Raw genomic sequence first — 48238 nt, 5'->3', positions numbered from 1 at the left:
CCCCCCCCCCCCCCCCCCCCCCCCCCCCCCCCCCCCCCCCCCCCCCCCCCCCCCCCCCCCCCCCCCCCTCTTTTAATGATACGGCCACCCCCGATATCTACACTGTTCGCATTTCGTCGGCAGCGTCAGATGTGTATAAGCCCCCCGTGCAAGCTCGTGCGTCAGAACATGCTTCAACCCCGGTCGCGGGTTACTGCGTCCACGACTGGACTTTGTTCTGAGTCAGGCCTGAATGAGGCGACTTCACTACGTCCGCCGTCGTTTCAGCGGACTTACGTCTTACACCAAATCGGCATCTCTAAGAACTGGAATTAAAATAGTTTTCAGCTGCCTTCGACAAGGGCGCATAGCAAGTCCCCCAAAATCCATGTTCACTCTGATGAGCCAAGAGCCACCAAATAAATTTTCTCGCACAAGCTACGGACCTGAGCCGTACCGCACGGCCGCCGAGGTCTCGTTAGACGAGCGTGTAGTTGCTGTATTAGAGGGCCAGGCAAAGTTCTTACTCCGTGAAGTCATTGGCCTGACCGCATTGAAGAAAATTCCAGAGGGATTGATCGCCAAGCGTTTCCAAGCTGAACTTCCTGTGAAAGTCGACCAGGTGCTGGAGTACATCAAGTCCAACGGACTACCAAATGGGTTTGGCGGTTGGGGCGTCCAGCTGAAAGAGTGTTCCAACGGCTGGCAACTGATCCAAATTGACGACCGTGGCCCCGACGCACTGCGGATTTTTGCCACAAGATACGACGCAGAACGGGCACTGCTGCTTTTGTGTGAGAGAACAGTCCAGCCCTATGTAATTGGAGCTCTGTCAGGTGAAAAATAGTCGGAGCGACTGGTCTTGGCCGGACCCCGACCGTCGCTAGCAGTACCCCATGGCGGCTGAGCCGAAAGGTTGCCGGCTGATGCTCACTTTGCAGCGCAATCCTCCTTCCACGCCCCCCAAACGCCCTGCCCCTTCAACACCTCGCCCACCCTCTTGCGCACCGCCCTGCTCGCCTGCCCATACCTGAGCAAAAACTCCGCCACCTCATCATCCGTATCCGAATGGAAAAACGCCATCGGCACCTTGAGCACTTCCGCCAACTTGCGCACGGTCAGGAGGTCCGGTCTGTGTTTCCCCAGCTCATAGCGATTGACCCGTGGCCAACCACAAACTGGTAGGCACCCGCCTCAAGTCCATCCGGCAGCCCCCATCTTCTTGAACGCCCTGCCAATCAGCTACGCAACTCGTAGTATCTGCGTCACGAAAAACCGGCAAGCATCACCCCTTTCTGAAGGAGATGCAATGTCAGACGCCAATGGAATGCTTCGTGGAGAGTCGAACCCATGAAGCACATCCCCCCATCCCCTCCCCCCGAAAACACCCACGCCCAGAAGCTCGCAACAGCGCTGCATGAAATGGACCGCTTCGTGCAGCAAGGCTGTGCCGAGGTTTCCGCCCTGGCCCAGCTGGCGCTGGCCTGGCTGGAGATTCCCGAAGGCCATCAGCGGCTGGACGTGGTGGCGCAGGCGCTGGTGACCATTCGCAATAGCGCTGAATCGCTGGCGGAGTACGCAGGCAGCGAAGCCCGGGTGATGAACTGCGAGTACGAGGACCAGGCAGAGGTGCGCCGCAGCGAGGCGGCCAAGGTGGCTGCCGAAGAGGCCGGGCATGTGTACACCGTGGCGGGCCCTGGGGCGGCGCGTTGAACACGGTCGGCGCGGGCCGGATGGGTGCGGCTGGCAGGTAGCTCGATCAATCCGCCCGCGTCTGCGCCCCGCCATCGGGCTCGAACGCAAAGCCCACGCCATAGACGGAGCGAATCCACTCATGGCGGTCGTCCGCCGCCTTGAGTTTCTTGCGCAGGTTCTTGATGTGGCTGTCGATGGCGCGCTCGTTCACGTCCAGTGTGTCGGCGCAGGCCAGCTCCAGCAGCTGCGCGCGGGAGTACAGGCGGCCGGGCTGGCGCATCAGGGCCTGCAGCAAGGTCAGCTCCCGCTTGGTCAGCGGCAGCACGCTGCCGTTGAGCATGGCGCGGCCCTGCTCGGGCAGCAGCGTCAGGCGTTGCTGCGCGGGGACGGGGCCGGCACTGCGGCGCAGCACGGCCTTGACGCGGGCCACGACTTCGCGCGGGGCGAAGGGTTTGCAGATGTAGTCGTCCGCGCCCAGCTCCAGGCCCAGCAGGCGGTCCATTTCCTCGACACGCGCGGTGAGCAGGATGACGGGGCTGGCGCTGTGGGGGCGGAACTGGCGCAGGATGTCCAGGCCATCGAGGCCGGGCAGCATGATGTCCAGCACGGTGAGGTCGGGCGGGGAGCGCAGCATGCGGTCCAGCGCCTCGCGCCCGTGGCGGATGTGCTCGACTTCGTAGCCGGCATGGCGCAGGTAGTCGATGACGATGGCGGCCATGTCGGTCTCGTCTTCGACCAGGAGGATGCGGGCAGGCTTCATGGCGCGGGATTTTCCAGCAAGGGCAGCCACAGCGTGATGCGCAGGCCGCCCAGCGGCGAGGCAGCCGCCTCGATGCTGCCGCCATGGGCCTGGACGATGGTGCGGCAGATGGCCAGCCCCAGGCCGGAGCCCCCCAGGCCGTCGCCGTCGCGCACGCGGGAGGCGTCCACGCGATAGAGGCGGTCGAACAGGCGCGGCAGGTGCTGGCTGGGCACGCCGGGAGCCGTGTCGTCCCAGCGCAGCTGCAGCATGCTGCGGTCCTGCATCTGGACGATTTCGGCAGACACCTGCAGCCGCCCGCCCGCAGCCGTGTAGCGCAGGCTGTTTTCCAGCAAGTTGGCAAACACCTGGTGCAGCCGGTGCGGGTCGCCCTGCACCAGCGGCGGCGGAATGCGCGCGGCCAGTTGGTCCACGGCGGAGCGGTCGAGGCCAATGCCGACCTGCTCGAAGCCGGGCCGCGCGCCGTCCAGTGCCTCGCCCAGCAGGGTCAGCACATGCACGGGCACATGGCCCGAGCCGTGCAGGGCCTGCGGGTCGTCCAGGCTCACGCGCAGGTCGCTGACCAGCCGTATCAGTCGCATGATCTGCCGGTGCAGGCGCAGCGCCATGCGGTCGTCCATGGGCAGCACGCCGTCCTGCACGGCCTCGACCTCGGCGCGCATGGTGGACAGGGGCGTGCGCAGCTCATGCGCCACATCGGCCAGCCAGCGCTGGCGCGAGGCCTCCATGGTGGCCAGCTGCACGGCCATGTCGTTGAAGGTTTCCGCAAGGCGGGCCAGCTCCGCATCGCCCTTGATGGCCACGCGCGTGTCCAGCCGCCCGGCCGCAATGCCGCGCAGGCCATCGACAAAGGCGGTCAGCGGCTCCAGCCAGCGCCGCGTGAGCCAGGCCGACAGCAGCAGCGCCAGCAGCAGGCCGGCCAGCCCGGTCCAGGCCACAAAACCCATCTGCTGCGCGAGGAAGGCGCGGTCCAGGTCGCGCTGCATGCCCTGCCCGGTCAGCACGGGGGACAGCACGATCTCGCCAATGGCCTGCCCGTTGGCGGCGCGCAGAACACGGTGCGCCGCACCGGGCTGCGGCGCCATGCCGGAGATGAGCTGGCCCTGGGCATCCAGCAGGCCCACGCGCGCCCACGGGCCGCCGAACGGGCGGTCTGGCGGCGGGCCTGGGCGATCTGTACGGTCTGTACGGTCGGAGCGATCTGATTGATCTGAGCGATCGGCACGCTCTCCGCCTTCCGGCCCAGGTGGCGGCGGAAACTCCGGGCCCGGCCCCGGACCGTGGCTTCCCTCAAAACCAGGCCTCGGCTCCGGCATGGGCATGGGTGTCCGTGGCCCGGGCTCGCCCGCAGGAAAGCCCCGGCCCATGCCTGCGCCCGGGCGCACCATGTCGCGCCAGAAACCGGGGTTGGCGCGCGCCGCATCCCAGCCACCGTTTTGATCGTGGTGCTGGACCAGCCGCTCGGCCAGCCCGTCCATGCCGGTCAGCTCCACCTCGGCCATGTACGGGCCCAGGCCCCGCTGCAGCCCCAGGCGCGAGAAGCCGAGAAACACCAGCAGCAGGGCCACCAGCAGCACGGCCAGGGCGAAGAAGGCCTTGTGCTGCAGCTTCAGGCGCGGGAGGCGGAGGCTCATTCAGTTGCTGCGTCAGACGGCAATGCCGATGGATATCGTGGCGGTATGGCCATTGGTGGTGTCTCCGGTGAAGGTGGGCGTCTGCCACGCGATCTGCTCGCTGGTGTTGTCGCCGAAGACATTGTCCGATGTCACGCTGACCCGCGACAGGTTGGAGACGCTGGCGCTGTAGCCGCTGACACCGGCATAGACGGCGCTGGCGATGTCCTTGGGCATGGCCATCTGCGAGGTCAGCAGCTTGTTGGTGTAGCTGCCGGCCGTGTTGAGGCTGCGGAACACCTCGAAGTGCATGTGCGGCCAACGCCCGTCATAGCAGCCCGGGAAGATGGTCACAAAGGTGCATTCGCCATTGCTGTCCGTCGCCTGCACGCCGCGCAGGAAGTTCTGGTTGAGCAGGTCGGTGGAGTACAGCGAATACTCGCCCTCGCGGGTGCAGTGCCACAGGTAGATGGCATAGCCTTCCAGCGGGCTGCAGTTGGTGCTGACGTTGACCAGGGTGATCTTGAGCGTCAGCGGCAGGCCCGCAGCCGTGCCGCTCATGCCGCCAAAGCTGCTGCGCAGGTCGCTGCGTACCACGCCGCTTTGCGACAGCACGTTGACCAGGCTGCCGCGCGAGCCGTTGGAGCCGTCGGCGGGGTAAGGGCCTTCGGTTTCCGTGGGATCGACCATGCAGGTGCCGGTCGTGGTTCCAGTCCCCGTGCCCGTACCAGTGCCCGTACCCGTGTCGGTGCCCGTTCCTGCCCCGGTTCCGGTGCCCGTGCCGGTTCCTGTCGAATCACTGGAATCACCACCACCGCCACAGGCGGACAGAAGCGTCACGGCGCCGCCAGAGGCCATCAGGCCCAGCATGCGGCGCCGGTCGAACAGGCGGCGCGCCATGACTTGCAGATCGTGCTGAAGGCCCAGGTCGTGGGCATCTTGAGAGTGGTTCATGGGGATGGCTTTTTCATGAGGGCCTGTGCGCAGGCCCGTGGGGTTGCAGACAGCCCGGCGGCGTGGCCCGCCGGGCCACGCGATCACTGCTGCGGATGGGGCGGCGGCCCGCCTGCGCCGGGCCCGCCGGCCGGCATGGCCACCAGTTGCCCGTTCAGGCTGCGGCAGGTGCCGGCCAGCGTCTTGCCATCAGGCATGGTCAGGGTCACGCTGTCACCTTCGGCCTTGCCCTGGCAGGCGGTATAGGCCTCGGGCGGCGGCGACGGCGGATTGCCGTGCCCCCCGTGGCCCTGCGCATGGCTGCAGGCCGCCGCGAAGGCCGCCATAGCCAGCACAAGGGCCGGGCGAATGCGTGAAGCGTTGGTTTGCGAGAAATCAATCATGGTCTTTTCCTGGAGTTGCCAAGGAATTCTTGCGACCAATCTGGGGGGAAATTGGGAGAAGTGGGGACGAGCTGGTACAAGCTCACAGAGCGAGTGAGTCAACAAGCTCTGCATCGCACAACAGAACCATGAAATCAACAAGATTCCTGCTGCTGGCCGCCCTGCTCGGCCCACCCGCTCTTGCTGCAGATCTGACCGTGATCGAAATGCATGCGGCAAGCGGCAATGATCGCCCGTACAGCCTGGATGGCCAGCGGGTCAGTCCGGCTCAGTTGAGAAACACACTCTCCAGGAAGCTGACCGCAGCCCCCGATGCCAAAAGCACGGCACGCATTGCCGTACTGGTCGATCCCGATGTGAAGGTCGGCGCCCTCTCCGAGCTTCGCGGTCTGGTGATGAAAGTGGGATTCGGCATGCCGCGCTATTTCATGACGACGCGGGTGAATGACAGGCTCTCCGAGATCCAGGTGAACTACAGCCCGGTCTTCCCGAGAAGCGGGCTGGAGGCGGTGATGTCGTCCGGCCAACCGGCTGCAGATCCAGCGGCAACAGCACCCACTCCGCCCCGCTGATCACAGCCCCAGCATTGTCTTTAGCAGTCAGAGGGCCGAGTTTTTATTCCAGCGTGACATTGGCCTTCTTGACCAGGCGCGCAAAGCGCTCCTGCTCGGAGCGCAGGAACTGGGCTGCCGCCTCGGGGCTGTTGAGCACGGTGTATTCGTCGCGCCGTGCAAAGCCGGCCTTGACCTCGGGGTCGGCAAAGGCGGTGGCGATGCCGTCGTGCAGGCGGCGCACCTGGGCGGGCGGCATGCCCTTGGGGCCTATGGCGGCCACCCAGCCGGCGATGTCCACGCCGGGAAAGCCCTGCTCTGCCACGGTGGGCACATCGGGCAGCGATGCCACGCGCTCGCGGCCCATGATGCCGATGGCACGCAGCGCGCCGGATTTGAGGTGCGCCTGCGCCGTGCCCACGGCGATCACGCCGAAGTCCACCTGCCCGCTGAGCAGGTCCACCACCATCTGGCCGACGCCCTTGTAGGGAATGTGGCGTGCCGTGGTGCCGGCCGCGTCCAGAAAGACTTCGGCCGCGAGGTGGAAGATGGTGCCGTTGCCGGACGAGGCGTAGTTGAGGTCGCCGGGCCGCGCCTTCATGAGCGCCTGCAGTTCGCGCGCATTGCGCGCCGCCACCTTGGGGTGGACGACCAGCACGAAGGGCGAGCCGCCGACGATGGACAGCGGCGTGATGTCGGCCAGGCTGTCGTAGGGCAGCTTCTTGAACACGCTGGGGTTGACGGCGTGGTTGTTGGAGATGAAGGCGATGGTGTTGCCATCGGCCGGCGCCTTGACCAGGGCCTGCGTTCCCGTGATGCCGCCCGCGCCCGGCAGGTTCTCCATGACCACGGGCTGGCCGCCCAGCGAGCGCACCAGTGCAGTCTGGGCCGAGCGCACGATGGTGTCGGCGCCCGAGCCTGCCCCCACGGGCAGGATGACGCGCAGCGGCGTGCCATTTTGGGCGCGCACGCCCAGGGCAGCGGCCCCCAGCGATGCGCCGGCCAGGGCCAGCAGGGTGCGGCGGCGGGTGGGATGGGACGAGTGCATGGGGTTGTCTCCTTTTTGTGTTGTCTCATGCGCGCCGGGGTGTTTTGTCTGCTGCCTTCGGCGCCCGGGGTTGGCTGTCAGGTCCGTGATGCAAGGGCTCCGAGGATTTCTTCGGTGTGCTCGCCAATCCCGGCCAGCGGCATGCGCACGCCGGGGCGGTGGCCGTTCATGAGCAGGGGCAGCAGCACCACGTCGGTCTGGCCGCCGTCTTCGGTCTGCATGGAAGCCAGGCCGCCGCTTTGGCGCAGGTGCGGGTCGTCCACCAGTTGCTCGGGCCGCGTGATGGGCGCGTAGGGAATGCCTGCGGCCTCCAGCTGCGGCGCGAGCCGGGCCGATTCATGGCTGGCCAGGATGGCGCCCAGCTCGGCCAGCAGTTGGGGGCGCACGGCCACGCGGGCGGCGTTGTCGGCATATTCGGGGCGCTGCAGCAGGTCGGCGCGGTCCAGCACGCGGCACAGGGTGGCGAACTGCTTGTCGCTGACGGCGCCGATGAACAGCTGCTCGCCACCGGCCAGGGTGAACACGTCGTAGACGCTCCAGGCCGATACGCGCGAGGGCATGGGCGGCGGTGCCTCGCCCGTCATCAGGTACTGCTGCATGTGCTGGGAGGACAGGAAGACGCAGTTCTCGAACAGCGCGCTTTGCACCTCCTGGCCGCGCCCGGTGCGCTCACGCTCGCGCAGGGCGGCGAGCACGCCGATGGCGCCGAACATGCCGCCCATGATGTCGTTGACGCTGGTGCCCGCGCGCAGCGGCCGGCCCACGGGGCCGGTCATGTACGACAGGCCGCCCATCATCTGCACCACCTCGTCCAGCGCCAGGCGCTTTTCGTAGGGGCCGGGCAAAAAGCCCTTGTGGCTGACGTAGATGAGACCGGGCGCGCGCTGCGACAGCGTGGCGTGGTCCAGGCCCAGGGACTGCATGAGGCCGGGGCGGAAGTTCTCCAGCACCACATCGCTGCCAGCGGCCAGCTCGGCAGCGGTGGCGCGGCCCGCTTCGGTGGTGATGTCCAGCACCACGCTTTTCTTGTTGCGGTTGAAGCTGCGGAAAAAGCCGATGCCCAGGCCGGGCAGCGTGCGCGTTTTGTCGCCGCCCGGTGGCTCGACTTTGATGACTTCGGCGCCCAGGTCGGCCAGGATCATGCCGCAGGTGGGGCCCATGACCATGTGGGTGAATTCGATGACGCGGATGCCGGACAGCGGCAGCAGGGGTTCGGTGGCCATACAGGTGTGCTCGTGGGAAGGTAAGGGGTTCATGCAGCGGCGGGGGCTGCGTCGGCGGTGACGCTGCGCGGCAGGCCCGCGCGCCACAGCGCGCCATGCAGGCTTTCGCCATCCAGCCAGGCGGCCACCTTGGCGCGCAGGCGCAGCAGGGCCTCGATGTCCAGGCCCGTGTCGATGTCCATGGTGTCCAGCATGAAGGCCAGGTCTTCGGTGGAGGCATTGCCGCTGGCGCCGGGCGCATGGGGGCAGCCGCCGATGCCGGCCAGCGTGGCGTCAAAGCGCGCGACGCCGGTTTGCAGTGCGGCATGCACATTGGCCAGCGCCAGGCCGCGCGTGTCGTGGAAGTGGCCGCACCAAAAGCGTTCGCCCGCAACGCGCCTCGCCTGCTCGAACAGCGATTGCACCTGGCCCGGCCCGCCATGGCCCACGGTGTCGGCCATGCTGACGCGGTCGGCCCCCGCGTCCAGCAGGGCCTGCATGCAGCGCAGCACCTCGGCCGGCTCCACCCGGCCCTGCAGCGTGCAGCCGAAGGCCGTGCCAATGCCGCCCTCGATCAGCATCTTCGAACCTGCGGCATCGCGTGCGGCACGCATGCGGGCCACCTCGGCCACGACCTCATCGGGCGTCTTGCGCAGGTTGGCCAGGCTGTGGGCATGGCTGGCCGACAGGGGCACCAGCATCAGGTCGGCCCCGCTGGCAAGGGCACCTTCGGCACCGCGCAGATTGGGCACCAGCACGGAGACGAACAGGCCCGGCAGCGTTCGGGCATAGGCCACCAGCTCGGCCGTGTCGGCCAGCTGGGGCAGCAGGCGTGCGGGGACGAAGGAGCCGACTTCGATCTCGCGCTGGCCGGCAGCGTAGGCATCGCGTATCCATTCCTTCTTGAGCTCGGTGGACAGCACGGTCTGGATGCTTTGCAGGCCATCGCGCAGGCCGACCTCGCGGATGACGGCGGACTGCAGGGCACGGATGGGTTCTGGCATGGGAAGGTTCGCGTGGGGTGGTTTGTCTTGAATGGCACTTTAGATATTCCCATCAGCGTGCAGAAGCGATAATTTTTCGCCTCAGAGTTTCCCGAATGGAAATCCATAACCACCATGAAAGACCTGGACCTGACCACCCTGCGGCTCTTTGTCGCGGCCTGCGACCTGGGCAACATCGCCCGCGCGGGCGAGCAGCAGCACATCGGCTCATCGGCCATCAGCAAGCGCTTGGCGCTGCTGGAAGAGCAGGTGCAGGCCCCGCTGCTGGAGCGCCACCGCCGGGGCGTGGTGCCCACGGCAGCCGGGCTGATGCTGCTGGAGCATGCACGCGCCATGCTGGCCAGCGCCGACCGCGCGGCCCGCGACATGGCGGCCTACCAGCATGGCGTGAAGGGCCAGGTGCGGATACTGGCCTCGGTGTCGTCGATTGCCGAGTCCCTGCCCGATGACATCGCGGCCTTTCTGCAAAAGCCCGAGCACGCGCAGATCCGCGTGGATATCGAGGAGCTGACCAGCAGCGAAATCATCCGATCCATCCGCGAAGGCCTGGCCCTGGTGGGCGTGTGCTGGAACGCAGCCGATCTGGAGGGCCTGCAGACCCTGCCCTACCGCTGCGACACCCTGGCCGTGGCCGTGCCGGCCGGCCACCCGCTGGCCTTGCGCGACAGCTGCAGCTTCAGCGAAACGCTGGATTGCGAGCATGTGGGCCTGCCCGCCTCCACGGCCGTCTACACCATGCTGGCACGGGCGGCGGCCATCATCGGCCGGCCCATCAATTACCGCGCCGTGGTCAGCTCCTTCGACGCCACGATCCGCTGCGTGCGCGCCGGCCTGGGCGTGGCCATCATGCCCAGGGAGATACTGGGCATGGCGGGCTCCGGTCATGGCGGGCAAGGTGTGCAAGGTGTGCAAGGTGTGCAAGGTGTGCAAGGTGTGCAAGGCGTGAACATGGTGCCGCTCACCGATGCCTGGGCGCGGCGGCAGTTCGCGATCTGCTTCAGGGACGGCAGCCGGCTATCGCCTGCGGCGCGCACGCTGGTGGACTATCTGGCCGGGTGCGCCCAGGCGGGCTGAGCAGGTCTTGGGAGTTATCACGATTAATTGAAGTTTGCGTGATACATCCGCTACAGGGTCCCTCCAACAATGGGACCCATGAACACCGCCCTCATCACCCCCCAACCGGCACAGCCCAAGGATGGCCAGCGCATCCACCCGCTGTGGCTGCGCCTCACGCATTGGCTCAATGCGCTGGCCGTGGTCATCCTGGTGACCAGCGGCTGGCGCATCTACAACGCGGCGCCGTTCTTTGATTTCAGCTTTCCGGGCTCGATCACGCTGGGCGGCTGGCTGGGCGGGGCGCTGCAATGGCACTTCGCGGCCATGTGGCTGCTGGTGTTCAACGGGCTGCTGTACCTGCTGCTCAATATCGCCAGCGGCCGGTGGCTGCGCAAGTTCTTTCCCGTCAGCGTGCAAGGCGTGCGCCAGGACCTGGTGGCCGCCCTCAAGGGCCGGCTCTCGCACGCCGACCCGGCCCGCTACAACCATGTGCAAAAGCTGGCCTACCTGTTCGTGGTGCTGGACCTGGTGGTGATCGTGCTGTCGGGCCTGGTGCTGTGGAAGTCGGTGCAGTTCCCGCTGCTGCGCGAGTTGCTGGGCGGCTATGAGTCCGCAAGGCGCGTGCACTTCTTCGGCATGTCCGCGCTGGTGGCCTTCGTGGTCGTGCACCTGGCAATGGTCGCCCTGGTGCCCCGGACCTTCCTGACCATGATCCACGGCCGTGCGCCCAAGTCACCATGAAAATCTTCAAAGTCCCTTCCCTGCCCGGCGTCGATGGCGAGGCCGTGGTGCGCGAGGCACGCTCGCTGATCGTCCGCAAGCTGGACCAGCCCGCACGCCGCGCCTTCTTGCAGCGCTCGCTGACGCTGGGCGGCCTGTCCCTGCTCACGGGCTGCAGCATCAGCGATGACAGCCACGTCGAGGCCGCGCTCAGCCAAGTATCGCGCTTCAACGACCGCATGCAGGGCCTGCTCTTCAGCCCCACGCGGCTGGCGCCCACCTATTCCGCAGCCGAGATCACGCGCCCCTTCCCCTTCAATGCCTACTACGGCGAGGACGAGGTGCGCGAGGTGGACGGGGCCAGCTGGCGCCTGGAGGTGACCGGCATGGTCGCCGACCGCCACGCCTGGACCCTGGCCGAGCTGCGCGCCATGCCGCAGGACGAACAGATCACGCGCCATATCTGCGTGGAAGGCTGGAGCGCCATAGGCCGCTGGGGCGGCGTGCGCTTTGCCGATTTCCTGCGCCACATAGGCGCCGACACCAGTGCCAAGTACGTCGGCTTCAAGTGCGTTGACGACTACTTCACCAGCATCGACATGGCCACGGCCCTGCATCCGCAGACGCTGATGGCATTGACTTACGACGGGCAGCCCCTGCCGCCCAAATATGGCTTTCCGATGAAGCTGCGCATGCCCACCAAGCTGGGCTACAAGAACCCGAAGCACATCCAGGCCATGTTCGTCACCAACACCTACTCCGGCGGCTACTGGGAAGACCAGGGCTACAACTGGTTCGGAGGCAGCTGAGCGGCCTTCCAAGCCGCTGGGCCGCCAACGAAGGTGCGAGGCCGGGCCCATCCAAAGCCGGCCGATTTGCAATCCCGCAAACCGCTAATCCAAAGGAAGACTCAAATGACCAAGCTCACCACCACCCTGCTCGCCACCTGCCTCGCCCTGGCTGGCGCCACCACGGCATTCGCTGCGGATGAGATGGCGAAGGACGGCATGTCCAACGGAGCCATGTCCAAGGATTCGATGTCCAAGGATGGAATGAAGAAGGACTCCATGGCCAAGGACGGCATGAAGAAAGACTCCATGTCCAAGGACGGGATGAAGAAGGACTCGATGTCCAAGGACGGCATGCACAAGGATGGCATGCACAAGGACGGCATGTCCAAGGATGGAATGAAGAAGGATTCCATGGGCAAGGACGCCATGTCCAAATAAGCAGACGGACTCGCCTGATCCGTCTGGTGCCCTCCAGGCGGTCGGGCCGTCGGGGCTGCTTGGGCCTGCCTGAAGCTACCTGGGGCTGCCGATCAGGCAACCAGGCACAGAGCCCGGTCCTGCCTGCGCCCCGAATGCCCGCTCTGCAACAGAAGCGGGCCGGCGGGCTTCAGCGGCGCTGCGGAGGACGCGGGCCCGGTGCGCCGGAGCGTTGCTCGATGTGGCGGAACGTGAGGCGACCCTTGTTCAGGTCATAGGGCGACATTTCAAGCGTCACCTTGTCGCCGGCCAGCACGCGGATGCGGTGCTTGCGCATTTTTCCGCCGGTATAGGCGATGAGCTGGTGGCCGTTTTCCAGCGTTACGCGGAAGCGGGAATCAGGCAGCACTTCGTCTACCCGGCCTTGCATTTCGATCAGTTCTTCTTTAGCCAATGGGACTCCTGTGAGTACATGTTGAAAGGGTTGCGTCGCCGCAAGTTGCTGGTGCAGCACCATGCTGCGGCCTTGGGCCAGCGCAGGATGACCGCTGCACGCAGGCAGCGGAGCATCGAAAAAAGGGAAAAGAGGACCCTGCAGGTGGCAGGGAGAGTGCGGACCCGGGAGGTGGGTTGGATTCGCGTGGTGCTCGCCGTTGAGTGTGACAGTTGCGGACCTCGTCACAGACTTTGTGACAGTGGGCGGCTAACGGCAGCCCGGAGACCGCGAAGGTGTCAGACGGGCACTGAGGAGGCGAACAACAAGGACAGCACCTCCATCAGTATAGGTGAATTGCCGGCCGCGCGTTGAAGCGGCGCCGGGTACCGCACCTGTACGGGACGGCATTTTCCCTGTCGCGACTGGGGCAATTCGCAGTCGAACCGGAAGTAGTGCCCTCTCTTGGTGGTTGCCGCGGCATCGAAGTGGCCGCAGGCGGCCCGCCTCATGCCTTTCACTTATGCCTTTCACCTATCCCAGCTTGGGCAGCAGATTGAACAGCAACACCATCAGCAGGCCCACAAAGGACACGATGGACTGGACCACGGTAATCGTCTTGGTGGCCTCGCCCATGCTCATGCCGAACGACTCCTTCACCATCCAGAAGCCCGCGTGGTTGGCGTAGTTGAAGAACAGCGAGCCGCAGCCGATGGCCAGCGCCAGCAGCGGCACGTTCAGCGAAGGATCGGAGGCCGCCAGCGGCGCCAGCAGGCCCGCCGCGCCCACGATGCCCACGGTGGCCGAGCCGGTGGACACCGACAGCAGCATGGCGATCATCCAGCCCAGCACCAGCGGAGGCAGGGCGAACTGCTGGGTCATGTGGACGATGGCATCGCCCACCTTGGCGCTGGTCAGGATCTGCTGGAAGGCGCCGCCGCCCGCAATGATGAGCATGATGCCGGCGATGGGCTTGAGGCTCTGGCCCAGCGCGTCGCGCAGCTTCTCGGCATCGGCGCCGCGCAGATAGCCCAGGGTGATGGAGGCAAACACCACGCCCAGCAGCATGGCCACCAGCGGATTGCCCAGGAAGGCCGCCGCATGCAGCAGGCCCGAATCCTTGGGCAGAAGCACCTCGGCCAGCGCATGCACCAGCATCAGCAGCGCGGGCAGCAAGGCGCACAGCACGCCCATGCCGATGCTGGGCGCACTGCCCTGCCCGCCTTCCTTCTTGCCTGATGTGAACTGCTCCAGCAGGGCTGCATCGGGGCGCGTGCTCATGCGCGGCGTGATGAAGGCGCCGTACAGCGGGCCGCCCAGCACCATGGCGGGGATCACGGCCAGAAAGCCGTACAGCATGGTCGGGCCGACCGTGGTGTGCAGCGTGGCAATGGCGGTGAGCGGACCCGGGTGCGGCGGCACCATGCCGTGCATGGCGGCCAGCGCGGCAATCACGGGCACACCCACATAGACATAGGCCGATCCCTTGAAGCGCTCATTGCTTTCCAGCTTGCGCGCCACGCTGAAGATCAGCGGCAGCATGACCACCAGCCCCACCTCGAAGAACATGGGGATGCCGATCACGAAGGCCACCAGGGTCATGGCCCAGGGAATCATGCGCTCGGACGTGCGCTGCAGGATGGCACTGGCCAGCCGCTCGGTGGTGCCGGAGTCCGCCAGGATCTTGCCCAGCATGGCGCCCAGGGCAATGACCACGCCCACCGCGCCCAGCGTCTTGCCGGCCCCGTTGGTGAGGTTCTTGACGATCTCGCCCGGCGCCATGCCGGTGGCAAAGCCCACGCCGATGGAAACCACCAGCAGCGCCAGCAAGGGATGAAGACGGATGCGCGAGACGATCAGCGCGACCAGGACCAGCACGCTGGCCAGCGCGATGAGCAGCAGTTGGGTATCGAATGAAGACATAGGAGGCTTGGAGTTGTGTTTTTATGATGGACGCCCGCACGCTGGGATGCATGCGGTTTCCAATCGCTACAAATCCTATGCCTGACCCTGAAGGGGAGCTGTAGGTTCCGGGCTTGTTCGCAGGAGACTGGCTCAGAGCCGTGCCTCCCGTTCCACTACTGCAAGACCAATGAACAACCTCGGCTCCGCTGGCACTCTCGAAGTCTTTGTCAGAGCCCCCATCCAGCCGGAATTTGTGGATTTGGTGGCGGATGCGCGCGCAGCCATCGCCAGCGACCTCGGCGAGGCGCTGGACAGCCTCTACCTGTATGGCAGCGTGGCGCGCGGCTGCGCGAGGGCGGGCTTCTCGGACCTGGACCTGACGGTGGTGCTGGTGCGCTCCCTTAGTGGACAGGAGAGCGCCCGGCTGGAGCAACTGCGCCAGGACCTGCAACTACGTCACAAAGAAGTCGTGAAGATCGATTTCGACCTGGGCACTCGGCAAGAGGTGCTGGACCCGGCCCATCTCTACAGCTGGGGCTACTGGCTCAAGCATGAGTGCTGCTGCATCCATGGAGAAGACCTGGCGCGGCAGTTTGAGGCGTTCGAGCCGTCCAGGGCGATTGCACAGGCCGTCAATGGCGACTACGTGCAGGTGCTGAACCACTACCTGCAGCGCATTGCCGCAACCCGGGACGACATGGAGGCCCTGCGCCTGCAACGCGAAGCTGCACGCAAGCTGATCCGGGCCACCAATGTGCTGCGCCCCTGCTCAGGGGGCTTCTGGCCGCGCACGCTGGAGGAGTTCGCCGGATGTTTTTCAGAGCGCCACCCGGAATTGGCAGAGTCCATCGATTTCTTCCTGATCCAGGCCAGGGCACCGTGTATGCCCAAAACACTCTTCAGTGCCCGGCTTTCCAGCTTTCTGGAATGGTTGCACCGGCAGCAGCAGTTGCTGGCATCGGAGCTGGATCCATCGGTCCCGTGAAGGCTGGACGGCAGGCATTTCCTATTCCGTGAACGACACCCCGATGGAGCCCAGCGGTCCAAAGTCCGCATGGATGGTGTCACCGGCCGTGACAGCCGTGGGCCGAGTGAAGGAGCCCGCCAGGAGGATGTGCCCGGCCTCCAGCGCGATGCCATGGCCCGCGAGCTTGTTGGCCAGCCAGACGATGCCCAGGGCGGGATGGCCCATGACGGCAGCCGAGACACCTGACTCCTCAATCACGCCGTTCTTGGACAGGGTGGCGGCCACCCAGCGCAGATCGATGTCCATGGGGCGCACGATGCGCCCTCCCGTGACCATGGCGGCGGCTGCGGCGTTGTCCGCGATGGTGTCGCAGATGCTGCGCGGCACCTCGGTGCGGTAGTCGATGATCTCAAGCGCAGGCGTCACATAGGCCGTGGCGTCCAGCACGTCATAGACCGTCACCGGCCTGCCGCCCGGCCGGGTGCCGCCCAAGGACTTGCCCAGGACAAAGGCAAGCTCCACCTCCAGGCGGGGCCGGTGGAATTGCGAAGCGCATATCCGGGCGCCATCCGCATGGACCATGTGATCCAGCAGCACGCCGTAGTCCGGCTCATTCATGCCGGAAGCCATCTGCATGGCGCGCGAGGTCAGGCCGATCTTGTGGCCCACGATGCGCGCGCCAGCCTTGACCTTGGCCTGCGCCCACAGTTGCTGCACGGCGTAGGCATCGGCTATCTCCATGGCCGGCCAGGTCCGGCTGACCTGGGCGATGGGCTGGCGGCTCTGTTCTGCCTGCAGCAGCGCATGGGCCGCGTCCTGGCGTTCGGTGGCATCGATCATTTCCGGGCTTTCCTCAGTGAGTGTCTGTGCAGCGCTCCAGCACGGTGAGCGTCGGGCGCTCCCCGCCGGCCTTGCCGGTGATCGGGGGCTTGGGCAGCCGAGCCTCCCCTGGCTCGATCACGAAATGGTGGTCCAGCGTGTACCAGGCGCCATGCACGTCGTCGGCCGGAGGGGACTCGCCCGAGTGAAGAACGTACTGTCCGATCAGCGCCCGCGTCACGCCGAACTGCACATCAGTCTCCAGGTGCGGATCGTCACTGGAATACACCTGGGCAAACTGCGTCTTGAAGCCGGGCTTGTAGACCATGAAGTGGATGTGGGCCGGGCGCATGTTGTGCCGGCCCTGCGCGCGCAGCAGGGCGCCCACCGGGCCGCTCAAGGGGATGGGATAGCCCACGGGCTTGATGGTGCGAAAGGTGATGCACCCTGCGGCATCGGTCCTGAACTTGCCGCGCAGGTTCATGTCGGCCTGCTCCGGGTCCTGGTTCTCATAGAAGCCCTCGGACGACGCATGCCATACATCGACTTCGGCATCCGGCACGGGCCGCCCCTGCCGGTCGCGCACCCAGGCGTTCACGAACACGGGCATGCCCGGCGTGGGAGAGCGGACGATGGAGCCGCCGTTTTCCGTGGGCGGAGAATCCATGCGCCAGAACGGCCCCATCAGGTTGGCCGTGGTTTCCGTCTGGCCGTTGTCCCCGTTGTTGAGCAGGCAGACCAGGGCGGAGACGCCCAGCGAGCCGGCAATGAGCACCACCTCGTTGTGCGAGGCCGTGGTCAGTTGCCCCAGCCGGGCGATGAGGGCGCAGGCCTGGTGGAACTCCGCCTCCGACAGGCGGGCGTCCCGTATGAAGCCGTGCAGATGGGTGACTGCGGCGGTCATGATCTCCTTGAAGCGGGGATCGCTTGACTGCTGCAATTGCTCCAGCACGGCGGCCGTCACGTCGCTCTGCTTTTCGATGATCATGGCAACTTTCTCCATTTTCTAGTCCAGCCTGACGCCAGACGATTTCACGAGTTCGGCATATGCGGCCCTGCCCTGCCTGAGCGAGGCCGCCAGGGCGTCCGGGCTTGCGCCCAGCGGTCTCATGCCGTTGGGCGCAAGCACCGTGGCCGCAATCTCCTGCCGGACGATGACAGCGGCGGCTGCATTGATTTTGCGCACCACGGCTGGCGGCGTGCCCGCAGGCGCCATGAGGATGAAATTGACTTGCGGGTCGAGCCGCGCAAAGCCTGCTTCGGCCAGGGTGGGCACATCCGGCAGCAAGGGGCTGCGCGATGGACCCGTGACGGCCAGCGGCCTCATGGCACCGCTTTTCAAATACTGAAGCGCCGGCCCGCCAATGCCGCCCAGCACCAGTTGGACCTGGTTGGCCAGAACATCACGGATGGCGTCGGGATAGCCCTTGTAGGGTACGTGCACCAACTCGATGGCAGCCATCCGGGAAAACGCATCCATGGCCAGGTGGACGATGTTCCCCGTGCCGAACGAGCCATAGTTCAGCGTGCCCGGCCTGGCCCTGGCAAGGGCCACCAGTTCAGCGATGCTGGCAGCGGGCACCTGCCTCGCGCTGGACAGCACCATCTGCAACTGCGCAAGATCCGCGACCGGCGCGAAGTCCTCCAGCGAATAGGGCAGCTTGCGGAACAGATGCGGGTTGAGCGTGAAGACGCCGTCATCGCACAGCAGCAGGGTGTAGCCATCGGCGGCGGCCTTGGCCACGAGGCTGGCCGCGATGATCTGGTTGCCCCCGGGCCGGTTGTCGACCAGCACCGGCTGCTTCCACCGGGCGCTCAACTGCTGGGCCACGCTGCGTGCGAGAACGTCGGAGATGCTCCCTGCGGAGTAGGCCAGGACCAGGGTGACAGGCCTGTCCGGAAAGGCCTGCGCCGCGCCGCACAGCGGCACCAGCGCGCAGGCCCAGACACCGATGATCCGCGCGATCCGCGCGATCCGCGCGATCCGCGTGACGAGTGAATGCATGGCCTGTCTCCTACTGAATGCGTCGTGGCTGCGATGGCAGGGGTTGTGCAAACCATTCTCGAGTGCCCTCCCCATACTGTCCAATACCGAATCAGCGATCGGCCATACCATTCAGGTATCTCCAAAAAAAGGAATGGCCATGGATCTGCGGCATATGCGTTACTTCCTCGCCCTGGCACAGGAGCAAAGCGTCAGCCGTGCGGCCGAGCGACTGCACATGGCGCAGCCGCCCCTGTCGCGGCAGATGCGCCAGATGGAGGAGGACCTCGGTGTGGAACTGTTCGTGCGCACATCCCGGGGCATAGAGCTGACCGAGGCTGCGCACTCCCTTTTGCGCGATGTTCCGAACATCCTGGAACTGGCCCGGCTGGCCCGCGAACGTGCGCTGCGGGCAGGAAAGGGGCTGCTGGGTGATCTGGACATCGGCATCTTCGGCTCGGGGGTGCTGAACGTCATCCCTCGCCTGATCGGGAGCTTTCACACGCAACGGCCCGAGGTCCGCATCCGGCTTCACAACCTGACCAAGGGCGAGCAGATCCAGGCCTTGCGGGAACACCGGATCCAGGTGGGCTTTCACCGGCTGCCCCCGGCCGAGCCCGACCTGGCCGTGCGCCTGGTGCTGCGCGAGCCCATGTACGTGGGCATGCATGAAAGCCATCCGCTCAGCACACGCGCCGGGATTTCCATTCGCGACCTGGAGCGCCAACCCATGATCCTGTACCCGAACACGCCGCTGGCTGGACTGGCGCAGGAGGTGGTGGCAGCGTTTCGCCGCGAAAAAGTGCAGATCGAGGTCATGCAGGAGGTGGAGGACGTCACCACTTGCATCGCCCTGGTCAGCGCAGGCCTGGGGCTGTGCATCACGCCCGAATCGGGAACCATGCTGAGATTGCCGGGCGTCGTCTTCCGCCCGCTGCGCTCCCGCTTTCTCAAGGACATCGAGTTGAGCTGCGTCCACCGCCGGGACGATACCTCTGCCCTCCTGGCGGCGTTCATGGAGGTCGTCAGAGACTACCCGGGCAGCGCCTGAACTGCCACAAAAGCTTCAAACCTTCGTCACCTCCCTGTCACGCGCAGCGGGTGCAATGTAAACGTTTTCAAGAAATCGTTTACATCCATGAGCATCACCGAGGTTGCACGCCGCGCGGGCCTGTCCGTCGCCACTGTTTCGCGGGTTTTCAATTCGCCGGAGGTGGTCAATGCGCAAACGCGCAGCACGGTGCTGCGCGTGGCGCAGGAAGTGGGCTATGTGGCCAATGCCAGCGCCCGCACGCTGCGCACGCGCAGCAGCAAGGTGCTGGGCGTGGTGCTGCCCACGCTCACCAATCCGGTGTTTGCCGAGTGCCTGCAGGGCATTGCCTCGCAGGCGGCGCTGCGCGGCTATGCGATTTCGCCCTGTACCACCGAATACGACCACGCCGGTGAAGACGCGGCCACCACGCGGCTGCTGGCCAGCGGGGTGGATGCGCTGGTGCTGGTGGTCTCCAACCCTGGCGATTCGGCGGCGCTGGCGCGTGTGCGCCAGGCCGGCAAGCCCTATGTGCTGGCCTATCACCACACCCATGAGCATGCCTGCGTGGGCGTGGACAACACGGGCGCCGTCAGGGAACTGGTGCTGCGCCTGGCTGCGGCAGGCCACAGCCGCATCGGCATGGTCACGGGCCAGTTGCGCGCGTCCGACCGCGCCCAGCAGCGCTGCCGTGGCTATGCGCTGGGCATGCAGGCCGCAGGCCTGTCGCCGCTGCCGGTCTGGGAGGTGCCCTTTGCCGCCACGGCCGTGCAGATGCTGCAGCAGCACCTGAGCGAGCAGGCCCCGCCCACGGCCATTGTCTGCAGCAACGATCTGCTGGCGATACGCACCATCCGCGCGGCATCGCTGGCCGGGTTCCGCGTGCCTGCGGACCTCAGCGTGGTCGGCTTTGACGGGATTGCCATGGCGGGCGATCTCACGCCTTCGCTGGCCTCGATTTCCCAACCCAACCACGAGATCGGCTCGGCCTGCGTGCGCTTGCTGTGCGATGCGCTGGCGGGCAAGAAAACCCTGGCCGCGCAAGACAGCCTGTGCCTGCCGCATGGCTGGCGCAGCGGCGAGTCCTGCCGGCTCTGAAACCAGCAACAGCGGCCCGCGCAAGCCAAGGCCGCGCCCTTCCCTTCCCCACGCTTCCCAACCTCTTCGAGTACGCACCATGAAACTGACTGCCCTCCCCTTCAAGCTCTCCTTCAAGCCCTCCTTCAAGCGCCTGGCCCTGCTGGCCGCCACCACCGCCGTCTGCGGCACGGCCCTGGCCCAAAGCGCCATCTGCTACAACTGCCCGCCCGAATGGGCCGACTGGGGCACGCAGATCAAGGCCATCAAGGCCGATACCGGCATCACCGTGCCGCCCGACAACAAGAACTCCGGCCAGTCGCTGGCCCAGCTGGTGGCCGAGAAGGCCAGCCCCGTGGCCGATGTGACCTACCTGGGCGTGACCTTCGCCATCCAGGCGCAGAAAGACGGCGTGGTCGCCGCCTACAAGCCCGCCAACTGGGACCAGATTCCCGCCGGCCTCAAGGACCCCAAGGGCGAGTGGGTGACCATCCACTCGGGCACGCTGGGCTTCATGGTCAACAAGGCGGCGTTGGGCGGCAAGCCCGTGCCGCAGTCCTGGGCAGACCTGCTCAAGCCCGAATACAAGGGCCTGGTCGGCTACCTGGACCCGGCCTCGGCCTTCGTGGGCTATGTGGGCGCCGTGGCCGTGAACCAGGCCATGGGCGGCACGCTGGACAACTTCCAGCCCGCCATCGACTACTTCAAGAAGCTGCAGAAGAACGAGCCCATCGTGCCCAAGCAGACCTCGTATGCACGCCTGCTGTCGGGCGAGATCGGCATCCTGCTGGACTACGACTTCAACGCCTACCGCGCCCGCTACAAGGACAAGGCCGACGTGGACTTCGTGATCCCCAAGGAAGGCACCGTGGTCATGCCCTATGTGATGAGCCTGGTGAACAAGGCGCCGCACACGGACAACGGCAAGAAGGTGCTGGACTATGTGCTGTCCGACAAGGGCCAGTCCATCTGGGCCAACGCCTACCTGCGCCCCGTGCGCGACGTGGCCCTGCCCAAGGAGGTGGCCGGCCATTTCCTGCCCGCCAGCGAGTACGCACGCGCCACCTCGGTGGACTACCAGAAGATGGCCGATGTGCAAAAGGGCTTCTCCACGCGCTACCTGCGTGAAGTGCGTTGAGCCGGGCGGACTGCATCGTGGGCATTCCCTCCCAAGCGCCAGGCGACTGGCGCGCCCGCGCGCTGCTGCTGGCCTGCAGCGCGCCGGCCGTGGCCTTCTTCGCCGCGTTCTGGCTGCTGCCGGCCGGCCTGCTGCTGGCGCTGCCGGCGCGTGAAGGCTGGCGCACCTACTTCGCCACGCTGACCGACGCGCTGTACCTGCAAAGCCTGCTGCAGACGCTGGCCCTGTCGCTGGCCGTGACCCTGGCCACGCTGCTGATCGGCGCGGTGATGGGCATTGCGCTGGCGCGCCACCGCTTCACGGGGCGCGGCCTGCTGCTGTCGCTGCTGACGCTACCGCTGTCGTTTCCGGGCGTGATCATCGGCTTTTTCATCATCCTGCTGGGCGGGCGCCAGGGCGCGCTGGCCGATCTGTCGGTGGCCCTGGGCGGCGAGCGGATCACCTTCGCCTACGGGCTGCTGGGCCTGTTCCTGGGCTACCTGTATTTCTCGCTGCCGCGCGCCATTGCCTCCTACACGGCAGCGGCCGAGGCGCTGGACCCGCACCTGGAAGAGGCCGCGCGCTCGCTGGGCGGCAATGGCTGGCGCGTGGCGCGCGATGTGTGGTGGCCGCAGCTGCTGCCCACCACGCTGGCCTGCGGCGCCATCGTGTTCGCCACGTCGGTCGGCGCCTTCGGCACGGCCTTCACGCTGTCGAGCAAGTTCGAGGTGCTGCCCATCACCATCTACAACGAGTTCACCAACTACGCCAACTTCGCCCTGGCCGCCAGCCTGTCGATCAGCCTGGGGCTGATCACCTGGCTGGTGCTGTGGCTGTCGCGGCGCTGGGCGGGCCCGGCCGCCACAGGAGTCTGAACATGCGGACCACACAAAAAAATAACCCCCACGCTGCCCTTGCAGCGCAAGGTCCGCTGCCCCCCGAAGGGGCCGCTTTTTGCCTTGGGGCGGCCCGGCGGCCAAAAATGCCGCCGCTGATGTGGCTGGTGACGGCCACAGTCACCGTGTTCATGCTGGCGCCCATGCTGCTGTCGGTGCTAGCCGGGCTGGTGCAGAACTACGGCCAGGGCCTGGCCAGTGGCTTGACCACGCGCTGGCTGGCCGAGGTCTGGGCCGGCTACGGCAATACCGTGCTGATGTCGCTGCTGCTGGCCTGCGCCTGCGTGGCCATGACCTTGGTGCTGGGCGTGCCCTGCGCCTATGCGCTGGCGCGCAGCCGCTCGCCCTGGGCCCGGCATTTCGAGGAGCTGCTGACCCTGCCCGTGGCCATTCCGGGCCTGGCCAGCGCCCTGGCCCTGCTGCTGGCCTATGGCAGCGTGGCCGCCTTCCGCCAGAGCTTTGCCTTCATCCTGGTGGGCCATGTGGTGTTCACCCTGCCCTTCATGGTGCGCATGGTGGGCTCGGCGCTGCGCCGCCAGGAGCTGGTGGCGCTGGAGGAGGCTGCGCGCAGCCTGGGCGCCTCGTTCACGCAGCGCTTCCTGGGCGTGCTGGTGCCTGCCGTGCTGCCCGCCATCGTGGCCGCCTGCCTGATGGTGTTCACCCTGTCCATGGGCGAGTTCAACCTGACCTGGATGCTGCACACGCCGCTGACGCGCACCCTGCCCGTGGGCCTGGCCGACAGCTATGCGTCCATGCGCATCGAGGTGGGCTCGGCCTACACCCTCATCTTCCTCATCGTCATCCTGCCCGTGATGTGGCTGCTGCAGGCGCTGGGGCATTTCATCGAGAAGCATTATGGAAAGTAACAGCGTCGCCATCGACATCCGGCAGTGTGCCAAGACCTATGCCGACGGCACCCGCGGCCTGCAGGCCACCGACCTGCGCGTGGAGCCCGGCGAGGTGCTGGCCCTGCTGGGCCCCTCGGGCTGCGGCAAGACCACGCTGCTGCGCATCATCGCGGGGCTGGAGACGCCGGATGCGGGCAGCCGCATCGCCTTCGGCGACACCGACGTCACCCGCGTGCCCATAGAAAAGCGCCAGGTGGGCATGGTGTTCCAGCACTACGCGCTATTCCCGCAGATGAGCGTGCAGGCCAACATAGCCTACGGCCTGCGCATACGCGGCGTATCCGAGCAGGAGCAGCGCCGCGTGGTGGGCGAACTGGTGGATCTGGTGCGCCTGAACGGCCTGGAGCACAAGCGCCCGGCCGAACTGTCCGGCGGCCAGCGCCAGCGCGTGGCCCTGGCCCGCGCCGTGGCATCGCGCCCGCGCGTGCTGCTGCTGGACGAGCCGCTGACCGCACTGGACGCCAAGCTCAAGGAAACCCTGCGCGACGAGCTGGCCCAGCTGCTGCGCCAGCTGCGCATCACCGCCGTCCACGTCACGCACGACCAGCAGGAGGCCATGGCCATTGCCGACCGCATGGCCGTCATGCAGGCAGGCCGCATCCTGCAGGTGGGCGACGGTGAGAGCCTGTACCGCCGACCGGCCCATCCCTTTGTCGCCACCTTCCTGGGACGCGTGAACCAGGTCGAACGCAGCGAAGACGATGCGCGCAGCAACCGGCTGGCGCTGGCCGGCATGGAGCTGGCCTGCCCGGCCGAATGCACGGGCGCGGCCCGGCTGCTGCTGCGCCCTGAAGACATCGAGGTCTGCGCCGCCGGCACGCCGGGCGGCGTGCCGGCATCGGTGGCGCGCCGCGTCTTCCTGGGCGACCGCCTGCAGCTCACGCTGGAGCTGGCGGGCCACACGCCGCTGATGGCCGACGTGGCCCGCGACCACGCCGCGCAATCGGGCGACCGCGTGGCCTTGCGCATCGCCCCCCACCAATGGATGCCCAACCATGCCCACGCCTGAAACCCTGCGCCCCTCAATGACCACCTTCCTGGCCCAGCTCACCGACCTGCACATCCGCGAACCCGGCCGCCTGACCTACCGCCGCATCGATACCGCCCAATATCTGGAGCGCACGGTGCAAAGCGTGCTGGCCCTGCCGCAGCAGCCGCACGCCGTCGTGATCACGGGCGACCTGACCGACTTCGGCCGGCCCGCCGAATACGCCCACCTGCGCCGCCTGCTGGCGCCGCTGGGCACGCTTCCCATCTACCTGCTGCCCGGCAACCACGATGACCGCGACGCGCTGCGCACCGCCTTTCCCGAGCACACCTGGCTGCGCAGCGAAGGCTTCATCCAGTACGCGGTGGACATCGGCGATCTGCGGCTGATCGCGCTGGACACCGTGGTGCCCGGCCACAGCGAGGGCGCCTTGTGCGAGGAACGCCTGCAATGGCTGGAGCTGCAGCTGGCCGCCAGCGAGGGCCGCCCGGTGGTCATCGCCATGCACCACCCGCCCTTCGAGACCCTGATAGGCCACATGGACAAGATCGGCCTGCTGCAGGGTGCCCAGGCACTCGAAGACCTGGTGCGCCGCCACCCCAACGTGCAGCGCGTCATCTGCGGCCACCTGCACCGCAGCATCCAGGTCGGCTTCGGCGGCACGGTGGCCATGACCTCGCCCGCGCCCGCCCACCAGGTCTGCCTGGACCTGGCGCCCGATGCGGCATCGGCCTGGACGCTGGAGCCGCCCGGCTTCATGCTGCACGCCCTGCCGCACGGCGGCCGGCTGGTCAGCCATGCCGTGGCGAGCGGGCAATTCGACGGGCCGCACCCGTTCTGGGGTGCGGACGGGCGGTTGATCGACTGAGCACGAGGATGCACAAACCCCGCCCCGGCGAAAGCCGGGGAGAATATCCGCCATGGATACAGCCAACATCAAGGGCCGCCTGGACTTCCTGCGCGAGGCCGAAAAACTCAAGAGCGTGCTGCGCAGCGCCCACACCTCCACAGGCCGCACCGAAAGCACGGCAGAGCACAGCTGGCGCCTGTGCCTGATGGCCATCGCCTTCGAGGACCAATTCGCACAGCTGGACATGCTCAAGCTGCTCAAACTGTGCGTGATCCACGACCTGGGCGAGGCCATCCACGGCGACATCCCCGCCGTGGAAAAGAACCAGCACCCCGACAAGAGCGCGCAGGAAAAGGCCGACCTGCTGCACCTGACCCGCTCGCTGCAACCCGAGCACCGCGACGCCATCATGGCCCTGTGGCAGGAGTACGAAGACGCCGCCACCCCCGAGGCCCGCGCCGTCAAGGCCCTGGACAAGCTGGAGACCATCCTGCAGCACAACCAGGGGATCAACCCGCAGGATTTCGACTACGGCTTCAACCTGGGCTACGGCAGGAAGTACACGGGCGCCGATCCTCTGTTCGCCCAGGTACGCAGCCTGCTCGACGAGGACACGCGCCAGAAAATGGGCGCCGCCGCGCAGGACGCCAGCGCGACCTAGCTGCGCCGGCGCGCCCTGGCCGCGTCAGCGGCCCGCGCCGACCCGCTGGCGCCGCCCCAGCCCCATCCATCCGATGGCTGCGGCCAGCAGGCTCAGGGCTACAAGGGCTGTGTGCTGCAGCGTCGGCACGGGGGTCATCTGGCCACCGCCGGGGAAAGCTGCCACCGTATTGATGGACGCGGAAGCCATGCACGGCACCGTTCCCACGACCTGCCCTGCCTGCATGCACTGCACCGACGGGTCCCCGGCATTCACGGTGGCCACATTGGTAATGGTTGCGGGCGCCGGGTTGGCCACGCTGGCCATCACGGTGAAAACCAGCGAGTCTCCTGCCGCGAACACGGGCACCGTGACCGCCAGCGATCCGGAGCCTGACGCCACGGGACATGGCGTGCCGGCGCCGGGCGTACAGATCCAGGTGGCGCGCTCCAGTCCGGCAGGCAGGCTGTCGGCAATCTGCGCCTGGGTGGCGGCCACGGTCCCCGTATTCCTGACGGTGATGGTGTAGCGCACCTCCTGCCCCGCCTGCACCTGGCCTGCGGGCGAGATGCTATGGGTCAACGACAGGGCAGGATGCACGGCCTCCCTGTGCCAGGACATGACGTTCTGGTTTTGCACGGGCGCCCCGGTCCACGCAACTGACACGCCGTTGCCGGGTATCTCATAGGTTCCCAAACAGGTGTCGCTCTCACCCGAATAACTGACCTGCAGGGATGTTTCCGAGAACAAGGAAGCGCACATCGCGTTGTTCATGGCACCCACCTGTTCTGTGGCCATTTCAAACCGGCTGAGCATATCCACATCATTGGGAGATCCACCCGGGCCCATTTCATTGATGGAGCGGTGCGGATTGTTTCCCGTCAGCCAGCGTTGAAGGTGGATTCTGTTTTTCACGATATTGGACCCACTATCCGTGGAAACCCTGAATATGAATGCGCGCACATCCGGATCGGAACTGCTGTAGGTGTTCAATCCGTCCGAGAAACTATAGGAAGTCACCAGCGCCCTTATTTCGCTCTCGTCCAGGTCGGGCTGCAAGGGTGCGGCCGTTTCAAACCAGCCGGCCAGGCGGGCGGTCCTCGGAAAATCCTGGCATGAGCCGTGAGACCCCAGGGGACAAGCCGTGCGATCCTGGAAATCCGAGTAGGAGGTTCTCATCTCCCCGTAGTAACGCGTCGCTTGGGCGCTGGCGGGGGGGCAGGCCGAGAGTGCTGCGCCGGCCATCAAGGCAGCCATGAGGGCGTGATTTTTCATAGAACTCCCAGTGATAGATAGATTTACGCTATCAAGGTATCACCGGTATTGAACTTTAAAAATCACCAATCCCCTACAGCTGCCATCCAATGACAAATATTTGCAATCCCGCCATCGGAAATTGAACTCCAGGTTGTCGTCCTGCCTACTTTTCAACGGAGAACGCGGATGAATGCCGAACTGCATAACACCCCATCTACCCCCAATATCTTTTTTGATTGGAATGCACAATACCCAATTTGAATCGAATCTATTGCGACAAACGTTTCAAACAGTAAATGACAGTGATGAATGGCGGTAGATGCGAACCTGGAACGCCGAGGACGGCACCCTCACCGGTCCACAGGCAGCGCCAGCGTCTCCTTGACCTCTTCCATCACCACATAGCTGTGCGACTCGGCCGGCACGGGCAGTTTCTTGAGGATGTCGCCCAGCAGGCGGCGGTACTCGCGCATGCCGCCCAGGCGGGCCTTGACCAGGTAGTCGAAGCTGCCCGAGACCAGGAAGCACTCCAGCACGTCGGGCACGTGCAGCAGTTCCTGGCGCACCTTGTCAAAGACCTCGCCCGACTTGGACGAGAGCTTGATCTCCACGAACACCAGCAGCGTCTTGCCCAGCGCCTCGGGCGAGAGGTGGGCGTGGTAGCCCGTGATCACGCCATCGCGCTCCAGGCGGCGCACGCGCTCCGAGCAGGGCGTGGCCGAGAGGCTGACCTGCTCGGCCAGTTCGGTCATGGAGATGCGGCCGTCCCGCTGCAGGATGTCGAGGATCTTGCGATCGGTGCGGTCGAGCACGCGGTTTTCACTTTTGGCGGCCATGGCGGCGATTCCCGGGGCTTATCAATCACTGGAGAGTAGCAATATTTCAGTGGTTTCCACTGCCTCATCGTCAATAGACTTTGATTTCATCTTGTTGACCTGGCGGTGAATCGTATGAAAGTCCTTGTTCTTGGCGGCGGTGTCATCGGCGTGACCAGTGCGTACTACCTGGCGCGGGCCGGTGCCGAGGTCACGGTGCTGGACCGGCAGGATGCGCCCGCGTCCGAAACCAGCTTTGCCAACGCAGGCCAGGTCTCGCCCGGCTACTCCACGCCCTGGGCGGCGCCCGGCATTCCGCTCAAGGCCCTGAAGTGGATGCTGCAGGAACACGCGCCGCTGGCCGTGCGCCTGGACGGCAGCCTGTTCCAGCTGCGCTGGATGGCGCAGATGCTGCGCAACTGCTCGGCCCAGCGCTACGCCGTCAACAAGGAACGCATGATGCGCGTGGCCGAGTACAGCCGCAGCTGCCTGCAGCAGTTGCGCGCCGACACCGGCATCGCCTACGAGCAGCGCACCGGCGGCACCTTGCAACTGTTCCGCACCCAGGCCCAACTGGACGCCGTGGAGCGCGACGTGGCCGTGCTGCGCGAATGCGCCGTGCCCTTCGAGCTGCTGGACCGCGACCAGCTGGCCCAGGTGGAGCCCGCCCTGGCCCAGGCGCGCGACCGGCTGACGGGCGGCCTGCGCCTGCCCAAGGACGAGACCGGCGACTGCCACCGCTTCACCAATGAATTGGCCCGCATCGCCACCGGCCTGGGCGTGGAGTTGCGCTTCAACCAGAACGTGGATGGCCTGGTGGTCGAAGGCGGCCGCATTGCCGGCGTGCGCGTCAATGGCGAGCTGCTGACCGCCGACCGCTATGTGATGGCCTTCGGCAGCTACTCGCGCCAGGCGCTGGAGCCGCTGGGGCTGGACCTGCCCGTCTACCCCGTCAAGGGCTATTCGCTCACCGTGCCGCTGGGCAACCCGGCGCTGGCGCCGCAGTCCACCGTGCTGGACGAGACCTACAAGATTGCCGTCACCCGCTTTGACGACCGCATCCGCGTGGGCGGCATGGCCGAGCTGGGCGGGTTCGACCTGCGCCTGGACCCGCGCCGCCGCGCCACGCTGGAGCTGGTAGTCAACGACCTGTTCCCGGGCGGCGACGTGGCGCGCGCCAGCTTCTGGACCGGGCTGCGGCCCATGACGCCGGACGGCACGCCCATCATCGGCGCCACGCGCTACTCCAACCTGTTCCTGAACACCGGCCACGGCACGCTGGGCTGGACCATGGCCTGCGGCTCGGGCCGCCTGATCGCCGACCTGATCACCGGCCGCAGCCCGGAAATCAGCACCGACGGCCTGGCCCTGGACCGCTACACGCACCGGCCGGCCCGGCACCTGGGGGGCAGCTCCTCGCCCGTGTCCGCCTGAACGCAAGACACCTTGAACACTTGAGGCCGGCCTGCACCGGCCCTGCTGAACGTGCCGCTACCCCAGCGTCAGGTCCCGCAGCGCGGACATCAGCGGCGACCAATGGGCCTTGGGGTGGCTGATGAGAAGCCAGCTGCGGCGCGTGCGCAGCTCGGGGATGGGCAGGGACTGCAGGCGCTCGGGATTGCTGCGCAGCACATGGCTGGGCACGTAGCACAGCAGGTCGGTCTGGCCCACGATGTCGATGGTGGCCTCGGTGTTGTGCTGGATCTCCAGGGCCACGGTGGGCGCGCCCAGGCCCTGGGCCGCGAAGGCCTCGTCCACCACCTTGCGCACGGCGGCGCCCGGTGCCGGCAAGGCCCAGGAGTAGCCCTGCAAATGCCCGAACCTCAGGCCCTGCTCCAGCGCCAGCTGGAACAGCGGGTGGCGCGGCCGTGCGGCGGCCCATAGCTCGTCCTCGCCGATGACCACCTGGGCGCAGCGCGTGGCATGGCCCGGGTAGGACGGCACCACGGCCAGGTCCAGGCTGCCGTCGAGCAGCGCGCGCTCCAGGTCGTCGGACTTGCCCACGGTCAGCCGCACGCGCAGGCCGGGGCGGCGGCGCAGCAGCTCGGCCACGGCCCGGGTGGCGCGGCTTTCCGAGGTGGCCTGCGTGAAGCCCAGGCGGATCAGGCCCACATGCTGGGCCTGGATGTCGCTGGCGGCGCGCATCGTCTCCTCATGCCGCAGCACCAGTTGACGCGCGGGCTCCATGAACAGCTGGCCGCTGCTGGTCAGCGCCACGCCATGCGTTCCGCGCGTGAACAGGGCCGCTCCCACGCCCTGCTCCACGCGGCGCACGATCTTGGAGACGGCCGGCTGGGTCAGTTGCAGGGCAGTGGCCGCACGCCCGAAATGGCCATGCTCGGCCACGGCCAGAAAGCAGGCCAGCTCGTTATAGGCAAATCCCGTCATGCCATTCCTTGTCAACGAAGAAAAACGAGAAAGCTTGCTACCTTGCCGAGCAAAGCCATTCCAGATGTGCATCGATTTTCGCTGGTTTGGTTATCACCAAGACAGGGCTTGTGGCTAGAGTTTTGGCATGGAAACTTTTTGAGCCACATCATGAACCCACCAAACATCGTGCTCATCGTCGCGGACAACCTGGGCTGGGGCGAGCTGGGCTGCTACGGCGGCGGTGCGCTGCGCGGCGCGCCCACTCCGCGCATCGACCAGCTGGCCTCCGAGGGTCTGCTGCTGCAGAATTTCAACGTGGAAAGCGACTGCGTGCCCACGCGCTCGGCCCTGATGACGGGGCGCCACCCCATCCGCACGGGTGCCCTGCAATCGGTGCCGGCCGGGCTGCCCCAGGGCCTGACGCGCGGCGAGACCACGCTGGCCCAGTTGCTGTCGGCCCAGGGATATGCCACGGCGCATTTCGGCAAATGGCATCTGGGGGACATTCCGGGCCGTTATCCCTCGGACCGGGGTTTCGACGAGTGGTACGGCATTCCGCGCACCACGGACGAAAGCCAGTTCACCGCGACCACGGGCTACGACCCCCTGGTGGCGCCCCTGCCCCACATCATGGAAGGCCGCGCAGGCGCGCCCTCGGACGATGTCAAGGTCTATGACCTGGAATCGCGGCGCAACATCGATGCCGAGCTGGTGGAGCGCTCGCTGGACTTCATGCGCCGCAACCACGCCCGGGACCGCCGCTTCTTCCTGTACCTGCCCCTGGTGCACCTGCACTTTCCCACGCTGCCGCATGCGGATTTCGCGGGCCGCACCGGCCAGGGCGACTTTGCCGACTCCATGGTGGAGATGGACCATCGCGTGGGCCAGATCTCGGACGAGATCGACCGGCTCGGCCTGCGCGAGGACACCCTGTTCATCTTCTGCAGCGACAACGGCCCCGAGTTCCGCCAGCCCTACCGCGGCACGGCCGGCCCCTGGCGCGGCACCTACCACACGGCCATGGAGGGCAGCCTGCGCGTGCCCTTCATCGCACGCTGGCCGGGCCGCATCCAGGCCGGGCGCACCAGCAACGAAATCATGCACGTGACCGACATCTTCTCCACCCTGGCGGCGGTGGCGGGCGCTGCCGTGCCGCAGGACCGGCCCATCGACGGCCTGGACCAGACTGCCTTCCTGCTGGGCGAGCCCCGGTCCGCGCGCGAGGGCTTTCTCTTCTACATCAAGGACCAGCTGCGGGCCGCGAAGTGGCGCGACTGGAAGCTGCATTTCTACTGGGAGCCCGAGGTCAACGAGAGCAAGGGCAAGCTGGAGTCACCCTACCTGTTCAACATCGTTCGCGATCCCAAGGAGGAGCATGACGTGCTGATCTTCAACACCTGGGTGCTCAACCCCATGCTGACCATGGTCCAGCGCTTCAACGAAAGCTGCAAGGCACACCCCAACACCGCGCCCGGCGCCCCCGACCAATGACCTGCGCACCCCTACCCGCCCCGCAGGCCAGCGGCCGCCTGCCGACCACCCGCCGCCATGCACTGCGCCCCCTGGCCGCCGCAGCCCTGCTGGCCCTTGCACTGCCCACGGCCCGCGCGGCCGATTCCCCGGCGCACGCGCCGCAGGGCAAGCCCATCACCTGGATCGTGGGCTTTGCGCCCGGCGGCAGCCTGGACGTGCTGACCCGCCATGTGGCCCGGCAACTGGAGGCCAGGGCCGGTGTCAGCGTGGTGGTGGAGAACCGGCCGGGCGCCTCGGGCGCGATCAGCCTGCAGGCGGCGGCCAAGGCGCCTGCCGATGGCCTGACCCTGGTCTCCGTTCCCGGACCGCAGCTGTCCGGTCCACGCCAGCCCGAGGTGGGCCGCGAGCTGACCGCCGTGGCCGTGATGGCCCGGGGCGCCATGGTGCTGGTGGGCCCGGCCCCGGGTGCGGCCGGCAGCCTGAGCGAACTGGTAGCCGCCATGAAAGCCAAACCTGGCCAATGGAGCTACGCCAGTTCGGGCACGGGCACCTCCCAGCATCTGGCCGGCGAACTGCTCAACGCCCTGGCGGCCACCAGCATGGTGCATGTGCCGTACAAGGGCGGCGGGCAGGCCGTGACCGATGTGGTGGGCGGGCAGATCCCCCTGGCCATGCTGGGCGTGACGCCCGTGCTGCCGCACATCCAGTCGGGCCGGCTGAAGGCCTATGCCGTGACCAGCGCCACGCGCATAGACAGCCTGCCTGATGTACCGACCATGCGCGAGGCCGGCGTGCCCGGCTACGAGGCCACCCAGTGGTATGCCGTGGCCGTGCCCTCCGGCACGCCCCCCGAGCGGCTGGCCCAGCTCAACCAATGGATCAACCAGGCCATGCAGTCGCCGGAGCTGCGCCCCACGCTGCAGGCCGCCGGGGCCGTGGCCACGCCCATGTCGCTGCCCGAGATCCAGCGCTTCATGTCCCAGGACAACGCCAAGTGGAAGAAGCTGGCCGCAGACCGGCGCCTGGCGCTGGACTGACCCCACAGCGCCGGGCCGCGCCAGGCCGGGCCGGGCCGGGCCGGGCCGCCAGCCCCTTTCAATGCGCCGAAAACCCCAGCAGATACTCGTAGCTGAGGCTGGTGGTGCGCGCATCGCCTGCCACGGGCAGGCGCACGATGGCCAGCAGCTGGTTCATGCCGGCACGCGGTGTGACGGTCACCAGGCCGTCGGCATCGGTTGCCAGTGGCGGGCCGCTTTCTCCCAGCGACACGCGCACGCCGGCCCGGGGCTGGCCGTTCAGCAGCACCTGGAATTGCTGGGGCTCGCCCGCGTGGGGCGAGCGGCGGGTCTTGGCGATGATCTCCAGGGTCTGGCCCAGCTTCTCGCGGGTGACCGGGCCCCATTCGAGGATGGTCTTGTGGAACTTGAGCGCATGCACGCCGCTGGTGGCGCCGGGGTTCTCGGTCATGGGCTTTTCGACCATCGGCCCCTCGCCCACGCGGCTGAAAAATCCGTTGTCGAAATGCGCGGCCAGCAGCGCAGCCTTGCGGGCCGGCGTGGCGCGGGCGCCGCCGGGCACGGGCTGCACGGCCACGTCGATGCGGCGGCCGCGCGCGTCATAGGCCTCAACGCTCTTGAGCTTGCCGGCCGCAAAGTTCTCCAGCTGGCCCTCATGGCCGCCGAATTGCACGGTGTAGGCGCCGTCGGCATCGGGCTCCAGCCAGACGTTGTGGGCCTGGGCCAGCGGCGCGCAGGCCAGCAGGACCACGAATGCGGCGGTTGCAACGGACGCGAAACAGGGGTTGGATTGCATTTTTCCCTCCTCAAAACTGTGTCTGCACGCCGACCTTGAGCGTGCGCAGCGCGCCGGGCGCGAACAGCGGCACGCCGCGGATGACCGAGGCCGACGTGGCATAGGCCTTGTCCCCCAGGTTGGAGACCACGGCATAGATGCGGCTGCGCGCCGAAGGCAGGCGCCAGCTCAGGCCCAGGTCCCAGGTGGCGTAGCCGCCGTAGAACACGCTGTTGTCGGCCGTGACGGCATAGCGGCCCACGCGGCGCCAGGTGAGCGTGCCCTCCCACTGCGCCAGCGGGCGCCAGGCCAGGCCCACGGTGGCGGTCTGCCGGGGCACGCCGGCCACCTGGTTGCCGACCAGGGCCGGGTTGCCGTTTTCGGTCACGCGCGAATGGGCGCTGCCCCAGGCCAGTTGCAGGTCCAGGTTCTTGCGCACCGCCCACAGCGCGCTGGCCTCCACGCCCGTGCGGCGCGTGGCGCCGAAGTTCTCGTACACGCCGGGCGCCACGTTGCGGATCTCGCCCGAGGACTGCAGGCGATAGGCGGCCACATCCAGCACCAGGCCCGGCATGGGCTTGATCTGCGCGCCCACTTCGGTCTGCCGGAAGATGTTGGGATCGAGCCGCGCGGCGCCCAGCGCGTACTTGGCGAAATCGCTGGCCAGCGCAAATCCTTCGGACCAGCTGGCGCGCAGCAGCACGCCCGGCGCCACCTGCGAGCGCAGGCCCAGCTTGGGGCTGGCATGCGCCGTGCGCGCCAGCGGGCCGCAGGGGTCGCTGCCCGTCTCGGGGCCGTTGGGACGGCAACCGCCCGTGAAGCGGTCCCAGCGCAGGCCGGCGGACAGCTGCAGCAGGCGGTGAACGGGCGCATCCACCTCGGCAAAGGCCGAGAGGGTGTTGAGCCTGGAATTGCGGTCATCAATGGCCGCGCCCGTGCGCTCGCGCCACTGCAGGCCATCGTAGAACTGGTAGTCGGTGGATTCGCGCACGGCCTCCAGCCCGGCCACCCAGTTGAGCGGGGTCAGCGCCGTGACATGGCGGCCATTGAGGCTGGTGCCGGCGCCGTAGACGGCGCGGTCATAGCTTTCCTCGCGCTGCCGCCACTGCAGTGCGTCGATGGGCCGGCTGAACCAGCGCGTGAAGCTCTGCTGCGTGGTGTAGGCATGGCCCAGCCAGGTCAGCCGGGGCGAAAGCGCGTACTGCACATCGGCCCGCAGCGTGGCGAAGTTCTTGCGCGTGCCATCGTTCATGGCGCGCGGATCGATGCCATGCGGATCGCGTGCGAACTGCCCCGCCGTCAGGTACGAAGGCGAGTCGCCCTCGCCGTGGTGCAGCCGTGCCGACAGCGCCACCTCCAGCTGCGGCGTGAGCCGCTTGCTCCAGCGCAGCGCCGCCGTGCTGCGCTGGAACTGCGACTGCGCGCGAAATCCATCGGTGCGGTAGTGCTGGGCCGCCAGGTTCAGGAATTCGCCCTCCCCCAGCTTCAGCCCCAGGGCGCCCTGCGCGTCCAGCGTGCCGTGGGAGGACAGGCTGACATCGGCCTCGCGGTAGGGGGTGTAGTCGCCCTGCTTGCGCGTCTCTATCGCCATCAGCCCTGCGCGGTTGAAGTTGCCGTACAGCGCCGACACGGGCCCCTTGTAGATGCTGATGCGCTCCATCTCCAGCGGCACGATGACGCCCAGGTCCACATAGCCGTCGGCATGCGACATGGCCTCGTTCAGGGGAATGCCGTCCAGCGCTACGCCCACGTCGCCGCCATGGCCCCCACCGCCGAAGCCGCGCATGACGATGGCGTCACCCACGCCCGACAACTGGTAGTTCTGCACATTCATGCCCGGCACCTGGCGCAGCAGCTCCTGCGGATGGCTGGCGTGGGCGTTGGCGATGTCCTCGGCCTCGATCACCGTGGTGGTGTAGGCGGCCGAGGCGCCACGCGCGGTCTGGCCCTTGACCTCGACGGGCTGCAGGCTGGGCGAGGCATCCGTCGCCTGCTGTGCACCAGCCTGGGGAATGGCGGCCAGCCCCAGCAGGCCGGCCGCCGCAATCTGGTGCAAGGCGCAGGGCCGAGAAGGAAATTTCAGAGGATGTGTCATGCGGGTCCAAGAGTTGTATGAAGAAAAAAGCAAACTTCATACCGGCCTGCGTGACAGGGGCTGCGCGCCCGGCCCCGGACTGCCTCAATCGTCGTGCGAATGCGGATGGTGGTGCGCGTGATCGTGCCCGCCAGGCTCTGCCCTGCGCGCCATCACCACGTTGAGCTGGCCATGGTGCACGCCGCGCTCGGCCGTGATGGTGTCGGCAAACCGCCGCACGGCGCTGGCCGGGCCGCGCAGCATGACGGTTTCAATGCATTGCTCGTGGTCCAGGTGCACGTGGGTGGTGGCCATGTGCAGTTCGTGGTGGTCATGTTGCAGGCTGGCCAGGCGCTCGGACAGGTCGCGCTCGTGGTGGTTGTAGACATAGGACAGGTTGGCCACGCACAGGCCGTCGGCGTCCTCGCGCTCGCGCACCTGGGCCAGGTGGGCGCGCAGCACGTCGCGGATGGCCTCGGAGCGGTTGTCGTAGCCGCGCGCGGCGATCCATGCGTCGAAATCACGGGCCAGGTCGTCGTCGATGGAGATGGTGAAGCGTTCCATGGGCAGCAGAAGTGGGGAAACAGGTGGTGGGAACAAAAAAGGTCGGCATCACGCAGGATGTGCCCGGCCATTGTCTGGCCATCGTCCGGCCATCCAGGCCGGTGCCCTGCATGCAACACCCGCGCCAATCACTGTCGGCGCAGGCTGGCAATAGCGACAAACCACCACGGTCATGCTTTGTTCACATTAGCGCAATATCCGGTTACCCTGACCGAGGTTGCGCAGTGCGCACCGTCGATCGCTGAAAGGGGCGCGGCATGCAGTATTCATTCGATCAGCTTCTGGACATGCTGCTGTCCCTGCTGGAGGCTGCGCCCGCCTGTTCCTCGCGCGAACAATCCTTCGAGCAGCTGCGCACGCTGTGGCTTCAGACCCACAGCTATTTCGCGGCCCCCGAGACCGAGCTGCGACGCCTCGCCGGACGCAGGCTGGTCGAACTCCACGGCTGGAAGGATCTGGACAAGGACCCCTGCTACCTGGACCACGATCCCGGCAACGGCAGCGCCCTGCGCATCTACCTGCACCGCGATGGCGGCATGGTGATACAGCGCCTGCAGGGCGATGGCCGGCAGATCCTGTTCTCGCGCCTGGGCGTGCAGTTGCAGCCTGCTAGCTGAGCCTGCGCCTGGCCTGCGGGGCCAGACATCGCCCCACATCACATGCGCCCCGTGGTCCCCGCATTGCAGGGACCCAGGATCACGGGCCGGGCTGCCGCTCTCAGCCCTGGCGCAGCAGCCGCGCCAGCCCCTGCTCAAACCGGCCGTGCAAGGCCTGCGCGCCCTCGCCCGACAAGGCCAGCGCCAGCGCATGGCCATGCGTGTAATCGATCAGCAAGTCCAGCAGCACGGCGGCTTCGCCATCGCCGGGCTCGCACTGCTCCACCTCGCCGCGCAGCCGCTGCGTGAAGGCGGCCAGCGAATCGGTGAACAGGGCCGGGTCACCCAGAATGCACACCGTCAGCGCCGGATGGCGGCGCACGCGGTCCATGTAGCCCACCAGCAGCGCCTGCACACGCTGCACGGGTGCAAGCCCAGGCGAAGGTTCGGCCAGCGGCTGGCCATGCACGCGCTCCACCAGGCTGCGCATCAATTCCTGCTGGTCGCCCACATGGTGGATCACCGACATGGGCGTAATGCCCAGCTGCCGCGCCAGCGGCCGCAGGCCAAAGCCCTGCGCGCCCACGGCCTCCAGCAAGGCCAGCCCGGCATCCAGCACCTGATCGCGGCTGAGCGAGCGCCCGGCCGAGGGGCGCCCGCGCCGTGCAGCCTGTGCAGCCTGTGCAGCCGGTACAGCCTGCTCACCCATCGCCGCCACCGTTGCGCACCATGACCCGGCCGCCAGCCTCCACGCGGTAGCGCGTGCTGACCATGCCGCTGGGATAGGCCTGGGAGGCCAGGCAGGTTAACCGCAGATCGCAGCCGATATCGCCAAACAGCGGCCGCCCCGCGCCGATCAGCACGGGCACGCGGGTGATCGTCATCTCGCCCACCTCACCCGCCGCCAGGAAGGCGCGTATCACGGCGCCGCCGTCGATATAGGCGCTGCTCCAGCCCTCGGCCCGCAGCTCGGCCACCAGTTGGGCAGGCTGGACGGACGTGATGCGCAACTTGCCGCGCAGGTGCACAGGCACATCGCCCGCGCCCAGCGTGCGGCTCATCACCACCACGGATTTCTCAAACGGCCAGCCGTCGAAGCCCAGCACGCTTTCATAGGTGGAGCGGCCCATGACGATGCCGTCCACCGTCCTCATGAAGGCCGCGTAGCCGTAGTCCTCGCCGCCATCGCCCCCGGCCGGCAGCCAGTCCAGCGAACCATCGGGCCGGGCGATGAAGCCATCGACCGAAGTGGCGATGAAGACCTTGCCGAATGCATTGCCGAACGCATTGCCGTGCGCTTTTGCGGGTGTCCTGTCGGGTGCCATGGCAGTCTCTCCATCCAATTAAACATACACCGTATGATAATTAATCTGCGGCACCCTGGCTACCGATGGCCGTGCTCAGGCATAGGCCAGGATGTCGGCCAGCGGCCTGCGCGCCTTCTGGGGGCGTGGCGTGCCTGCCGCGTGGCCCACGGCGACCAGCATCACGGGCAGTTCGTGGGCCTGCAGGCCAAAGCCCGCTGCCAGCAGTTCCGCATCGAATCCCACCATGGGGCAGCTCGCCAGCCCCAGGCCCTGAGCGGACAGCATCAGCGTCATGGCCGCCAGCGAGGCCGAGCGCACGGCCTCGTCGCGCTGCAACTGCAGGTTGTCCGCATGCGCGGCATGGGCCTGCGCCACCCAGCCATCGGCCGTGCGCTGGCTCATCACGCCGCTGTCCACGCTGGGCTGCAAGAACTCCGCCAGCCGCGCATGGGCGGCCAGCGTGCCGCAGACGATGAAGACGGCAGAGGCGTCCTCCACCTTCTGCTGCCCATAGGCGGTGGCTTTCAGGCGCGCCTTGGCCTCTGGCGTGCGCACGGCAATGAAGCGCCAGTTCTGCAGGTTGTAGGCCGACGGGGACAGCGAGGCCTGGGCCACCAGCGCGGCCAGGGTTTCGTCGGCCAGCGGGCGGCCGGGCTCGAAACGGTCTGCGGAAACGCGCGAGGCGATGGCCTGGGCGACGGGCATGGAAGCAAGATCGGAAGAAGTCATGTGAAACGCTCGATTGAAAAAAGAGGAACCTCGATGCCAGAAACTCAGGCGCCGCGCGAAGCAGACCACTGCACCGCCAGCACGCTGGCCAGCACCACCAGCAGGCCCAGGAAGGACATGCCCGTCATGGACTGCGACAGCAGCGCCCAGCCCAAGACCACGGCGGTGAGCGGGCTCAGCAGGCCCAGCGAAGACACGGCCACCGAAGGCAGGCGCCCGATGCCGCGAAACCACAGCACATAGGCCAGCAGCGCGCCGGCAAGACACAGGTAGGCATAGGCGCCCAGTTGGGTGAGCGACAGCGCGGGCAGCGGCGCATCCACCCACCAGGCCAGCGGCAGCAGCATCAGCCCACCAAACAGCAGTTGCCAGCCCGTCAGCGCCAGCACCGGCAAGTCCACGCGCCAGCGCCGCGTGAGCCAGGTGCCGGCTGCCATGCACACCGCACCCGCCAATGCCGCCGCCATGCCCACGGGCTCGAACACCGTCTGCGGCGACAGCAGCAGCACTGCCATGCCCGCAATGCCCGCCACGGCGGCCCACAGCGTCAGCCGCGCGGGGACCCGCCCGTCCACGCCCCAGGCCAGCGCCATCACCAGCAGCGGCTGCACGGCACCCAGCACGGCCGCCAGCCCGCCCGGCAGCCGATAGGCCGCCACGAACAACAGCGCCTGGAACACGCCGATGTTCAGCCCGCCCAGCACCAGCAGCCGCCACCAGCCCGAGCCCACGGGCAGCCGCCGCGTGAACAGCACCAGCAGCAGCCCGGCCGGCAGCACGCGGATCAGCGCAGCCGTGAACGGACGGTCTGGCGGCAGCAGTTCGGAAGTGACGATGTAGGTGGAGCCCCAGATGGCGGGCGCCAGCGCGGTCAGCAGGATGTCGCGCCAGGACATGGCGAGGCTGGCCGAGGGTGCGCAAGAAGAGGATGGCGAGGAGGACATGGCATTTATCTTCAATTCAAGATAAATCCATTATGCACGACTTATCTTAAAATCAAGACAAATGCCGAAACCCACCCTCCCCCGCCTGCCCGACCGGGTAGACACCATCCTCGAACAATGGGCGCGCGAACGCCCCGACCTGGACGCCAGCCCCATGGGCCCCATAGGCCGCATCAAGCGCTGCGCCGCCCTGCTGGAGCAACGGCTGGAGGAATGCTTTGCGCGCTTCGGCATGACCATGTGGGAGTTCGACGTGCTGGCCACGCTGCGCCGCTCGGGCGCGCCCTTCTGCCTCACGCCCACGGCCCTGTTTTCCACGCTCATGGTCACCTCGGGCACCATGACCCACCGCATGAAAAGCCTGGAGACGCGCGGCCTGGTACAGCGCCTGCCCAACCCGCAGGACGCGCGCAGCATGCTGGTGCAGCTCACCGACCAGGGGCTGGAGCTGATAGACCGCGCGGTGGAAGCGCACCTGGACAACGAGCGCGCCATGCTGGCGCCCATGCCCGTTGCCGAACTGGCCGCGCTGGACCAGCGGCTGTCCCAGCTGCTGCGCGTGCTGGAGGGCGGGCCTGACGAGGGCACACGCCCTGCCCCCTGAACTGGCGTATGTCCAGGTCGTTGGAACTGGCGACGGTCGTGGTGCTCACGCCCTTCGTCATGACCCGGGAACGCTTTTGGCAAAAGAGGTGCTTCCCTTGAAGCACATCGCAGGCACCCAGCCGCTTCTCGATACGCCATGGCAGCAATTGCTTACCCGCATGTCTCAAGACCTACGCAACAACCCGCATCCTGGACTCGGATGGGCAATGCCAGAAAATCCTGAGCACACAAGCGCGACCCACAGAAGACCATTGGCTTTCCCACAATCTGCTGCAAAAACCTTGTGTCGAATTTTTGTAGCCAGATGTAATGATTTCGCCAGAGATTTCCACTAAGATGTCCATTCCAACGGTGAAATGGCGAAAACAGATTCTCAAACGACTGTGATACTCCCTCAACGCACCATACCATCTTGATAATGGTTTATTAATCTCCCGCCTTGGATACAAAAGGCTGCCGCAGGCTGAATGCGCGCGATTTTCAATCGTCCAATGTTCAGGCTTTTTTCGGCTGATCCTTTACCGCACAATTTCTACACGAATGGCATGACGTCAGTTTATTCAGGCGGCAAACAGGCGGTTTAGCGAGTTATTCAATCTTTCAAACGGTACTGTGCAAAGCAGTCTCGCCGAGGCTTCGGCGTGGAATAGCCCTATGGCATCGGCACATAAGAAATGGGAGACATACCATGGACATATCGGAAATAGCTTTGGCAAATAGCGAATGCCATCTCGATGCTGAGCATCCAACAGCAGATGAAGTCATCGCGTCTGCACTCACTGCGCGTGAAATCGATGTACTCGAAGCGATGGCCAAAGGCCTTGGTTGCAAGGACATTGCGCACACGCTGGGCATCAGCGAACACACGGTACGCAAGCACCGCAGCAATATGTGTACACGGCTGGGCCTGCGCAATGCCGTAGAACTCGTCACGCATGCCAGGCGGCAAGGCTGGTTGAGCGCTGCCCGCTCACCGCTCCCTCTGTCGCCCCGCGAGCAGGAGGTGATGGTGCACGTGCTGGCGGGCCAGACCAGCAAGGAGATCGCACGTTCGCTTTACCTCAGCGACTTGACCGTGCGCAAGCATCGCGAAAACATTCTGCGCAAACTGGGCCTGACAAGCACCGCCCAGTTGCAGACATTCGCGCCAACGGCAACTCGCAATGGCGGCAGCATCTGATATCCAGGCCAGCGCGCATCGCCTGTCCGTGCTCACCGAATACGACATTGGAAGTATTCCATCCTCCTGATGCAATTGGGCATGATGAGTCCAACGAATACTTATGACGGCTTCAGCAGGCGCCAGTGCATTCCAGGTTTGCGCGGTTGATATGGAATATCCGCGCGAGCCTTGAAAGGCTGCAAAGGCTCATATCCCTTCACCTCTTCGCCTCTACGGTCAGCGTCCGTCGAGGCATCTTCCCGGCGCCCACGTGTCGGATTCCTGCACGCAACTCAAAGGAGTATCCCGCCATGAACCACTCTTCGCGGTCACCCCCTGCGATTTCTCCCAAGCACCCCATGCCTTAGGCCCAATACCGGGCAATCATTCTCATTGGCAAAGAAAAGCGTTCATGACTTCAAACCTCATGTCGCTCCCTATTCATTCAATTTCAGGAATTGCACGCCATGTCAGATCAAGCCATGTTCAGCCAGTTGTACAACGCCCTTGTCGATAATCTCGGCACCCCGAATTTCCAGTTGCTTGGCACCCCCAAGGACTTCAGCTGGGGCACGGCTCCGACCGGGCAATGGGACCCGGCCGCCTATCAGATCGTCAGCGGCATGCCGCAGTGGTCCGCGATCGGCCAGTACGGCAGCCTCGATGCGACGCTCTTCGACGCCGTCCGTCAGATCTTTGGTCACGTGACATTCAAGGTCAGCCCCGAGCAGCAGGCCAATCAGACGGAGCTGGCCAACCTGTGCGTCCAGAAAAGCAATGCGATGGCCAAGGCCAACAGCGACATGAACCAGTTCTACCTGAGTTCAAAGCAGAACGGCGGCTTGATATTCGCAGCCCGCTACCCTGACATCAACACCTGGCTCAACAACGCGCCGGAGGCTGCTGCCTACGTTGCCGCCATCCAGGCGGCCACCAACGCCTACAACCAGGCGATCAAGATGAAGATGGAGCTGGAGCGAGCCAGCATGCCCAGCGATCTGCAGCGCGCCATCGACATGATGCAGACGCCGTCGGGCGACCCTGCCTCAAACAACGCACCGGCAGGCTGGACCAAGGTGCCGGATGGCTCGGGCATCCTGCGCTGGCAGCCGGACTTCCACATCGACACGACGGGCGCGGACTGGCGCGCAGCGCTCAGCAATGGCAGTGCAGGCGCGTTCTCGATCGCGATGAAATCTTCGCAGTCGAGCAGCGACTTCAAGTCCTCGTTTGCCAAGGGCTCGACCAGCGTTGGCAACTTCTTCTGGAGCGTCAACGCATCGGGCGGCTGGAGCAAGTCCGACCTGTTCAACCAGGACTCGAGTTCGTCAGTGAAGATCAGCTGCGAGTCCTCCACGCGCGTGAAGGTGAATCCGGGCGACTGGTACCCGGGCGGCTTCATGAGCGAACTGGCCAAGGCCCAGCAGGGGCCGGGCGGCCAGGGCTACACCATCGTCGCCCCGTGGGTGGCCAACGGCGGCCCGGGATCGAGCTCCCTGTTCGGCCCGAACGGCATCGTTGCGGCACGGGTGTCCGAGCTGCTGGTCGTCTACAAGCCTTCGTTCGAGATCACGATGAGCGCCAACACCTATCAGCAGAACAAGCAGGCCTTCGAGGCCAGCGCGGGTGTGCGCATCGGGCCCTTCACCTTCGGTGGCACGGGCGGTCACCAGTCCGAATACACCAAGAGCACCGCACAGGCCAATACCTTCAAGGGCAGCAGCACCTCGGTGAACCCGCAAATCATCGGCGTGATCGTCGACTTCCCGGGCATCCACTGACCTGAAGACCAGCGGGTGGGCAGGACGCCGCGGCGGGTCCCGCCCACCCCGCCCACCCCCGTCAACCGGAGACAGCGTTCATGAACGTGATCCATCAGTTCCTCGGCGGCCTGGCTGATCTGGTGCCTCCGCCCCCAAGGGCCCCAAGCGTATCGAGCGGGCCGAAAACCGGCATGGTGTTCAAGCGCTCGGCATCCATTTCGGCGCCGCTGGTGCGGGGGCAGATGCTGATGCCAGTGACCGCGTGGAACTGGCCGGATCCAGTGACCGGCACCATGGCCGACGCGCAGTTTCTCTTTGCAGATACGGTGCCCCAGTCCGCTGCCAATGGCGCGCTGTACCAAGCGTCGGGGCGCAGCTTTTCGCAGGGATACAAGACCTTTCTGCAGGTACTCGAAGCCTGCAAGTTTCCCTATCAGTCGATGCTTGCAGGCGCCATGCAGAAGATGGCAACGCCTGCGGGCGAACCTGCATACTCGCCCACTCCGGTGGGATGGACCAAGGTGTACGAGACCGGCTACCTCCAGTGGAAACCGATCTGGACACTGCCCAAGAGTTCGTCGGAGTGGAGCGCAGCAGTGGCTGTCGGCACGATCGCAAACCCCGGCACCTTGCGCTTGAATCTCAACGACACATCCGGCGCAGGGCCGCAGGCTCCGGCGTCTCTGCAGGCCCTGGACGCTTCCGGCCGCGTCCTTGCGCTACCCGCCGCTTCGCTGGAGACGGTGACGATCACCTCTGAATGCTGGGACCAGGTGCCGATCTACCCCGGCAGCTGGTACGACGCCTCGATGGTGGCGCTGGGTCGCGGCCTGGTGCCGGATGCAGGCGTATTCTTCGGGCCTGGCGGCCTGATGGCGTGCCGTGTGTCAACTTTCTACGTCGCGTTGAAACCCCGCTTCGACTTCACTGCCGCAGCGCCGATACCCGCCTCGCTGCGCCAGACGCTGGATGAAGCTGACACCGTGCAGGCCATGGGTGTGACGGTTCAGCGCGCACGCGGAGACGGACAGCCAAACCAGGCCTTGCGCCTCGTGAACACCGATCCTGCCCCCGTCATCGTGGCCGTGAGCCTTGAAACCTTGGCGTGATCCGTCACGTCAGACGATTGCATTGGGCACCCCAGGGCCGCAAGGCGCAGGCTGCTTGCTATGACGCAGCAAAGTGCATGGTGGCCGCATGCGTGGCAGCGCCCTGCCCTATCGCAAACCTTCCGCCTGCAGCGACTTACGCACGGCAGGCCGCTCACGCATCCGCGCGTACCAGCCTGCAAGGTGCTCCAGGCCATCAAAGCGAATGCTCGTCTTGTAGACCGACTCCAGCCACGGCGCCTGCCCCCACTGCGTGAGCGCGTACAGATAGGCATCGGCCACGGTGAAGCCATCGCCCATCAGGTAGCGCTTGCCGGCCAGTTGCGAATCCACCCAGGCATACCGCTGCTCCAGCTTGGGTTTGGCCGTTTCCACGCCGTACTTTCCCGCCGCCACGGCATACAGCAGCGGGATGAAGCCCTTGTGGATTTCCGAGTTCAGAAAGGCCAGCCACTCCAGCAGCCGATAGCGCTCCAGGCTTCCCTGGACTGGCACCAGAAGAGACGCAGACCGCAGGTCCGCCAGGTACTGCAGAACGGCGGGCCCTTCCCGCAGCAGGCTGCCGTCGTCCAATTCCAGCAGGGGGACATAGCCGAACGGGCTGAGCGCACGGAAATCCCTGCCGTCTTCCGTCTGATGGGCCTTGTGGTCCACCCGGACCAGTTGGAAATCAAGCCCCAGCTCGTTCAGGACAATGTGCGGCGCCAGCGAACAGGTGCCCGGCAGGTAGTACAGCTTCATGGAATTTCTCTGGTGATGGAACAAGGGGCCTGCGCGTTCAGGCACAGCCCCTGGCCAATGTCATGCACCAGGGAACAATCTGGAAGAAGGCAATAAAACTGCCCATAGGTTAAAAAAATATACCTGCCGCCTGCCTATGATGAATGTGCTATGAAATCCAACATCTCCGGCTGCTCCGTGGAAGAAGCCATGCGCCTGCTGGGCGGCCGCTGGAGGCTGCTCATCGCCTCCTACCTCATCGACGGCCCCCGCCGCTTCAACGACCTGCGCCGCGACATGCCCGGCATCTCCCAACGCTCCCTCACCCTGGACCTTCGCGCGCTGGAGGAAGCGGGCCTGGTCAAGCGCACGGTCTACCCCACGGCACCGGTCAAGGTGGAGTACGAACTGACCCCGGATGGGGAGCGGCTCAAGCCCGTGGTGGAAGTGATGAAGGAGTTTGGGTTGTGGGTGAAGGGGAAGGCGCCGGCCTGACGAAAACTGCGCCGGTTGGTCGTCTCCATCCGCCCTCCCTGCAGACAGGCAGGCCCCATCGCCGCATGAACGGTGATTTCCAGAACAACGACCATGACGAACAAGCCTTCCGAGCAGGCATCCCGCGCCGAGTACGCGCGACGGATCAATCGCGTGCTCAACTACATCGATGCCCACCTGGATCAGCCTCTGGATGGCGCACATCTGGCCGACATCGCCAATTTCTCGCGCTTCCACTTTCACCGAATTTTCGCCGCATGGATGGGAGAAACGCTGGGCAGCTATGCGCAGCGCCGACGGCTCGAGAAGGCGGCGTTCCGGCTGTCCTGCGGCAGCAAGGACACCGTGCTTGAAACCGCCTTGGCCACCGGCTTCCAATCGGGCGAAGCATTTGCGCGCGCCTTCAAGCTCAAGTTTGGCTGCACGCCATCGGCCTGGCGCTCCACCACGCTTGAGCGACTGAAAGCACAGGCGGCCGCGATCGGACAGCAACCAGGCAGCCAGCAGAGCAATCCTGATCAGGTCTTCGGCAATCTCCATCAGACAGACCCATGCGCGTTCGGCGAACCTCAGGGCTCTTGTCACCTGAAGGAAGAAATCGCCATGGACGTCCGCATCATTGATCTACCCAAAGCACATATCGCCTATCAACGCTTGATCGGCCCCTATGGGCCAGCCATAGGCCAATTCTGGCGAGGCACCATTGCGCCGTGGATGCACTCCAATGGCCTCAGCGATCAAACGTGCTACGGCATAGGCTATGACGACCCCTCTCTCACGCCCGCCAGCAAATGCCGCTATGACGCCTGCGTGGAAGTCCCCGCGCATTTCGTCGCCAGCGGCCAGGTGGACACCCAATCCCTGCCGGGCGGCCGTTACGCCGTGGCAAGGTTCAAAGGAAAACCCGAGGGTCTGGCCAATGCCTGGATGTGGCTGACGCGCGAATGGATGCCGTCCAGCGGAATGCAATGCGACGACCGGCCTTGCTTTGAGATGTTTTCTGCGGCCACTGCCATGGATGCCGACACCGGTGAGTTTTGTTGCGACATCTGCATTCCGGTGCGGGCGCTGTGAAGCGACTCAAGCCGGTTGAGGTTTGACGAATGTGTTGGGTTGGCCGGGTGAATCCACTACCCGCTGCAGGCGTTGGACCTTAGCCGTCAGGTGTCGGCTTTGCAGCGTGAGCAGTCTGTCGCCTGACGGCGGGCTCGGGGGATCAGCGGGATAGCGCTGAACTCCCCGTCAGTGGTCGTTCGCGTCAGCCAGCTATCGACCCCGAGCAGTCCTTCAGGGCAACGCACTAAAGCAGTCGGTCATCACGATTTTTAAGTCTGACCCTGTTACATTCATCGTAAGTCCATTCCTGGCTTGCAGGCGGCAGGTCTAATGGTGATTTGTAAAGTGAATTCATACAATTCGTACGCCGCTGAGCTACGCTGCAAGCCTTTTTCGAGACTTTGGGCCGACCAATTTAGACCACTGACCTTAGATATGGTCTGGTTTTTTTGCGGTCTGCATCACGTTAAATTTTTACGGAGAAGTCATATGAGTACGCCACCCACATCCATGAAATGTAACAACATTGCATCTCTAAAAGCATATCTTGCGGGCTTTCCACACCAACTGGATCACAAACCTAACGGGCAGAGCATGTATAAATTTGAGGATGGACTTACGCTAAATGTGTATGACACAGGCTCAGTCGTCTTCCAAGGAGCTGGCGCCGCTGCTCCGCTCGCTGCCCAGGTCGCTAATCTGATTAATCAGATTAATATGCCTATCCCTCCCCAAGCACCAAAACAACCCTAACCTTTCAGTCAAGCGGCCGGCTTACAGTCAGACGCTTGACTGAAAGGTTAGGTCCAAGGAGGAGACATGAAGTCACGAGAGCTATTGACAACGCCGGTGCTTATCGTCACTGGGTACACGATCGTTTCGCATCGAGACGGTAAGTTTTTGCATAGTTTCACCCCAGAGAGCACAACCACTGTCTACCAATTTATTGCTAACCGGGAGCCGGTGTTCGACCAGGGCGAACGATACAACATTGGCTACACGGTCAAAGATGGTGTGAATTGGGTGGACGTGTCAGCGTCTGCAAAGGCAGACCACGTAGATCCACACAAGAGCTACTACGTGTCAAAACTGCTCGGCGAAGAGCTGAAGGAGGTCGAAACTCAAAAATCTGACGAGCGAGTTCAGCACAACGCACGCGATGGTCGCTATCTAGGGAAAAAGTACGCTTGGCGAATCTATGGAATGGCTGTCGCTCGTGACACGTTTGATGCCTACATGAAAGACATCGCCCATCCGGCGGTTGACTGTTACACAGAGGGCAGTCCGTCAGTTGCATATAGGGAGGCCGGGCTTGAAGGGGCGATGGCGGCGCTAATTCAGTCGGTAACCAGAGTTGGCGGGAACCGTTTTCGGTCACCGCTCCTTCCATCAAAGAATTGGTTTCAAATCAAGGGCATCTCTGCCATCACTGATAAGAAGTAGGCAGAAGGTTGAGTGACTGCTATTTAATGCTGTCAACGCCCGCTACTGGCCCTGTCTCTTATACACATCTAAGAGGGGGGGGGGGGGGGGGGGGGGGGGGGGGGGGGGGGGGGGGGGGGGGGGGGGGGGGGGGGGGGGGGGGGGGGGGGGGGGGGGGGGGGGGGGGGGGGGGGGGGG

Annotated in this window: 53 protein-coding genes; 29 read left to right on the top strand and 24 right to left on the bottom strand. The window is 65.8% G+C overall.

Going from position 1 to position 48238, the window contains the following annotated elements; translation table 11 throughout:
• Positions 1-221, top strand: a 221-nt coding sequence (locus JHD82_RS30315) for a hypothetical protein (RefSeq protein WP_199137660.1), incomplete at its 5' end; no start/stop codon positions are given.
• A gap of 146 nt (positions 222-367) precedes the next feature.
• Positions 368-826, top strand: coding sequence for a hypothetical protein (locus tag JHD82_RS16995; protein ID WP_158529986.1), 459 nt, complete (start codon positions 368-370; stop codon positions 824-826).
• Positions 827-909: 83 nt separating this feature from the next.
• Here the strand turns inward: JHD82_RS16995 and JHD82_RS16990 are convergent, their stop codons facing one another.
• Positions 910-1101 carry a hypothetical protein gene (locus tag JHD82_RS16990; protein ID WP_288896206.1) on the bottom strand — a complete coding sequence of 64 codons (192 nt, stop codon included), beginning with the start codon at positions 1099-1101 and terminating at the stop codon, positions 910-912.
• Positions 1102-1329: 228 nt separating this feature from the next.
• Between JHD82_RS16990 and JHD82_RS16985 the strand changes: the two genes are divergently transcribed.
• Entirely contained in the window at positions 1330-1692 is a 363-nt protein-coding gene (locus tag JHD82_RS16985; protein ID WP_199137654.1) for a hypothetical protein, read from the top strand.
• 46 nt (positions 1693-1738) lie between these two features.
• Here the strand turns inward: JHD82_RS16985 and JHD82_RS16980 are convergent, their stop codons facing one another.
• The 4 genes from JHD82_RS16980 to JHD82_RS16965 form a co-directional block, all read right to left on the bottom strand.
• A complete protein-coding gene (locus JHD82_RS16980; protein WP_199137652.1) occupies positions 1739-2434 on the bottom strand; it encodes a response regulator in 696 nt (231 codons plus the stop codon).
• Positions 2431-4068 carry an ATP-binding protein gene (locus JHD82_RS16975; RefSeq protein ID WP_199137650.1) on the bottom strand — a complete coding sequence of 546 codons (1638 nt, stop codon included), beginning with the start codon at positions 4066-4068 and terminating at the stop codon, positions 2431-2433. The genes JHD82_RS16980 and JHD82_RS16975 overlap by 4 nt, the downstream gene beginning before the upstream one ends.
• A gap of 12 nt (positions 4069-4080) precedes the next feature.
• Positions 4081-5001, bottom strand: a complete 921-nt coding sequence (locus JHD82_RS16970) for an intradiol ring-cleavage dioxygenase (RefSeq protein ID WP_199137642.1) — start codon at positions 4999-5001, stop codon at positions 4081-4083.
• An 83-nt stretch (positions 5002-5084) separates the two neighbouring features.
• Entirely contained in the window at positions 5085-5384 is a 300-nt protein-coding gene (locus JHD82_RS16965) for a hypothetical protein (protein WP_088165099.1), read from the bottom strand.
• Positions 5385-5512: 128 nt separating this feature from the next.
• On the opposite strand from JHD82_RS16965, the gene JHD82_RS16960 reads away from it, so the two are divergent.
• Complete coding sequence (locus tag JHD82_RS16960; RefSeq protein ID WP_199137640.1) at positions 5513-5956, top strand: hypothetical protein; 444 nt, start codon at positions 5513-5515, stop codon at positions 5954-5956.
• Positions 5957-5999: 43 nt separating this feature from the next.
• On the opposite strand, the gene JHD82_RS16955 is transcribed toward JHD82_RS16960, so the two are convergent.
• The 3 genes from JHD82_RS16955 to JHD82_RS16945 form a co-directional block, all read right to left on the bottom strand.
• Positions 6000-6983 (bottom strand): tripartite tricarboxylate transporter substrate binding protein, encoded by a 984-nt coding sequence (locus JHD82_RS16955; protein WP_199137638.1) that lies wholly within the window; start codon positions 6981-6983, stop codon positions 6000-6002.
• Between the two features lie 77 nt (positions 6984-7060).
• A complete protein-coding gene (locus JHD82_RS16950) occupies positions 7061-8206 on the bottom strand; it encodes a CaiB/BaiF CoA-transferase family protein (protein ID WP_332836009.1) in 1146 nt (381 codons plus the stop codon).
• 29 nt (positions 8207-8235) lie between these two features.
• The gene (locus tag JHD82_RS16945) at positions 8236-9189 is read right to left on the bottom strand and encodes a hydroxymethylglutaryl-CoA lyase (RefSeq protein ID WP_199137636.1); all 954 of its coding nucleotides are present in this window, start codon (positions 9187-9189) and stop codon (positions 8236-8238) included.
• A gap of 114 nt (positions 9190-9303) precedes the next feature.
• Between JHD82_RS16945 and JHD82_RS16940 the strand changes: the two genes are divergently transcribed.
• The 4 genes from JHD82_RS16940 (at position 9304) to JHD82_RS16925 (ending at position 12194) form a co-directional block, all read left to right on the top strand.
• A complete protein-coding gene (locus JHD82_RS16940; protein WP_199137634.1) occupies positions 9304-10263 on the top strand; it encodes a LysR family transcriptional regulator in 960 nt (319 codons plus the stop codon).
• A gap of 69 nt (positions 10264-10332) precedes the next feature.
• Positions 10333-10986, top strand: a complete 654-nt coding sequence (locus JHD82_RS16935; protein ID WP_034392405.1) for a cytochrome b/b6 domain-containing protein — start codon at positions 10333-10335, stop codon at positions 10984-10986.
• Positions 10983-11774, top strand: a complete 792-nt coding sequence (locus JHD82_RS16930) for a molybdopterin-dependent oxidoreductase (RefSeq protein ID WP_012204973.1) — start codon at positions 10983-10985, stop codon at positions 11772-11774. The genes JHD82_RS16935 and JHD82_RS16930 overlap by 4 nt, the downstream gene beginning before the upstream one ends.
• Before the next feature lie 105 nt (positions 11775-11879).
• A complete protein-coding gene (locus JHD82_RS16925; RefSeq protein ID WP_012204972.1) occupies positions 11880-12194 on the top strand; it encodes a pentapeptide MXKDX repeat protein in 315 nt (104 codons plus the stop codon).
• 169 nt (positions 12195-12363) lie between these two features.
• On the opposite strand, the gene infA is transcribed toward JHD82_RS16925, so the two are convergent.
• Together infA and JHD82_RS16915 are read right to left on the bottom strand one after the other, a co-directional pair.
• The gene (gene infA, locus JHD82_RS16920; protein ID WP_012204971.1) at positions 12364-12627 is read right to left on the bottom strand and encodes a translation initiation factor IF-1; all 264 of its coding nucleotides are present in this window, start codon (positions 12625-12627) and stop codon (positions 12364-12366) included.
• A 513-nt stretch (positions 12628-13140) separates the two neighbouring features.
• Positions 13141-14529, bottom strand: coding sequence for a GntP family permease (locus JHD82_RS16915; RefSeq protein WP_012204970.1), 1389 nt, complete (start codon positions 14527-14529; stop codon positions 13141-13143).
• A gap of 169 nt (positions 14530-14698) precedes the next feature.
• On the opposite strand from JHD82_RS16915, the gene JHD82_RS16910 reads away from it, so the two are divergent.
• Positions 14699-15496: a nucleotidyltransferase domain-containing protein gene (locus tag JHD82_RS16910; RefSeq protein ID WP_199137632.1), complete on the top strand. Its 798-nt coding sequence runs from the start codon at positions 14699-14701 to the stop codon at positions 15494-15496.
• A 21-nt stretch (positions 15497-15517) separates the two neighbouring features.
• Here JHD82_RS16910 and hpaH read toward each other — a convergent pair whose 3' ends face one another.
• The 3 genes from hpaH to JHD82_RS16895 are packed head-to-tail and all read right to left on the bottom strand — an operon-like array spanning position 15518 to position 18413.
• Positions 15518-16318 (bottom strand): 2-oxo-hept-4-ene-1,7-dioate hydratase, encoded by an 801-nt coding sequence (hpaH, locus tag JHD82_RS16905; RefSeq protein WP_012204968.1) that lies wholly within the window; start codon positions 16316-16318, stop codon positions 15518-15520.
• 13 nt (positions 16319-16331) lie between these two features.
• Positions 16332-17285, bottom strand: coding sequence for a dioxygenase (locus JHD82_RS16900; RefSeq protein ID WP_199137630.1), 954 nt, complete (start codon positions 17283-17285; stop codon positions 16332-16334).
• Between the two features lie 18 nt (positions 17286-17303).
• The gene (locus JHD82_RS16895; protein ID WP_233174770.1) at positions 17304-18413 is read right to left on the bottom strand and encodes a tripartite tricarboxylate transporter substrate binding protein; all 1110 of its coding nucleotides are present in this window, start codon (positions 18411-18413) and stop codon (positions 17304-17306) included.
• A 28-nt stretch (positions 18414-18441) separates the two neighbouring features.
• Between JHD82_RS16895 and JHD82_RS16890 the strand changes: the two genes are divergently transcribed.
• The 8 genes from JHD82_RS16890 to JHD82_RS16855 all read left to right on the top strand — a co-directional run bounded on the left by JHD82_RS16890 (position 18442) and on the right by JHD82_RS16855 (position 25808).
• Entirely contained in the window at positions 18442-19332 is an 891-nt protein-coding gene (locus JHD82_RS16890; RefSeq protein WP_199137628.1) for a LysR substrate-binding domain-containing protein, read from the top strand.
• An 87-nt stretch (positions 19333-19419) separates the two neighbouring features.
• Positions 19420-20409 carry a LacI family DNA-binding transcriptional regulator gene (locus JHD82_RS16885; RefSeq protein WP_199137626.1) on the top strand — a complete coding sequence of 330 codons (990 nt, stop codon included), beginning with the start codon at positions 19420-19422 and terminating at the stop codon, positions 20407-20409.
• Positions 20410-20488: 79 nt separating this feature from the next.
• Complete coding sequence (locus JHD82_RS16880; protein WP_012204963.1) at positions 20489-21526, top strand: ABC transporter substrate-binding protein; 1038 nt, start codon at positions 20489-20491, stop codon at positions 21524-21526.
• Entirely contained in the window at positions 21523-22380 is an 858-nt protein-coding gene (locus JHD82_RS16875) for an ABC transporter permease (protein WP_046239739.1), read from the top strand. The genes JHD82_RS16880 and JHD82_RS16875 overlap by 4 nt, the downstream gene beginning before the upstream one ends.
• A 119-nt stretch (positions 22381-22499) precedes the next feature.
• On the top strand, positions 22500-23267 hold the full coding sequence (locus JHD82_RS16870) for an ABC transporter permease (RefSeq protein ID WP_043783412.1): 768 nt from the start codon (positions 22500-22502) through the stop codon (positions 23265-23267).
• Complete coding sequence (locus tag JHD82_RS16865; protein WP_192367897.1) at positions 23257-24318, top strand: ABC transporter ATP-binding protein; 1062 nt, start codon at positions 23257-23259, stop codon at positions 24316-24318. Before JHD82_RS16870 ends, JHD82_RS16865 begins: the two co-directional genes overlap by 11 nt.
• Complete coding sequence (locus JHD82_RS16860; RefSeq protein WP_199137624.1) at positions 24305-25165, top strand: phosphodiesterase; 861 nt, start codon at positions 24305-24307, stop codon at positions 25163-25165. The genes JHD82_RS16865 and JHD82_RS16860 overlap by 14 nt, the downstream gene beginning before the upstream one ends.
• A gap of 52 nt (positions 25166-25217) precedes the next feature.
• The gene (locus tag JHD82_RS16855) at positions 25218-25808 is read left to right on the top strand and encodes an HD family hydrolase (RefSeq protein ID WP_065347195.1); all 591 of its coding nucleotides are present in this window, start codon (positions 25218-25220) and stop codon (positions 25806-25808) included.
• A 24-nt stretch (positions 25809-25832) separates the two neighbouring features.
• On the opposite strand, the gene JHD82_RS16850 is transcribed toward JHD82_RS16855, so the two are convergent.
• Both JHD82_RS16850 and JHD82_RS16845 read right to left on the bottom strand, forming a co-directional pair.
• The gene (locus JHD82_RS16850) at positions 25833-27062 is read right to left on the bottom strand and encodes a DUF11 domain-containing protein (protein WP_199137622.1); all 1230 of its coding nucleotides are present in this window, start codon (positions 27060-27062) and stop codon (positions 25833-25835) included.
• Positions 27063-27394: 332 nt separating this feature from the next.
• A complete protein-coding gene (locus tag JHD82_RS16845) occupies positions 27395-27880 on the bottom strand; it encodes a winged helix-turn-helix transcriptional regulator (RefSeq protein ID WP_012204957.1) in 486 nt (161 codons plus the stop codon).
• Between the two features lie 114 nt (positions 27881-27994).
• Between JHD82_RS16845 and JHD82_RS16840 the strand changes: the two genes are divergently transcribed.
• The gene (locus JHD82_RS16840; protein WP_199137620.1) at positions 27995-29293 is read left to right on the top strand and encodes a D-amino acid dehydrogenase; all 1299 of its coding nucleotides are present in this window, start codon (positions 27995-27997) and stop codon (positions 29291-29293) included.
• A gap of 57 nt (positions 29294-29350) precedes the next feature.
• Here the strand turns inward: JHD82_RS16840 and JHD82_RS16835 are convergent, their stop codons facing one another.
• Complete coding sequence (locus JHD82_RS16835; protein WP_199137618.1) at positions 29351-30247, bottom strand: LysR family transcriptional regulator; 897 nt, start codon at positions 30245-30247, stop codon at positions 29351-29353.
• A gap of 150 nt (positions 30248-30397) precedes the next feature.
• Here JHD82_RS16835 and JHD82_RS16830 point away from each other — a divergent pair, with 150 nt between their 5' ends.
• Positions 30398-31720, top strand: a complete 1323-nt coding sequence (locus JHD82_RS16830; RefSeq protein WP_070080985.1) for an arylsulfatase — start codon at positions 30398-30400, stop codon at positions 31718-31720.
• Positions 31717-32739 (top strand): tripartite tricarboxylate transporter substrate binding protein, encoded by a 1023-nt coding sequence (locus JHD82_RS16825; RefSeq protein WP_199137616.1) that lies wholly within the window; start codon positions 31717-31719, stop codon positions 32737-32739. Before JHD82_RS16830 ends, JHD82_RS16825 begins: the two co-directional genes overlap by 4 nt.
• Before the next feature lie 58 nt (positions 32740-32797).
• On the opposite strand, the gene JHD82_RS16820 is transcribed toward JHD82_RS16825, so the two are convergent.
• From JHD82_RS16820 to nikR, 3 genes are all read right to left on the bottom strand, one after another.
• A complete protein-coding gene (locus JHD82_RS16820) occupies positions 32798-33514 on the bottom strand; it encodes a DUF4198 domain-containing protein (RefSeq protein WP_199137614.1) in 717 nt (238 codons plus the stop codon).
• A gap of 10 nt (positions 33515-33524) precedes the next feature.
• A complete protein-coding gene (locus JHD82_RS16815) occupies positions 33525-35549 on the bottom strand; it encodes a TonB-dependent receptor (RefSeq protein WP_233174769.1) in 2025 nt (674 codons plus the stop codon).
• 123 nt (positions 35550-35672) lie between these two features.
• On the bottom strand, positions 35673-36131 hold the full coding sequence (nikR, locus tag JHD82_RS16810) for a nickel-responsive transcriptional regulator NikR (protein WP_123691520.1): 459 nt from the start codon (positions 36129-36131) through the stop codon (positions 35673-35675).
• A gap of 257 nt (positions 36132-36388) precedes the next feature.
• On the opposite strand from nikR, the gene JHD82_RS16805 reads away from it, so the two are divergent.
• Positions 36389-36748, top strand: coding sequence for a hypothetical protein (locus tag JHD82_RS16805; RefSeq protein WP_088165118.1), 360 nt, complete (start codon positions 36389-36391; stop codon positions 36746-36748).
• A 100-nt stretch (positions 36749-36848) separates the two neighbouring features.
• Here the strand turns inward: JHD82_RS16805 and JHD82_RS16800 are convergent, their stop codons facing one another.
• The 4 genes from JHD82_RS16800 to JHD82_RS16785 all read right to left on the bottom strand — a co-directional run bounded on the left by JHD82_RS16800 (position 36849) and on the right by JHD82_RS16785 (position 39659).
• Positions 36849-37436 carry a TetR/AcrR family transcriptional regulator gene (locus JHD82_RS16800; protein ID WP_199137610.1) on the bottom strand — a complete coding sequence of 196 codons (588 nt, stop codon included), beginning with the start codon at positions 37434-37436 and terminating at the stop codon, positions 36849-36851.
• On the bottom strand, positions 37429-38052 hold the full coding sequence (locus JHD82_RS16795) for a dihydrofolate reductase family protein (RefSeq protein WP_199137608.1): 624 nt from the start codon (positions 38050-38052) through the stop codon (positions 37429-37431). The genes JHD82_RS16800 and JHD82_RS16795 overlap by 8 nt, the downstream gene beginning before the upstream one ends.
• 75 nt (positions 38053-38127) lie before the next feature.
• Positions 38128-38763 carry a nitroreductase family protein gene (locus JHD82_RS16790; RefSeq protein WP_199137606.1) on the bottom strand — a complete coding sequence of 212 codons (636 nt, stop codon included), beginning with the start codon at positions 38761-38763 and terminating at the stop codon, positions 38128-38130.
• 44 nt (positions 38764-38807) lie between these two features.
• Complete coding sequence (locus JHD82_RS16785) at positions 38808-39659, bottom strand: EamA family transporter (protein WP_199137656.1); 852 nt, start codon at positions 39657-39659, stop codon at positions 38808-38810.
• 109 nt (positions 39660-39768) lie between these two features.
• Here JHD82_RS16785 and JHD82_RS16780 point away from each other — a divergent pair, with 109 nt between their 5' ends.
• The 5 genes from JHD82_RS16780 to JHD82_RS16760 all read left to right on the top strand — a co-directional run bounded on the left by JHD82_RS16780 (position 39769) and on the right by JHD82_RS16760 (position 44347).
• Positions 39769-40311: a MarR family winged helix-turn-helix transcriptional regulator gene (locus JHD82_RS16780; RefSeq protein ID WP_012204944.1), complete on the top strand. Its 543-nt coding sequence runs from the start codon at positions 39769-39771 to the stop codon at positions 40309-40311.
• Positions 40312-40408: 97 nt separating this feature from the next.
• The gene (locus JHD82_RS16775; RefSeq protein WP_199137598.1) at positions 40409-40648 is read left to right on the top strand and encodes a hypothetical protein; all 240 of its coding nucleotides are present in this window, start codon (positions 40409-40411) and stop codon (positions 40646-40648) included.
• A 353-nt stretch (positions 40649-41001) separates the two neighbouring features.
• A complete protein-coding gene (locus JHD82_RS16770) occupies positions 41002-41493 on the top strand; it encodes a response regulator transcription factor (protein WP_199137596.1) in 492 nt (163 codons plus the stop codon).
• 449 nt (positions 41494-41942) lie between these two features.
• Positions 41943-43256 (top strand): hypothetical protein, encoded by a 1314-nt coding sequence (locus tag JHD82_RS16765; RefSeq protein ID WP_199137594.1) that lies wholly within the window; start codon positions 41943-41945, stop codon positions 43254-43256.
• 80 nt (positions 43257-43336) lie between these two features.
• Entirely contained in the window at positions 43337-44347 is a 1011-nt protein-coding gene (locus JHD82_RS16760; RefSeq protein WP_199137592.1) for a hypothetical protein, read from the top strand.
• A gap of 108 nt (positions 44348-44455) precedes the next feature.
• Here the strand turns inward: JHD82_RS16760 and gstA are convergent, their stop codons facing one another.
• The gene (gene gstA, locus JHD82_RS16755; RefSeq protein ID WP_199137590.1) at positions 44456-45088 is read right to left on the bottom strand and encodes a glutathione transferase GstA; all 633 of its coding nucleotides are present in this window, start codon (positions 45086-45088) and stop codon (positions 44456-44458) included.
• A 150-nt stretch (positions 45089-45238) separates the two neighbouring features.
• On the opposite strand from gstA, the gene JHD82_RS16750 reads away from it, so the two are divergent.
• The 3 genes from JHD82_RS16750 (at position 45239) to JHD82_RS16740 (ending at position 48061) form a co-directional block, all read left to right on the top strand.
• The gene (locus tag JHD82_RS16750) at positions 45239-45562 is read left to right on the top strand and encodes a helix-turn-helix domain-containing protein (protein WP_047470923.1); all 324 of its coding nucleotides are present in this window, start codon (positions 45239-45241) and stop codon (positions 45560-45562) included.
• A 93-nt stretch (positions 45563-45655) separates the two neighbouring features.
• Positions 45656-46636: a GyrI-like domain-containing protein gene (locus tag JHD82_RS16745; RefSeq protein ID WP_199137588.1), complete on the top strand. Its 981-nt coding sequence runs from the start codon at positions 45656-45658 to the stop codon at positions 46634-46636.
• Positions 46637-47437: 801 nt separating this feature from the next.
• Entirely contained in the window at positions 47438-48061 is a 624-nt protein-coding gene (locus JHD82_RS16740; protein WP_199137587.1) for a hypothetical protein, read from the top strand.
• The last annotated feature ends 177 nt before the right edge of the window (positions 48062-48238 follow it).

Origin of the sequence: Delftia sp. ASV31, assembly GCF_016428765.1 — a bacterium.
GTDB classification, from domain to species: domain Bacteria; phylum Pseudomonadota; class Gammaproteobacteria; order Burkholderiales; family Burkholderiaceae_C; genus Comamonas; species Comamonas acidovorans.
The sequence above is the reverse complement of the archived record's forward strand: the minus strand, read 5'-3'. Positions and strand labels throughout refer to the sequence as shown.

Bases quoted from the DNA above. Each gene is read 5' to 3' on its own strand.
- JHD82_RS16885 (WP_199137626.1), top strand. From the start codon at position 19,420: ATGAGCATCACCGAGGTTGCACGCCGCGCGGGCCTGTCCGTCGCCACT.
- JHD82_RS16845 (WP_012204957.1), bottom strand. From the start codon at position 27,880: ATGGCCGCCAAAAGTGAAAACCGCGTGCTCGACCGCACCGATCGCAAG.
- JHD82_RS16805 (WP_088165118.1), top strand. From the start codon at position 36,389: ATGCAGTATTCATTCGATCAGCTTCTGGACATGCTGCTGTCCCTGCTG.
- JHD82_RS16840 (WP_199137620.1), top strand. From the start codon at position 27,995: ATGAAAGTCCTTGTTCTTGGCGGCGGTGTCATCGGCGTGACCAGTGCG.
- JHD82_RS16945 (WP_199137636.1), bottom strand. From the start codon at position 9,189: ATGCCAGAACCCATCCGTGCCCTGCAGTCCGCCGTCATCCGCGAGGTC.
- JHD82_RS16975 (WP_199137650.1), bottom strand. From the start codon at position 4,068: ATGAGCCTCCGCCTCCCGCGCCTGAAGCTGCAGCACAAGGCCTTCTTC.
- JHD82_RS16935 (WP_034392405.1), top strand. From the start codon at position 10,333: ATGGGACCCATGAACACCGCCCTCATCACCCCCCAACCGGCACAGCCC.
- JHD82_RS16800 (WP_199137610.1), bottom strand. From the start codon at position 37,436: ATGGGTGAGCAGGCTGTACCGGCTGCACAGGCTGCACAGGCTGCACGG.
- JHD82_RS16965 (WP_088165099.1), bottom strand. From the start codon at position 5,384: ATGATTGATTTCTCGCAAACCAACGCTTCACGCATTCGCCCGGCCCTT.
- JHD82_RS16930 (WP_012204973.1), top strand. From the start codon at position 10,983: ATGAAAATCTTCAAAGTCCCTTCCCTGCCCGGCGTCGATGGCGAGGCC.
- nikR (WP_123691520.1), bottom strand. From the start codon at position 36,131: ATGGAACGCTTCACCATCTCCATCGACGACGACCTGGCCCGTGATTTC.
- JHD82_RS16970 (WP_199137642.1), bottom strand. From the start codon at position 5,001: ATGAACCACTCTCAAGATGCCCACGACCTGGGCCTTCAGCACGATCTG.
- JHD82_RS16895 (WP_233174770.1), bottom strand. From the start codon at position 18,413: ATGGTATGGCCGATCGCTGATTCGGTATTGGACAGTATGGGGAGGGCA.
- JHD82_RS16835 (WP_199137618.1), bottom strand. From the start codon at position 30,247: ATGACGGGATTTGCCTATAACGAGCTGGCCTGCTTTCTGGCCGTGGCC.
- JHD82_RS16785 (WP_199137656.1), bottom strand. From the start codon at position 39,659: ATGTCCTGGCGCGACATCCTGCTGACCGCGCTGGCGCCCGCCATCTGG.
- JHD82_RS16820 (WP_199137614.1), bottom strand. From the start codon at position 33,514: ATGCAATCCAACCCCTGTTTCGCGTCCGTTGCAACCGCCGCATTCGTG.
- gstA (WP_199137590.1), bottom strand. From the start codon at position 45,088: ATGAAGCTGTACTACCTGCCGGGCACCTGTTCGCTGGCGCCGCACATT.
- JHD82_RS16790 (WP_199137606.1), bottom strand. From the start codon at position 38,763: ATGACTTCTTCCGATCTTGCTTCCATGCCCGTCGCCCAGGCCATCGCC.
- JHD82_RS16940 (WP_199137634.1), top strand. From the start codon at position 9,304: ATGAAAGACCTGGACCTGACCACCCTGCGGCTCTTTGTCGCGGCCTGC.
- JHD82_RS16780 (WP_012204944.1), top strand. From the start codon at position 39,769: ATGCCGAAACCCACCCTCCCCCGCCTGCCCGACCGGGTAGACACCATC.
- hpaH (WP_012204968.1), bottom strand. From the start codon at position 16,318: ATGATCGATGCCACCGAACGCCAGGACGCGGCCCATGCGCTGCTGCAG.
- JHD82_RS16915 (WP_012204970.1), bottom strand. From the start codon at position 14,529: ATGTCTTCATTCGATACCCAACTGCTGCTCATCGCGCTGGCCAGCGTG.
- JHD82_RS16950 (WP_332836009.1), bottom strand. From the start codon at position 8,206: ATGGCCACCGAACCCCTGCTGCCGCTGTCCGGCATCCGCGTCATCGAA.
- JHD82_RS16765 (WP_199137594.1), top strand. From the start codon at position 41,943: ATGTCAGATCAAGCCATGTTCAGCCAGTTGTACAACGCCCTTGTCGAT.
- JHD82_RS16910 (WP_199137632.1), top strand. From the start codon at position 14,699: ATGAACAACCTCGGCTCCGCTGGCACTCTCGAAGTCTTTGTCAGAGCC.
- JHD82_RS16760 (WP_199137592.1), top strand. From the start codon at position 43,337: ATGAACGTGATCCATCAGTTCCTCGGCGGCCTGGCTGATCTGGTGCCT.
- JHD82_RS16795 (WP_199137608.1), bottom strand. From the start codon at position 38,052: ATGGCACCCGACAGGACACCCGCAAAAGCGCACGGCAATGCGTTCGGC.
- JHD82_RS16830 (WP_070080985.1), top strand. From the start codon at position 30,398: ATGAACCCACCAAACATCGTGCTCATCGTCGCGGACAACCTGGGCTGG.
- JHD82_RS16770 (WP_199137596.1), top strand. From the start codon at position 41,002: ATGGACATATCGGAAATAGCTTTGGCAAATAGCGAATGCCATCTCGAT.
- JHD82_RS16985 (WP_199137654.1), top strand. From the start codon at position 1,330: ATGAAGCACATCCCCCCATCCCCTCCCCCCGAAAACACCCACGCCCAG.
- JHD82_RS16750 (WP_047470923.1), top strand. From the start codon at position 45,239: ATGAAATCCAACATCTCCGGCTGCTCCGTGGAAGAAGCCATGCGCCTG.
- JHD82_RS16870 (WP_043783412.1), top strand. From the start codon at position 22,500: ATGTGGCTGGTGACGGCCACAGTCACCGTGTTCATGCTGGCGCCCATG.
- JHD82_RS16850 (WP_199137622.1), bottom strand. From the start codon at position 27,062: ATGAAAAATCACGCCCTCATGGCTGCCTTGATGGCCGGCGCAGCACTC.
- JHD82_RS16955 (WP_199137638.1), bottom strand. From the start codon at position 6,983: ATGCACTCGTCCCATCCCACCCGCCGCCGCACCCTGCTGGCCCTGGCC.
- JHD82_RS16890 (WP_199137628.1), top strand. From the start codon at position 18,442: ATGGATCTGCGGCATATGCGTTACTTCCTCGCCCTGGCACAGGAGCAA.
- JHD82_RS16995 (WP_158529986.1), top strand. From the start codon at position 368: ATGTTCACTCTGATGAGCCAAGAGCCACCAAATAAATTTTCTCGCACA.
- JHD82_RS16925 (WP_012204972.1), top strand. From the start codon at position 11,880: ATGACCAAGCTCACCACCACCCTGCTCGCCACCTGCCTCGCCCTGGCT.
- JHD82_RS16980 (WP_199137652.1), bottom strand. From the start codon at position 2,434: ATGAAGCCTGCCCGCATCCTCCTGGTCGAAGACGAGACCGACATGGCC.
- JHD82_RS16740 (WP_199137587.1), top strand. From the start codon at position 47,438: ATGAAGTCACGAGAGCTATTGACAACGCCGGTGCTTATCGTCACTGGG.
- JHD82_RS16880 (WP_012204963.1), top strand. From the start codon at position 20,489: ATGAAACTGACTGCCCTCCCCTTCAAGCTCTCCTTCAAGCCCTCCTTC.
- JHD82_RS16855 (WP_065347195.1), top strand. From the start codon at position 25,218: ATGGATACAGCCAACATCAAGGGCCGCCTGGACTTCCTGCGCGAGGCC.
- JHD82_RS16825 (WP_199137616.1), top strand. From the start codon at position 31,717: ATGACCTGCGCACCCCTACCCGCCCCGCAGGCCAGCGGCCGCCTGCCG.
- JHD82_RS16900 (WP_199137630.1), bottom strand. From the start codon at position 17,285: ATGATCATCGAAAAGCAGAGCGACGTGACGGCCGCCGTGCTGGAGCAA.
- JHD82_RS16860 (WP_199137624.1), top strand. From the start codon at position 24,305: ATGCCCACGCCTGAAACCCTGCGCCCCTCAATGACCACCTTCCTGGCC.
- JHD82_RS16960 (WP_199137640.1), top strand. From the start codon at position 5,513: ATGAAATCAACAAGATTCCTGCTGCTGGCCGCCCTGCTCGGCCCACCC.
- JHD82_RS16745 (WP_199137588.1), top strand. From the start codon at position 45,656: ATGACGAACAAGCCTTCCGAGCAGGCATCCCGCGCCGAGTACGCGCGA.
- JHD82_RS16865 (WP_192367897.1), top strand. From the start codon at position 23,257: ATGGAAAGTAACAGCGTCGCCATCGACATCCGGCAGTGTGCCAAGACC.